Here is a 55,733-nt window from a genome sequence, read left to right as displayed (position 1 = left end):
GAGGCGTCTTCGCCCTCATACAGGCTGATCGGCTGCGATGGCATGATGGTCGAAATCGCGTGTTTGTAGACCAGCTGCGACTGTCCGTCGCGGCGCAACAATACGCAGAAGTTGTCGAACCAGGTGATCACACCCTGCAATTTCACACCGTTGATCAGGAAAATTGTGACCGGGACTTTTGCTTTCCGTACATTATTCAGGAACGCGTCCTGCAGATTCTGTCTGTCCGAAGCCATATTCTTATAATCTCGCCATTGTTCTTGCTACGCGCTGCGGACCAACGCGCTCCCTCCGGCGGAGTATGGAGTGTCGTTAACCGATATTCCAGATGAAAAATCAGTCACTAGCATGGTTATTGTTTCTTAACCCCTCAATAGAGCGGGTGTGATCAAGGCAATAATCGCCAGCGTTTCCAATCTGCCGATCACCATAGCGGCACACATGGTCAGCTTGGCACCGCCCGAAAGGTCGATCAATCGGATAGGAACATCGGTTGCCAATTCGATCAACGGCCCTGTCGTGCTCAGCGCTGCAACGCTAAGCACCATAGCGTGTTCGAACCCCGTACCCATGGCAGCAAGCAACACATTGAACACAGCAGCTGTCAGGGCAAACATCATGAAAAATATCCAAGCTATAAAGGCCCCATCGCTTTGGATGCGGCGGTTTCCACCACCTACTCCGCTGACCGAAGACGGATAAATCAAACGGTCAATTTCGCGCGCGCCGTTAAGGTACAGAGCAAAAACCCGCAACAGCTTTACCCCGCCCGCCGTTGTTGCAACTCCACCACCGATCAGCGCAAGCCCCATCAGGATCAATCCCGGGGTGCCCAGACCGGAAATTTGCTGGGCATCATCCCAGTTTGCACTTTCGAACCCCGCGGTTGTCAGAAATGACAAGACCGTAAAAATCATGCCCCAAATTACGCTCAACGCCTGAAGAGGTTCCATCTGGCCGCCAATTTCGCTGACGCCGGCAAGAACCCTGAAGAAAAGCAGCGCCGCTACGCCTGCAACGATCATGAGCCCGATCCGGAACTCGGGGTCCTTATCCAGCCGCGAATATCCTGAGGTAGCTGTGTCCGAGGAAAAGGTAAGCCGCGACAAAGCGAAGAACAGGAACAGAAACAGGATGGCCTCACCGGTTACGCCGGCCTGCGCTCCCTCAAGCCCACCAACCGGTGAGATACCCGATGTGGCCATGGTCGACATCGCATGACAGATGGCGGTCAGGCCCTGCTCTCCTGCGATCACGAGCAACAGCCAAATAACAGCGGTCAGCCCGACATAAACCGGCGTCAAAGTCAGCGTGACACGGATTAGACGCCCGCGCGGGTCTACCATCTCGCTTTGCGCCACGCCTGAAACCGGGCGACCGGGTTGACCGCGGGCTGTCACCTCGAACCCGCCCAGCGACAACGGCGCGAGGATCGCGGCCGCTGAAATCCACATCAAAAGCCCGCCCATCCATCCGACCTGAGCCCGCCAAAGGTGTAACGGCGCCGACAACCGGTCTGGATCAGGAAACAAATCAGCCCCGGTAGTGGTCAATGCGCTGACCATGTCGAAATAGGCGTTCAGAAAGCTCGTATTGCCCAACGCATCATGCAGAGGGATCGCAAGAAACAAGGGCAATACGGTGAAACAGCCTAACAAGACCGCCAACTGGCCCAATGTCCCTCGGCGCGGCATTCTGTTGGATGTTGCCAGCGAAATGATCCCGACCACGAACAACCCCAGCAATCCAGAATAGAAGAACGACCGGGACGTGTCGTGATCATCCAGCACCAGCGCAAATATGGCAGGCATCCACATAGCGGCGGCAAAAATACCCCAGAGCAGAAGAAACAGCGGCAATCGCCGAATGAGGCTAACCTGTTTTTTCCGTGCATGCGCCATCAGAAGAAATCGATCGAGACCTGCATCAGCCGTTCCACCTCGGGCACGTCTTTGGCTAAGGCAAAAATCGCCACCACATCCTTTTCTTCAATCCTGAGACTACCGGTGGGGCGCAACATCTCATCGCCCTTACGCACTGCGCCAACCAGCACACCTTCGGGGAAATCAATGTCGCGCAGCCTCTGCCCGGCCATGGGCGAGGTTGAAAGTACTTCGGCCTCGATCACTTCGGCCTCGGCATCGCCGATGGAATAAACCTGCCGCACGCGTCCGTGCCGAATATGGCGCAGAATCGAACTGACGGTGGTGGCGCGGGGGTTGATATAGGCGTCGATACCCAGCGGCCCCATCAGGGCAACCATGCTGGGATCATTGATCAGTGCAATCGCCAGAGCACAGCCTTCGGCCTTGGCACGCACGGCAACCAGCATATTTACACGGTCATCATCCGTGACGGCCAACATTGCATCCGCGCGTTCGATGCCAGCTTCGCGCAGCAGCGCCGCGTCCAGACCATCACCGTGAAGGACAATCGTTCGCTCAAGCGCTTCGGCTGCCACTTCCGCACAGTGGCGGTCTCGTTCAATTATCTTGGCACGCACGCGGCTTTCACGTTCTTCCAATGTCCGAGCAACTTCAAGACCAACATTGCCGCCGCCGACAATCACCACCCGGTCCTGCCGTTTTTGCGCCTTGCCGAAAACCTCCATCGTGCGGTCCACGTCTTTGACATTGCTAAAGACATAGCATTCGTCACCGACAAACAGCTGGTCCTCGGATTCCGGTGCAAACAGCGTACCCTCGCGCCGGACACCCACCACGATAGAGCTGAGCGTCGAAAACAGATCGGTCAGTTGCCGCAATGGCGTGTTCACGATTGGGCAATCCTCGGCGATGCGAATGCCAAGCAACTGCGCTTTGCCGTCCATGAACATCTCGGTGTCAAATGCGGATGGGGCAGACAACCGGCGCATCGCCGCTGCGGCAACCTCGCGCTCGGGGCTGATCACCACATCAATCGGCAGGTGATCGCGGCGATACAGATCCGAATGAATCGCCTCGAGATAGGATTTCGACCGAAGCCGGGCGATTTTGCGCTGAATGGAGAAAACCGAATGTGCCATCTGACAGGTGACCATGTTCACCTCGTCCGAATGGGTGGCAGCAATAATCATATCCGCATCGCGCGCGCCCGCTCGGTTCAGAACATCCGGATAGCTTGCAAATCCCGCAATCCCCTGAACATCCAAGGTTTCGGTCGCCCGTCGCACCAGATCAGGATTGTTGTCAACCACAGTAACGTCGTTCAACTCGCCCGAAAGATGCCGTGCAATCTGCCAGCCAACCTGACCGGCACCGCAAATGATGACCTTCATGCTATTGGCCCTTCTGCCTGAAATCTTTGAATGACAGATGCCCCCCAGACGGTCAATTAGTTTGTAACACAAGCAAAGCTGAGGCAAGGTAAGCGTATGAAAACAATAGCTCTCACGATTTCTTTGACTCTGTTGCTAACTGCGTGTGGGCCGCTTTCCCTGTATTATCAAGAGGGCGAGACAGTTTCGCAAATGCAGTCTGAAACGACTGGATGTCAGGTTCAGTCCCTCAAAGACGCCCCCGTTGCCAATCAGGTGCGACAAGGGGCACCAACCTATTGGCCAGGTCGCACCTACTGCGATGGTCGGGGAAGGTGTCATCGCACCGGAGGCTGGTGGCAGCCCGGTCAGATCTATACGGTCGATGTGAACAAAGGGCTGCGCAACAAGCTGGAAGCACAATGCATGGCGCAGAAAGGCTATCGCCCGGTCAGCCTTCCGCCTTGCAAGCAGGGCGTAAAGTCGCGTGTTGCTGCGCTCCCAACAACACAGCTGCCACCGCTCAGCACCGATTCATGTTTCGTCAAATTCGACAACGGAACGTTTCAGATCATTACCCCAGGTCAGGCAGGGTAAAGGCCGGCGGATCACTCCGCCGGTTCAGCCTCGTCCAGTTGCGCGACCCGCGCGCCCGATTTGTTCGAGGTCACTACGCCCAGAGATTTCAACTTACGATGAAGCGCGCTGCGTTCCATGCCGACAAAGCTGGCGGTGCGGCTGATATTGCCCCCGAACCGGTTGATCTGGGTCAGCAGATATTCACGCTCGAACGCCTCGCGAGCTTCGCGCAACGGCAAGGTCGCCAATGCCCCGGACAGCACGACGCGACCTGATTCATCGGCTTTTTCTTCTTCGTTTGGCAGCTCACGCGCTTCGATCGGGCCCGTACCGTCACCCAGAATGAGCACCCGTTCGATCAGGTTCTTAAGCTGACGCACATTGCCCGGCCAGGTCATGGTCTGCAGCAACGCGACAGCTTCGTCTGAAATCTCGCGCACCGGCAGGCCCTGGGATTCATTGCACATTTCAATAAAAAACTCGGCAAGAACCGGAATATCCTCGCGCCGATCTTCTAGCGAAGGCACCGAAATAGGCACAACATTCAGACGATGATAGAGTTCTTCCCGAAAACGATCAGCGGCGATTTCTGCATCAAGGTCACGATTGGTCGAAGAGATCACCCGCAGGTCGACCCGGACCTTGTCGGTACCTCCAACCCGTTGAAACTGTTGATCAACCAGAACCCGCAGGATTTTTGACTGGGTTCCCATGGGCATATCTGCCACTTCATCAAAGTAGACGACGCCACCATGGGCCTCTTCCAACAGGCCTGCCTCAACCCCGCGTTCGGTGGTTTCACGGCCGAACAGAACCTCTTCAACGCGCTCCGGCTCGATCCCGGCACAGTTCACGGTCACGAAGGGCGCATTTGCCCGGTTCGATTCTGCATGGATATAGCGCGCGGCGATTTCCTTGCCTGAACCGGCAGGGCCTGTCAGCATCACACGCCCGTTGGACTTGGTTACCTTGTCCAGTTGGCTCTGCATTGCCCGGAACGAGGCCGATTTGCCGATCATATCCGAGCTTGTGACCTCTTTCCGCTTTAGCGAGGCGTTTTCGCGGCGCAGGCGCGAGGTTTCCATCGCGCGGCGGATCACAACCATCAGCTGGTCGATGTTAAAGGGCTTTTCGATAAAGTCATACGCCCCCTGCTTGATCGCAGCGACAGCGATTTCGATATTCCCGTGGCCCGAAATGATCACCACCGGAATGTCTGGGTTGTCGCGCTTTACAGTCTTCAGAATATCAATCCCGTCCATCCGGCTGTCTTTCAGCCAGATATCCAGGATCAAAAGCCCCGGAGGTTCGGAATTGATGGCTGCCATACACTCGTCCGAGTTGCCAGCCAGCCGGGTGGAATAGCCTTCGTCCTCGAGAATATCGGACACAAGCTCGCGAATATCACGCTCGTCATCTACAATCAGAATGTCGCTCATCTTTGGCCTGCTTTCAGTTTGTTTGTATCAATTGCCTGCTTTTTCGGCGCTGAATTTGAGGAAATATTGCTCCCGGGCAAACGGATCACGGCCATTGCGCCAAAATGGTCCTGTCCGTCAAATACGGGGGCGTCCTCAAGTGTCAGCACCCCGCCATGTTCTTCGATAATCTTTTTGACGATCGGCAGCCCCAACCCGGTGCCCTCGTCGCGTGTGGTCACGTAAGGCTCAAACAGCCGCGCACGATCTTCCGGCAAGCCGATACCGTTGTCGGCAATGGTAATTACTGTGCCCGCATCGTCGCCGATCACAGTAACCTTGATCTGAGGCTTGAGGTTCTCAGGTGCCCCTTTTTGTTTCAGCGTTTCAATCGCTTCGCCTGCATTCTTGATCAGGTTGGTCAGCGCCTGATTCAGCATTGTTGCGTCTACATCACCTGAAATCGGCTGATCTGGAAGCATCGCTTCGATTTCGACATCCGGCTGACCGGCTTGCTGCAACAGAACAGCCTCGCGCACCAACCCCACCAGATTTTCTTCGTGCCGATCCGGTTCCGGCATGCGCGCAAACTTTGAAAATTCATCCACGATCCGCCGCAGATCATTCGTCTGGCGAACGATCACATCAGTCATGGATACAAGGATATCGCAATCATCCTCATCCAGTTTGGACGAAAACTTTCGTTTGATCCGCTCGGCGCTCAGCTGGATCGGGGTCAAGGGGTTCTTGATCTCATGTGCGATGCGGCGCGCCACATCACCCCAGGCTGCCATTCGCTGTGCACTGACCAGATCGGTCACGTCGTCAAAGGCAACCACATATCCTTCAAGCCCGCCATCTTCGCCGCGGCGGATCGCCATGCGAACCAACAGGTTTTCCAAATGGCCTTTTCGCGTGACCTTGATTTCACCCTGCACAGCCTCTTGCCCGCTGTCCTTGAGGCTTTCGAACAAAGGCATGAATTCGGGCACCGCAATGCCAATGGCAAGATGTTCCTCTCCACGGGACCAATCCAACAGGCGTTCGGCGGATCGATTCACAAACGTCACGCAACCATCGGGGTCGACACCAACAACACCGGATGTGACCGAGGTCAGAACCGAGTCGAACAGCCGACGCCGGCGTTCGATCTGCCGTGTGTTCTCCAAAAGAGTATCGCGCTGCCCTTTCAACTGTCGGGTCATCTGATTGAAATAACGGCCCAGCATCGCAATTTCGTCATCGGTGGCTTCTTCGATAACCTGAACGCCCAGATCGCCTGCCCCGACACGCTGCGCAGCGGTGGTCAGGCGTCCAACCGGGCGCGAGAGACGCTCGGCGAACCACATTCCCAGCGACACTGCGGCCAGGATCAGGATCACGGCAAAACCCAGATAAAGCAGGCCGAATTCAAACAATACCCGTCCGCGTTCACTTTCAAGCTGTTGATAGAACTGAACTGTTTCCTTGGTATCGTCCAGCAGCGTCAGCAACTGCCCGTCCACTTCCCGGCTGACATAGAGATACCGATCAAGATAAGCCTTCAAAGGCACAAGCGCCCTGAATTCACTGTTTTGCCAATCGGCAATGATCAGCAATTCATTCTCAGTCGCTTGGGCCATCTGTTCAGAGGTCGGCTTTTCGAAGTTGAACAGATAAGAGCGATCCCCCCGGGATCGGATTTCACCATTTCCATCAATGACATAGGCCTCACGCAGACCGCGCTGGATTTGCGCCTGCCCTTGCGCCAGAACCTCTCGCAGTTCAGCATCGGAAATATAGAAATCACGCGTCCGGGCATTGTCCAGAAAAAGCGCTAATACGACGGCGTCCTGCGTCAGGCCCTCTCGGTGTTCCTGTTCATAAGCTTCCGCAGCAGTAAGCGAGGATCCGACAACCTGCCTTACGCGGTCGGAAAACCAGCCCTCAAGACCAATATTCACCGTCAGACCGGCAAAGATTGCAACCGTGACAGTCGGCACCAGAGCCAACAGTGTGAAGGCTCCGATCAGTCGCAGGTGCAAACGGGACCCCGCGGATTTGGCCCGGCGTGCTGCGATCAGGTTGCCTACCTGACCCAGAACCAGCGCCGCAACCACGAGAACATAGACCAGATCCGCAAGCAGGATCAGGCGCAATGAGGGCGCGGTTGCCCCCAGATCGAATGGACCAATGACCAGATAAGTGGTCAAAGCCAGCACCGGGCCCAGCAAAACCAGACCCAAAGTTCCAAAATTGCGCAGCCTTCGGGATTTTCGCCACCGATTGACTGATAAAATCAGCCCGCTCTGTGCTCGGGTTGCCACCGTCTGCCCTCATCCTGATGTGCCGCTTGCGCGACTTACCGCCATATGTCGTGGTCGTTGCCCGGTCGAAACCCGGATGCCACGCTTTGTGTGGCGATATTACATCAGTTTGCGCCGCCGTGTCACCTGAATATCGAGCTCTGTTATCTTTTTGCGCAGCGTATTCCGGTTAATCCCTAGAAGATCAGCACATTTTGCCTGATTTCCCCCGGTCGCATCCAGGGCCAGTTCAATCAAAGGCGCCTCAACCTCACGCAAAATACGCTGATACAGACCCGGAGGTGGCAACATATTCCCATGTAGATCGAAATAGCGGCGCAGGTGGCGTTCGACCGAAGCCGAGAGCTTTTCGCGTTCTCCATTGCCCAGCACCGGCTCGGCTTCGGGTTGGCTGCCCAGCACCGACTCGACCTCGGTTTTGGAGATTTCATCGGAGCGGCTGGTCAGGCTCAAACGACGGACCGCATTTTCAAGCTGCCGTACATTTCCGGGCCAGGAATAGCGCCGTACCAGCTCGACCGCATCCGGACTGAACCAGCGTTTCGCGCCATGTTCGCGTTCTTCACGCGCCAGGAAATGATCCGCAAGCAAGGTGATATCATCAACCCTTTCGCGAAGGGCCGGGACATGCACTGTCGCACCGCAAAGGCGATAATACAGGTCTTGCCGGACGCGCCCGTTCTCCATGGCTTCGGTCAAGTCCGATTGGCTCGTAGCCATGAACCGAGGAACATGATCGCCTGGAGTGTCCATCATCCGAACGAGACGCGCCTGTAATTCGTCATCAATATCCGCGATCTCGTCGATAAGCAGCGTACCGCCCCGCACCCGTGCCATGACGCGCGCCGGGCCTTCAAGATCCAGCAGGTCGGCGGCAGTGGCCGTTACAAATGGCAGCGTCCTGCGATCGGAAAAATCATGTATCGCTTTGGCGATCAACGACTTGCCCGTTCCACTCTCGCCCGAAATCATGACCGACAGATCGGTATTCATCACCCGCGCCACCAAGCGATACAGCGCCTGCATCACTGGTGTCCGCCCCACCAGAGGCAGCTCTTCCGGACGCTCTTGGGACGTGTTACCGGCATCTGACGGCGTGCGCTGTTTCTGTTCCAGCGCGCGCGCGGTACGCTTCATCAAATCCGGCAGGTCGAAGGGTTTCGGCAGATAGTCATAAGCTTCCGCCTCGGCTGCCTGGATCGCCGTCATGATCGTGTTTTGCGCCGAAATCACGATGACCGGTAATCCCGGTCGGTCCTGTGCGATTTTTGGCAACATCTCGAGCCCATTGCCATCCGGCATAACTACATCGGATATGACCACGTCGCCTTTGCCCTCGGCCACCCAACGCATCAAAGTGGTCAACGACGAGGTTGCATGCACCTTACACCCAGCGCGTGTCAGGGCCTGTGTCAGAACGGTCCGAATTGTGCGGTCGTCATCTGCAACCAGTACTGTTCCATCCATCAGGTGCTTTCCTTATTCTTGCTCTTTCCGGCGATTTATTGACTATTTCGCGTCACGCGGCGCGCGCCTCAGAGAGATGCGAAATTCCGTTCGTCCCGGAACCGACTCGGCCGAAATCCAGCCGTCGTGGTCCGAAATGATCTTGCTGACCAGCGCCAGCCCCAGGCCGGTGCCGTTTTCCTTGCCCGACACAAACGGGTCGAATATCTCGCCCCGAATCTTCTCCGGCAGACCGGGGCCGTCATCGGTCACTTCGATTTGCAGTGGCAGAGAATGACCTGACCCGTCGCTGCGTCGCAGGCGGAAAGAATGTTCAAAATACGTCCTTAAACGTATGGTTCCCCCTTTAGGGTCAGCGGCTTCCGAGGCATTCTTTAACAAATTCAAGATGACCTGCAGAAACTGATCCGGGTCGCCATAAGCAAGTGGCAACGACGGGTCGTAATCCTCGATGATCGTCATATGGGCACCGAAACCCAACAGGGCCGACCGCCGTGCCCGATCCAGCACGTCATGTATGTTGACCGGTTTGAAATCGGGCTCAGAGAGATTTCCGAATTGTTCAACCTGCTCCAACAGTTTTACGATACGGCGACTCTCTTCGACAATAAGATCTGTTAATTCAAGGTCTTGCTGCGAGATATTCATGCTGAGAAGCTGCGCCGCGCCGGTAATTCCTGCCAGAGGGTTCTTAATTTCATGCGCAAGCATCTCGGCCATGCCGATCGCCGATTGCGCAGCAGATTTCACCGTGTTTCCACGGGTCATACGCCCAGCAAGTTCACGCGGCGTGATGATCATGATCATTGACCCCGGATGTCCGACAAGCGGCGCGATCTGAAGCGCACATTGCAACGGCGCGCGGTTGCCTGACCCTACATCCACATCGTTCACAAATAGTGGCGTACCGTGCTGACGCGCTCTCAGAAACGCTTCTTCTAATGGAGCGTCCACGGCAATCTGATCCCAGACGGGATGCCCGATCACGGATTTGCGCGAGGCATTCAGGAACCCTTCACCGGCGGAGTTTATGTCTGCGATCCGGTCATCTGCATCTATGACAAAGGCAGGAACGGGCAGCGAGGTCCAGATGCTGTGATCCGAGGTCATGCCGCCACCTCTGCATCACTGCCAAGCGCAACACTCAGCAGGTGCATCACCTCATCCGTGTTGCGCGATGTCAGCACCGCCCGGCGCAACGGGGCCGGTGTTCCAGCCTCATCCATATACCAGCCGAGATGCTTGCGAGCGACGCGCAGGCCCAGATCCAAACCATAAAACCCCAGCATGGCCTGATAATGGGCACGAACCATTTCGGTCAGATCACTACCAGTGGGAATGATTGGCGCCTCTGCCCCGTATAGCTCATGCCCCATCTGCGCCAGAAGCCACGGTTTACCCTGCGCCCCACGCCCAACCATGACCCCATCCGCGGCGGACTGATCCAGCGCTATGCGTGCAGCGCCAGAATCAACAATGTCACCATTCGCAATCACCGGAATCGAGACCGCTTCTTTGACCGCCCGGATTGCGCTCCAATCGGCATGCCCTTTGTAGAACTGGCAACGTGTGCGACCGTGGATCGTTACCATTTGTATTCCCGCATCCTGCGCCCGCCTTGCCACATCGGGCGCGTTCAGCAATTTGTCATCCCATCCCAGCCGGGTTTTCAGCGTCACGGGCACGTCCACGGCGCTGACAACGGCGTCGATCAATGTCAGCGCGTGGTCAGGCGTCTTCAGTAGGGCCGAGCCCGAATATCCATTTGTCACCTTCTTAGCCGGGCAGCCCATATTGATATCAATCACGCGCGCACCCCGATCAGCGACCTGGCGGGCCGCCTCGGCCATCCAATACGCCTCGCGTCCGGCAAGCTGGACAGCAGTGTTTTCCACATCCGCAGACAGCTCGGCCCGTTCGCGCACACCGGGTTTGGCCTGCACCATTTCCTGGCTAGCCACCATTTCGCTGACCACCATACCGGCACCAAAGCGCGTCACCAGATCGCGAAACGGACGATCAGTGATTCCGGCCATGGGCGCCAGTAGTACGGGCGGGTTCAAATCTTTGTCGGCAAGTCGCAGAGTCAACGTGCTTAATCCTTGAGCAGTTGCAGCTTTGATATCGAATTGAGTGCATATGAACAACAAAACCGCCATGAACAAGCATGCAAAAATCATCGTTTGCCCATTTTTTAAGCAGATGAAACCGAGTGATTGCCTCTGCTTTCACCGCACCCTAAACATTGCCCTTAACTTGTCGGAGAGCACGACACATGACGACTGCAGCTATCATTGTCGCCGCAGGACGCGGTCAACGCGCCGGAGGCGGCACGCCAAAACAGTGGCGCCATCTGGCAGGTCGTCGGGTGGCCGACTGGACCATCGACCGATTCCGCGGGCAAGTCGATCACATCGTCCTTGTGCTTTCGAAAGAGGATGCCCCCGCCTGGGAAGAATTTAAAAGCGCCGATCTGATCCTCGCGGAAGGCGGGTCAGACAGAGCAGGATCAGTGCGCAGCGGGTTGTCGGCGTTGAACGGGATGAATGTGACCCGCGTCTTGATCCACGATGTCGCACGTCCTTGTGTCAGCACCGAGATCATTGATGCCGTTCTGGCCGCTCTGGACAATTTCCCCGGTGCAGCACCTGGCCTTGCGGTGACGGACGCCTTGTGGACAGCAAGCGACACTATGGTCACAGGCACTCAGGATCGATCCGGGTTGCATGCAGCGCAAACCCCGCAAGGCTTTCACTATGACGCAATCGTCGCTGCTCACACCGCGCATCCCGGAGGTTCCGCGGATGACGTGGAAGTCGCGCGCGCCGCCGGGCTGGACGTCTGCATCGTGCCGGGCGATACGGACAACCTGAAAATCACCCGACCCGAGGATTTTGCCAGGGCGGAACGCATATTGGGAACGGATATGGATGTAAGGCTGGGGAATGGCTACGACGTGCATCGTTTTGGTGACGGGGATCACGTAATCCTGTGCGGTATCAAAGTTCCGCATAACCGATCGCTTCAAGGCCATTCTGATGCGGATGTCGGTATGCACGCAGTCACCGATGCGATTTACGGAGCATTGGCACAAGGGGATATCGGACAGCACTTTCCGCCCTCAGATCCCCAATGGAAAGGCGCGGCAAGCGAAATTTTCCTGCGCCACGCGGTCGAGTTGGCCGGGCAGATGGGATATCGTATCTCGAATGTCGACTGCACGCTGGTCTGCGAATACCCCAAGGTCGGGCCTCACGCCGCGGCCATGCGGGCAGAGATGGCGAAGATCATGCAATTGCGCCAGGATCAGATTTCGGTCAAGGCCACAACCTCCGAGCGTTTGGGTTTTACCGGGCGTGGTGAAGGAATTGCTTCTATTGCAACAGCTTGTTTGGTGAAATCATGACCGTTGCACAGCTGATTGGCACTGTTTGTGGCGTCGGATATCTGCGACCCGCCCCCGGCACCTGGGGGTCTTTGGTTGCCCTGCCCTTGGTATGGGTTCTGCATACTCTGGGCGGCTTCCCCTTACTGGCGGTCGCGACAGTCGCGGTGTTTTTCGGCGGTCTGTGGGCCACGCGGGTGATGACCGCCGGGCAAGAAGACCACGACCCTTCCGAGATTGTAATTGACGAGGTCGCAGGTCAGTTCCTCGCACTTTGGGCGATATCCTATCCCAGTTGGGCGCACGGGATCGACATTACAGCGCTGTGGCCAGGTTGGGTAACTGGGTTTGTACTGTTCCGCCTGTTCGACATCCTGAAACCCGGCCCCGTGGGTTGGGCCGACCGGCGCGGCGATCCGATGGGCGTTATGCTGGACGATGTGATTGCCGGGGTATTCGCGGCCATAGGCATCATGTTGGCCGCCGGGTTCAGCCACGGAGTTCTGGGGTTGTGACCGTTTCCGACCTGCTAGAAAGCGCCAAAGCGAAAGGGGTGATGATCACCACCGCCGAAAGCTGCACTGGCGGGATGGTCGCTGCGGCTCTAACCGACATCCCCGGCAGCTCTGCGGTCGTTGAGCGCGGTTTTGTGACCTACACAAATACTGCCAAACAGCAAATGTTGGGTGTCCGCAAGGAATCATTGGATGCCCATGGCGCGGTTTCTGAACAGGTCGCGCGCGAAATGGCCGAGGGTGCCTTGCGGAATTCACAGGCGCATCTGGCAGTGTCGGTTACCGGCATTGCAGGCCCGGGCGGGTCCGAGTTTAAACCCGAAGGCCGGGTATGTTTTGGTGTGGCCGGTGACGGCATCCCACCCATGACAGAAACCGTCGAATTCGGCGCATTGGGCCGCGATCGGGTGCGCCGCGCTGCGCGGGATCACGCGCTGGCACTGCTGTCAAAGGCACTTTTCAGCACTGCCCAATAATCGGGCATGCTCGACAATTTGACGCCCAATTAATCAACTCTTCAAAAAAGGCCCCTGAAATAGGCTGCTTTTTTGGGCTCTGCCTCTTTTTTCCCCAGTCGCAATCCGCTTCAAGCCCCGCCACGCATTCTGAAAAGGAGAGTGGCTGATGAATGGAGCCGATACCGCCTGGATCATAGTAGCAACCGCACTGGTCCTGTTCATGACACTTCCGGGCCTGGCCCTCTTCTATGGCGGCCTTGTACGCGCCCGCAACGTGCTGAGCGTGTTCATGCACTGCTTTAGCATCGCCTGCTTGATGAGCATTCTCTGGCTGGTCGCAGGATATTCCATCGCCTTCGGCCCCGGTGAAAGCGGGATTTGGGGCGGGTTGGACAAGGCCTTTCTGAATGGTGTTGATGCCGACAGCCTGGCCGGCACCCTGCCCGAAATTCTGTTCTTTGCCTTCCAGATGACCTTTGCCATTATCACCCCCGCCCTGATCGTCGGCGCCTATGTCGAGCGGGTTGGCTTTGGCTTTGTTCTGACCTTCTCTGCCCTGTGGATGCTGCTGTGTTATGCGCCCGTGGTCCATTGGATATGGGGCGGCGGAATGCTGAGCGATGGCGGCATTTTTGGCGAGATTGGTGTGCGAGATTTCGCCGGTGGCATCGTGGTGCATGAAACGGCAGGTCTGGCCGCTTTGATCATTGCCGTTGCACTCGGCCCGCGCCGTAATCGCACGACGCCTCCGCATAATCCGGGCTATGTCATGATCGGCGCCGCAATGCTGTGGGTCGGCTGGTTTGGGTTCAACGGCGGCTCGCAACTGGCGGCAGATGGTGGTGCAGCGATGGCGATGACCGTGACGCATCTTTCGGCGGCCACTGCATCCCTAACCTGGGCCTTGTGGGAGAAAATTCGCTTTGGCAAAGCCTCGATGGTGGGTCTTGTGACCGGAACCATCGCCGGTCTCGCCTCGATTACCCCAGCATCGGGTTTCGTCGGCCCGGTTCAGGCGCTGATCATCGGCGGAGTCGCAGGTATCCTGTGTCAGGAAGCGGTCTATGTCATGCGCAACATTTTGAAAATCGACGACACGCTGGACGTGTTTGCGGTGCATGGCGTTGGCGGCATCTTTGGCACAATCATGATCGCCCTGTTCGGCATGGGTACCTGGACCGCACAGCTGGGCGGTCTGGCAATCGTGGGTATCTTTACCGCGGTGGTGACCTTTGTGTTGATCAAGCTGGTCTCAGCCATCACGCCGCTGCGTGTGGATGCCGAGACCGAGACCAACGGCCTTGACCTGTCGGTCCACGGCGAACGCGCCTATGACATGAGCAGCTAAGCGCATCACTTTGTGCAAGCTGACAGCGGGCCCCATTCGGGCCCGCTTTTCTTTTGCCTGCCCTCTCGACTCTGACGGCGGCAGCAGGCTATCAGCCCCGAAGGTTTTTCAGCTCAGAGGTCCCGCCATGATCCCCAGTTCCTTTCCCGACAGCACCGAAATCGCCCGTCTGACCGCGCGGATGCTACTGGAGATCAAGGCCGTTCACTTCAATTCGCGCGAGCCGTTCACATTGGCCAGCGGCCTGCCCAGCCCGACCTATATCGACTGTCGCAAGCTGATCTCTTACCCGCGCATCCGGTCTACTCTGATGGATTTCCTGACCCTTACAGTGATGCGGGATGCGGGTTTTGAAGCGTTCGACAATATCGCTGGCGGCGAAACTGCGGGCATTCCCTTTGCCGCGATGGTCGCTGAACGCATGGCCCTGCCGATGACATATGTGCGTAAAAAGCCCAAAGGCTATGGCCGCAACGCCCGGATCGAAGGCGCGATGAACGAGGGCGAGCGTGTGTTGCTGGTTGAGGATCTGACCACCGATGGCGGATCCAAACTGTCCTTCGTTGATGCGATCCGCGAAACCGGCGCGACCTGCGGGCATACGGCGGTGATTTTCTATTATGGCATCTTTCCGGAAACCGAGAAAACTCTGGGCGATCATGGGGTGAAACTGCATTCGCTGTGCACCTGGTGGGATGTTCTGGCCGAGGCCAAAGCACAGAAAGCCTTTGATACGGAAACACTTGACGGTGTCGAAGCCTTCCTGAACGACCCGCGCGGCTGGCAAGAGGCCAATAAACCTTCCTAAACCTGATGTGGATGGAATGGGGATAAGCGCCAAAGAATCGGCTGAGCATATACGATATCTGGTGACTTTTCCCCGCTTTCCTACATAATAGGCCAAGCACACCACAGCGTCCAAACTGTCTGGAAAGTTATCCCTAGGCCTTACCCCCAGTTAGCCACAGGTATTTCCAGATAGCTTGCAATGGCGTTTCGCGTATAGAACCTCGGGACGGGCAGCGGGGACAAAATGAACGAGATAAGCAGCATCGAGCAGGCAGCGGCACAGATCCAAAACGCCGATACCATGCCGCATTCTATTGAGGCTGAACAACAGCTTCTGGGTGCGATCCTGACCAATAATGATCTGTATGACCGGGTCGCCTCGATCATCGGGGCCGAGCATTTCTATGATCCGGTCCATGCGCGTATTTACGAGGTCGCCGCGACCCGTATCGCCAAGAACGCGCTGGCCTCGCCCGTCACGCTGAAATCTTTCATGGCCGAGGATGAAGGCCTGAAGGAACTGGGCGGTCCGGCCTATCTGGTCAAGCTGGCCGGGGCCTCGATCAGCGCCTTTGCGGTGCATGACTATGCCCAGATGATCTATGATCTTGCCATCCGGCGCGAGTTGATCCGGCTTGGCCGCGATATCTCGGACAAGGCGGCGCGGGTCGATGTGGCGAGCGAGCCCAAGGAACAGATCGTCGAGGCTGAACAGCAGTTGTATCAGCTGTCTGAACAAGGCCAGACCGAACAAGGGTTTCAATCCTTCCTCAAGGCGGTCACCGAGGCTGTCAACGTCACCAACGAGGCCTATCAGCGCGGTGGTGGAATGGCCGGGATTTCCACCGGTCTGACCGATTTGGATAAACAGTTGGGTGGCTTGCACCCGTCCGACCTGATCATTCTGGCCGGGCGTCCGTCGATGGGGAAAACCTCATTGGCGACAAACGTGGCGTTCAACGTGGCCAAAGCGTACAAGCGCGGGCTGAAACCCGACGGCACCGAAGGCGCGATTGACGGCGGCGTTGTCGGGTTCTTCTCATTGGAAATGAGTGCCGAGCAGTTGGCGGGCCGGGTTCTGGCCGAAGCCTCGGAAATCTCGAGCCACAAGATCCGCCAGGGTGACATGACCGAGGGTGAGTTTCGCCGCTTTGTTGATGCAGCCAAGGAGTTGGAAGCCTGCCCGCTGTTCATTGACGACACCCCGGCCCTGCCGATCTCGCAGCTTGCCGCCCGTGCGCGGCGGTTGAAACGGACCCACGGTCTGGACCTGCTGGTGATCGACTATCTGCAGCTGTGTCGCGGCATGGCCGAAAACCGCGTCAACGAAATCGCTGAGATTTCGATGGGCATGAAAGCCATTGCCAAGGAACTGAACATCCCGGTCATCGCATTGTCTCAGCTATCCCGACAGGTTGAAAACCGAGACGACAAGCGCCCTCAACTGTCCGACCTGCGGGAATCAGGCTCGATCGAACAGGATGCCGACGTGGTGATGTTCGTGTTCCGCGAGGAATACTACAAAGAACGTGAAAAGCCCGGCGATCATGAGTTGGAGAAGATGGAAGAGTGGAAGCAGGCCATGGAACGCCTGCACGCCAAGGCCGAAGTAATCGTTGGCAAACAGCGCCACGGCCCCATCGGTACGGTCGAGCTGTCCTTCGAAGCACAGTTCACCCGCTTTGGGAACCTCGTCAAACCCTGGCAGCAGGACGGTCAGATCGAAGGCTACTGACCGTCACCAAAGGTCAGGTCGGTCAAACGCGCTGACACAGCGTGACGGCCCCATTATCGGATCAGCCTGTAAACCAGACAGAGATTGCCCTAGCCATCCGATCGGCTGGCTAAGCGGCATTGGCGGCTGCGCGAATGCCTCAGAAATGGGCAGGAAACCGGTTTTGCCGTAATATGACGGATCTCCGTAGGTTATTGCAAAATCGACGCCTTGGGCCCGCAGTTGGTCCAGACCAAAGGTGATCAGCTTCTGCCCGACCCCACCCTGTTGCCGATCCGTCCGCACGGCCACGGGCGACATCAGAAACACCCGTCGCGGATCCTGATCAAAGGTCAGGCGCGAGAACATGATACATCCCAGAAGATCGCCCCCATCAGTCGCAACACATCCCTGCAGATCCTGATCGGGCTCGGTTTTCAGCAATTCCCTGATCAAAGATTGAATGGCCCGTCCTTCCTCGCCCCCCTCTGAGGCAGAGAACACATCATAAAAGAAATCAGGCAACCTACTGCTCTGGTTTTTGTACCCAAACGAGAGTTCAATCATGTTTTCATCCCAACAGGCCCCTTTGGGCATTAGTGAACGATCACCTTGACCCGATCATGGTTGACCACGATGTGCGCACAATAGTGATTTGGCGCCCTCAGATGTTCAATACGCAGATTTACGCTGTTTCAACCCGCTTCCCGGCCTCAAGGTGCCGTTATGCGCAACGTACAGGTCAATTATCGCTGCGACCCCCCTTGACCTGACGCGATCCAATGTCATGAACAGACGCATGAGTACTGCACGCTTAACGATCAATCTTTATACGCTGGCCAGCAACTGGCAGGCGCTTGATGCAAAGACGTCCTGTGAAACGGGTGCCGTGGTCAAGGCCGACGCCTATGGCCTGGGCGCTGGTCCTGTCTCTGCCGCACTTGCTGAAGAAGGTGTCAGAAATTTCTTTGTCGCGGCCGCCGAAGAAGGCGCTGCCGTGCGCGAGGCTGTCGGGCCCGACGCAACGATCAGTGTTTTTTCTGGACATATGGAAGGCGACAGCGACCTTCTGCGCCAACACAATTTGACGCCTTTGCTGAATTCGTCCGAACAGTTCCGCCGCCATCGTCAAACCTTGCCTGAACACGCCTTTGGAATCCAGTTGGATACCGGCATGAATCGCTTGGGGATTGAGCCTGCGGACTGGGCCGCGTTGCGCACAGAGATTGAGCCGCTTAATCCGTCGCTGGTGATGTCGCATCTCGCCTGTGCGGATGAGCCTGACAACCCGATGAATCGCCACCAACTGCGCGTGTTCCACGAATTGACCGATGGAAGTGCGGCCCCCAGATCGCTTGCGGCCACCGGCGGTATCCTTCTGGGCAGCGACTATCACTTCGACCTTTGCCGTCCCGGCATCGGGATGTATGGCGGACAACCCTTTGCCGATGCGAAACCCGTCGTCACCGTCGACCTTCCGGTCATTCAGGTGCGCGAGGTCGATCCCGGCGAAAGTGTGGGGTACGGCAACAGCTGGGTCGCGCGGCGCAAATCCCGTATTGCCACGGTTGCGGCCGGGTATGCGGACGGGCTGCATCGTGCAATCGGCGGTGGCATCGACGCCTTTGTAGGAGGCCAGCCCTGCCCCGTTGTTGGCCGGATCTCGATGGATCTGATCACCATCGACGTAACGGATCTGCCCGAGGATCCGGAACGCCTGCGCATTCTGAACGGGCATCAGACAGTGGATGATCTGGCCGAGGCCGCAGGCACCATCGGGTATGAAATTTTGACATCGCTAGGCGCACGCTACTCTCGGGGCTATATCGAATGAACCCTCTTTCAATGCTGGGCGGGTTGGGACGTACAGCCCTGTCTTTGCTTGCAAATTTCGGCAAGGTCGCTCTGTTCTTTGCAGACGCGATTTCACATATTTTCCGCCCCCCCTATTATCCGCGCGAATTTGCGGTCGCTCTGATGAATATCGGTTGGATGTCCCTGCCGGTGGTTGGCCTGACGGCGATATTTACCGGCGGTGCATTGGCGCTTCAGATCTATGCAGGTGGTGCGCGTTTCAATGCCGAAGCTGTGGTGCCACAAATCGTAGCGATTGGCATGGTGCGCGAGCTTGGGCCTGTTCTGGGCGGTCTTATGATTGCGGCGCGGGTCACATCCTCCATCGCCGCCGAAATCGCGACCATGAAAGTGACCGAGCAGATCGACGCGCTGGTAACTTTGTCCACCCATCCGATGAAATACCTCACCGCGCCGCGGGTGCTGGCCGCCGTCATCACAGTGCCGATTCTAGTTGCGGTTGGCGATGTGATCGGCATTGCGGGCGGATATATCGTGGCGACCCAAAGCCTGGGCTTCAACGCCGCGGCCTACCTGCAAAACACCATGAATTTCCTCGAATTTCATGACATCGTCTCCTCGCTTACCAAGGGCGCGGCCTTTGGCCTGATCACTGCGACCATGGGCTGTTACTACGGTATGAACTCGGGCCGGGGCGCGCAGGGCGTTGGCGCTGCGACCAAATCTTCGGTCGAGGCTGCCGCAATCATGATTCTGGCTGCAAACTTCGTTCTGACAGGGGTGTTCTTCTCGATATGATCCGGATGGAGAATGTACATAAAGCCTTTGGGTCCAATCAGGTCCTCAAAGGCGTCAATATTGAGATCCCCAAGGGCACCTCGATGGTCATCATCGGCGGGTCGGGCACAGGCAAATCGGTGGCGCTGAAATGCGTTCTTGGCCTGATCAAACCCGATAGCGGCACGGTCTATGTAGACGGTAAAGACGCCACCAAAGGCGACCGCGATGCCTTTCTGGCCCGGTTCGGAATGCTGTTTCAGGGCGGAGCGCTGTTCGACTCGCTGCCCGTCTGGCAAAACGTCGCCTTCCGCCTGCTGCGCGGTTCGCTCAAACGTCCCGTGGACGAGGCGCGCGAGATCGCCATCGAGAAACTGCGCCGCGTGGGCCTAAAAGCCGATGTTGCCGACCGGTTCCCGGCCGAGCTGTCGGGTGGCATGCAAAAACGCGTGGGCCTGGCCCGCGCCATCGCCGCCGAGCCCGAAATCATTTTCTTCGATGAGCCCACCACCGGCCTTGACCCCATCATGTCCGGCGTCATCAACGACCTGATCCGCGAGATCGTTACCGAAATGGGCGCCACCGCGATGACCATCACCCACGATATGAGCTCGGTCCGCGCGATTGCCGATAACGTCGCCATGCTGCACGGAGGCGTGATCCAATGGACCGGTCCCGTGGGTCAGATGGATGCCTCGGGTGATCCCTATGTGGAGCAGTTCATCAGCGGGAGTGCAGAGGGGCCGATTGAGGCGGTGCGTTAGACAGGCGCACCTTTCCTTTCTTGTTTCAAGTTCTCGTAGGCTTCTTTTACATAATCTAGCCGCAGCAAATATTTCCCACGCGGGACCACAAAATCTGGCGTCTGAATCCGGGCAAGCGCCAATGTTTGACCCAGATGAGTTCCCGAAAACAGAACGTAATTGGGATCTTGCCCTGAAAATCGATTGTAAATTTTTCCACCGAACCAACGCGCCCTGCGTTGCGCCTGCAGCGCTTCCTGGAGGCGAAAATGCATTACGCCAAACAACTGTTCGCGATCAAATGGCATAATGTCTGCAGCGACACTTCCCGCTGAAAGAACCCCCGCGAGGCCAACAGTTATAGCCTCGCTAACCCCCTTCTGGGTTGGGGACGGGCCTTCGACAATTTTTATAACAGGTTCAGCCATATAAATTTTTTCGTAAACAAAGTGATGTGTATCAATAGCGTTTCGGATATCGGTATAGGCACAATACAGACTGAGGTTAAATATTCACCTCATCGAAAAGTTCCGAAGAGTATCTATAATGACCCTCCGCCTCGTCACCCTCTCTCTGCTGATCCTCTACCCCATCGCGTGGTTCGCTCCGCTGATGCGCGCGGGATTTCTGCCCATCTTCGGCCTCAGCGAAATCAGCGTCATCACCGGGCTCCAGTCCCTTTGGAAGTCCGATATCTTCCTCGCGCTGATCGTCACCGTCTTTGCCCTTTTTGCCCCCTATCTGAAAACCATCGGCACCGCCCTGATCCAATGGGACCTGCTGGATGCGCGCGTTCAGCCGGCGCTGAACATCCTCGGCAAGCTGGCGATGGCCGACATTTTCCTGATCGCGCTCTATATCACTCTGGCCAAAGGCATCTCTTACGCGACCATCGAAACCGCATGGGGGCTTTACCTGTTTACGGCCTGTATTCTGGCCTCAATCGCCCTAGGTATTATTACCGAGATGACATCCAGATCACGAAATCATCAGACCTAATTGATTGAAAACACTTATCTGAGTATCATCTTAATATTTCGAGCAGCCAGTTTCTTGTAGTGATCGGTCCGTAGCGGATCAAAAATTATGTTCAACCTTTGTCCGCTTCGGCCCGATATGTATCGGTTTGAGAAGGAGATCGTCGAACATGACCGCACTCCACACGTTAACATTACAGTTTCAAAACGCATTTTTACGACTGACATTTTTTCTGATTTGCTCCGCGGCATTTCTGGCCTTCGCAACCACTATGCTATCCGCCCTGGGCGTGCTGCCATGGCTTTCCATGCAAGCCGGACTGGCGGGCGGCACCATCATAGACGCCGGGATCTATGTTCAGATTGGCCTGACCGCTCTGATCCTGATGCTGGCCTTCTACCTTCCTGCGAATGCCCGGATGATGGCGCTGGAAAACGCGCACCGTAAATTTGCGCTGAACATGCACGACATCGCCCATGCCTATCAGCTGGCCCATGCGCAGGACCGCAGCGGGGCATTTATCCTGTCGTCCGAATTTGATGCGGTCAAAGAGCGGATGGCCTTCCTGCGCCAACATCCCAACCTACAATCGCTCGAACCAGAGATTCTGGAGTTGGCCGCGCAAATGAGCCAGATCAGCCAAGAACTGGCCGAAACTTACGGGGATACCCGCATCGCCCGTGCCCGCACATTCCTGCAGCAACGCCAGGAAGAGATCGAACTGTTTCAGCAACGGCTGGAAGAGGCGCAAACCATTCAGCACGAGCTGCGCCAGTGGACCCATGATGTTGAAATCGAAGAATCCATCGCTCGTTCTCAGCTAACCCGCCTGCGCGACGAACTTTTCGAACTGTTGCCGGAATTGTCAGCGCAACTGCAGCAGCCCAAGGACGGTGCATCGAAGCCGTCGAGCGTCATAGCTATGTCGCCACCTCGCGCCGCCGAATAGGCGCGACAGCGCCCGCCATGGACGATGGCCCAAACAGGCCTGAGGATATGGCGCGCTACCGGTGGAGATGAAGGCCCACGAGGGCTTGAAGAACCGCCATTCCTCGGGCACCAAGGGCGCCATGGCAAAGACAACTTTTTCATGCTCGGCCTGCGGTGCCACTCATTCACGATGGTCCGGGCGCTGCGACGGCTGCGGTGAATGGAATTCCATCTCGCAAGACGTCCCCCTTTCGGCTGGCCCGGCCAAAAAATCCCTCGGCGGCAAGCGTGGCCAGTCCATCACACTCACGGACCTGTCGACCGAGGAAACTCCCCCTCCCCGCACGCTCTGCGGGGTCGAGGAGCTGGATCGCGTGCTGGGAGGCGGACTCGTCCCCGCCTCGGCCTTGCTGGTAGGTGGCGATCCGGGCATCGGCAAATCCACCCTTTTGCTGCAGGCCGCGGCCCGGTTCTCGCGTGCAGGTGTGAAAACCATTTACGTCTCGGGCGAGGAAGCCAGCGCGCAGGTTAGGATGCGCGCGCGCCGGTTAGGGCTTGAAGATGCGCCTGTGCAACTGGCCGCCGAAACCAACCTGCGTAACATCCTCACCACGTTGGAAGCCGAGAAACCCGGTCTCGCAATCATCGACTCAATTCAAACCATGTGGGCCGACAACGTCGACAGCGCACCGGGTTCAGTGTCACAAGTCCGCGCCGCAGCACATGAATTGACCACGTTTGCGAAACGACACGGAGTTTCAATCATCATGGTTGGCCATGTCACCAAAGATGGCCAGATCGCTGGCCCCCGCGTGGTTGAACACATGGTCGATACCGTTCTTTATTTCGAAGGCGAACGCGGGCATCAGTTCCGCATTCTGCGCGCGGTCAAGAACCGGTTTGGTCCAGCCGATGAGATTGGCGTGTTCGAGATGACAGGCAAAGGTCTGGCACAAGTCACAAACCCGTCGGCCCTGTTTCTATCTGAACGCGGCAAGCCCAGCCCCGGATCGGCCGTATTTGCTGGTATCGAAGGGACACGGCCGGTTCTGGTCGAGCTTCAGGCGCTGGTTGCCCCATCCCCCCACTCTCAGCCTCGCCGAACCGTCGTCGGCTGGGACAGCGGACGGCTGGCAATGATCCTTGCCGTGCTCGAAGCCCGCTGCGGCATCCCCTTTGCCGGGCTTGATGTCTATCTCAACGTCGCAGGCGGGCTTAAAATCACCGAGCCAGCCGCGGACCTTGCCGTTGCTGCCGCGCTACTCAGCGCGCGCGAGGACACAGCCCTGCCAACGGACACCGTCGTTTTCGGAGAAATCTCGTTGTCCGGGGCACTTAGACCGGCCCCTCAGACAGAAAACAGGTTGAAAGAAGCCCAAAAACTTGGTTTCACATCCGCCATAGCTCCGGCAGGCGGGAAAACCGGTACTGTGGCAGGTCTGACACTCACCCGGCCCTCTGATTTGGTAGGGTTTGTTGGCGAAACCTTCGGAGCAGGTTAAGGTAACGCCTTGAGGGGCAGAAAAAATTACGGGCGAGGGCCATGGAAGGTTTTACAATAATTGACGGGGTAGTTGCCCTGATCATCGTTATATCGGGTCTGCTGGCCTATTCCCGTGGCCTGTTGCGGGAAATTCTCGCGATCGCGGGATGGGTTGCAGCGGCAGTTTTGGCATTCATTTTCGCACCACAGGCCGTTCCACTGGTCAAAGAAATCCCCGTTGTCGGAGATTTCCTGCGCGACAGTTGTGAATTGTCGGTTATCACCGGGTTCGCTGGCGTATTTGCCATTGCCCTGATCGTGGTTAGTATATTTACCCCACTGTTCTCATCTCTTGTGCAACGGTCTGCACTGGGCGGCTTGGATCAGGCACTTGGGTTTTTCTTTGGAATCGCGCGCGGCATCCTTTTGGTGGCGATTGCCTTCTTCGTCTATGACACAGTCATGACGGGCCAATCCTACACCATCGTCGATGAAAGCCGGTCAGCCAAAGTGTTCGAACAATTCAGCGACAAAATCGAAGAGCAAAACCCCGAAGCCGCGCTGGGGTGGGTAACATCCCAATATGAAGAACTGGTAGCCAGCTGTGGTGAAAGCGCCGATCCATCCGACGCACCTGCCGCCCCTGAAGCACCTGCAGCGGAATAAAGCAAAAGCCCGGTCAAAGCCGGGCTTTTTCAATTCGGCTTAGACAAACCCTTCTCCGGCGCAAACAGTGCATCTGATGTTTTTCAGACCAAAGCACCCCTCGCAACGGGACATGACGGGCTTGCCAAAAATGTCCCGACTTTTGATCACTTCACCTGCGCCTCCGCAAATCTGACAGGGTGCGCGCCCCATTCCACGGCATCGGTGGCACCGGCGTTTTACCGGTTCTTGCTTTTTCTGACCTTGATTGTTTTGCCACATGTCTGAAATCCGCTTGGCTTGAAGAAACTATTGTTTCGGATTGTTTCCTCTATGACAGCACAAGCTGCGAAACCTGTCACCTTTTGTTCGGCCATTGTGGCAAATTCCACCTGCGTCAAATCGCAAATGTGATCCTTTGATGACACAGCCTCCGTAAGGCTTTATGTGAAGTCCGAACTGACATGGAATCGGAGCTGCCGATCTTGCTGTATCTGTTTTCTTTCGCGCCTGCCGCTTGCGACCAGGGCGCGTCTGCATCCCAAGATCTATGGGAAGTATCAGGCAAAGACACCGCCATGCTGATGTTCCGAACACCGCCACAACTTAAATCGTCATAGTAATTTGGAGCCCGAACATGTGTGGGATTTTGGGGATCGCAAGCAGAACACATGATGTGTTTGCGGAAATCTATGACGGGCTTCTGATGCTGCAGCACCGGGGTCAGGATGCATCGGGTATCGTCACTTATACCGGAGAGTTCTTCCGCGAAAAGAAAGCCAACGGGCTGGTCAAGGACGTGTTTAACGCTCAGGACGCCGATACCCTGCTTGGAAAGGTCGGCATTGGCCATGTGCGCTATCCGACTGCCGGGTCGCTCAGTGCGGCCGAGGCGCAGCCGTTCTTCGTGAATGCCCCGTATGGCATCTACCTGGTTCATAACGGCAATATCACCAACACTGCCGCACAGCGTGAGAAGGTCACCGGAAAATACAGCCGCCACCTGCGCACAACGTCAGATTCGGAAATTCTGCTGAACGTTCTGGCGGACAAGGTCGCTGACGCAATCAAGGTCAATGGCAACGCCGAGCCCATTCGCAATATCTTTGCCGGTGTGAAGATGACGATGGAACGGGTACAGGGCGCCTATTCGGTGATCTGCCTGATTGCAGGTGTCGGAATGCTGGCTTTCCGCGACCCGCACGGAATTCGCCCGCTCTCGGTGGCCATCCGCGAAACCGAAAGCGGTGGCGACGACTTTGCGTTTGCCTCGGAAGATGTGGCCTTTGGCATCAACGGCTTCAACAAGATGCGCGACCTGCGCCCTGGCGAAGCGATCCTGATCGACCTGGACGGCAATATGCACGAATTCCAGGCGGTCGAAGGCAAGCTGACACCCTGCATCTTTGAATATGTCTATCTGGCACGTCCGGATTCTCTGTTGGACGGTGTCTCTGTCTATAAAACGCAGATGCGTATGGGGCAGACGCTGGCCAAACAGATCCAGGAATCAGGGCTTGAGATTGATCGGATCATCCCGGTCCCAGACAGCGCCCGCCCGGTCGCGCTTGAGGCGGCCAAGATCACCGGCATTCCCTATCGCGAAGGACTGGTAAAGAACCGCTATGTCGGACGAACGTTCATCATGCCCGGTCAGGCCGAACGTCAGAAATCCGTGCGCCGCAAACTGAATGCGGTTCCGCTGGAGTTTGACGGCCACAATGTTCTGTTGATCGACGATTCCATCGTCCGCGGGAACACGATCAAGAAGATTGTGCAAATGTGCCGCGAGGCTGGAGCCAAGAAGGTCTACATTGCCAGTGCCTCACCGCCGGTGAAATACCCGAATGTCTATGGCATCGACATGCCCACCAAACATGAGCTGATTGCCCATGGCAAAGAGGTCGAGGAAATCCGGCAAGAGCTGGGTGCAGACGCCCTGATCTATCAGCATCTGGACGATCTGATCTGGGCCGCCAAGGAAGGAAATCCAGAAATCGAAGCGTTCGACTGTTCGTGTTTTGACGGAAAATACATCACCGGAAGCGTCAGCAAAGACTATCTGGATACGCTCGAGAGCAGTTCACGCGTTAGTAAGAAACGTGAAGACATGCAGGTGCCCGGCGGATCCTGGAACGCGGCCAAGCTGGCTTCGGGATAAGTTCCCGGCGAATCGGTAGCTCTCTGCCCGGTTCAAGCCGGGCGGTTTCCGACCTGCATCGGTGTAAATTCGCTTAGTTTCCGCGCACAACTTTTTGGCGAAGGAAATGCAATCGCAATGGGTTCACCGACTGCCTTTTGAAAGTGACGGAACGGACAATTCACCGGACCTTTTGTTCCCTTGTTGCGTTTGATAGTCCGCCTCCAACCACTCATCAAAAGGGGTTGGGGCCGTGTGCCGCAGCCGCACTCTATGTCAAACAAAACCGTCACAAGCGCGGCCACGCAACAGGGCGCGCTTAGCAAAAACTCTGTCACCCTGCTTGGGGTGTTTGGGCCAAAAACCGATATGCGCGCGCTGATGCGGATGTCTTCTGGCCGGGTCAAAGAGGTCAAGCTGGGCAGCCGTGTGTCTTCAGGTACTATTGTGGCCATTGATGCCGAGGGCATCATGCTGCGACAAAGCGGTCAGACGACGCGCATAGCGATCCCGGGCAGCTAATCCTGTCTTGACGCGCTGCGCGCTTGGGTTCAAACCGCAGTCATGACCGATCAGACTAAAATCGCCCTCATCACCGGGGCCTCACGCGGGCTGGGCGCTGCCTTGGCCGAGGCGCTGGCACCAGAGTACCACATCGTCGCTGTCGCCCGCACCACCGGCGGGTTGGAAGAACTGGACGACCGCATCAAAGCAAAGGGCGGTTCAGCCACCCTGGCTCCGATGGATATCGCCGATCCGAATGCAATGGCGACACTGTGTCGTGGCATCCATGATCGCTGGGGCAAGGTGGACCTTTGGCTGCATACTGCGGTTCACACTTCGGCCCTGACGCCGACCCATTTCATTGACCCCAAGGAATGGACCAAAGCCATCAACACCAACGCAACCGCCACGTCGGTCCTGATCCCCTATGTTGCGCCTTTGCTGGGTGAGGCCGGCCATGCGGTGTTTTTCGATGATCCGAAGGCGGGCGAGAAATTCTACGGCATCTACGGTGCCACCAAGGCGGCGCAGATGGCTCTGGCCCGTAGCTGGGCGCTGGAAACTGAGCGCACCGGGCCGCGTGTGAGCATCGTGGAACCGGCTGCCATGCCAACTGCCGTGCGTGCCCGGTTTCATCCTGGTGAGGATCGGGAGGCATTGACCAGCACCGCAGATGAAGCGGCGCGTATTCTGGCTCTGTTATAGGAATGGCCCATTGGGCCATGCCTCCGGCGGAGGTATTTTTAGCCAGATGAAGCCGGCGGATTACGCGATATGAACACCGTTTCTTCCGGCCAGATCGACGAAGAATTGCCATGCCACACGGCCCGAGCGCGCACCACGTGTGGCCTGCCATTCGATCGCTTCGGCGCGCAGGGTGTTTGCGTCGACCGAGACGCCGTAAGAAGCACAATAGCGGTCGATCATGGCAAGGTATTCGTCCTGATCGCAAGGATGGAAACCCAGCCATAGCCCGAACCGGTCCGACAGTGAGACCTTCTCTTCTACGGCCTCAGACGGGTTGATGGCGCTGGAACGTTCATTTTCGATCATATCCCGCGGCATCAGGTGGCGGCGGTTTGAGGTGGCGTAGAAGACCACATTTTCCGGGCGACCTTCGATGCCACCGTCCAGCACTGCCTTGAGCGATTTGTAGTGCTGATCATCGTGGCTGAAGGACAGGTCATCACAGTACAGGATGAACCGATGCGGCGCTGCACGTAGATGGTTCAGCAGACGCGCGACCGAGCCCATATCCTCGCGCTGCAGCTCAACCAGTTTCAGATCAGGATGTTCGTTCTGCAGGGTGCCGTGGACCGCTTTGACAAGGCTGGATTTGCCCATACCACGCGCGCCCCAGAGCAGAGCATTGTTGGCCTTAAATCCAGCGGCAAAGCGGCGTGTATTGTCCAATAGTGTATCGCGAGACCGGTTGATACCCACCAAGAGATCCAAATCGACCCGATTGACCTGCTTAACCGGTTCCAGGCGGTCGGGTTCGACATGCCAGACAAAAGCCGGAGCTGCGGCAAAATCGGGCGCGGCCAGAGGCGCCGGGGCCATGCGATCCAGCGCGTCGGCAATACGGTTCAGAGCTTGGTCATCCATTGGGGCCTCCGGTCGTGTCTGCAGGGTCTCAAACCATGTTCCGCCCGGCGCGACAAGAGCGGCGCATGAAAAAGGCGCGCCGGGCTGGGCGCGCCTGTTCATTGCTTGATCGCAGCTTTATTTGCCGTCTTCTTCGTGGATGAAATCGGCATCCGCCTCTTCTTCGTCGTCATAGTATCCTTCTGCGCGCAGTTCGGCCTCGCGCTTTCTCTCGACACGGGCGACAAGGAAGATCGACACCTCATAGAGGCCATAGACCACTACAAACAGGATGATCTGAGTGATCACGTCTGGCGGTGTCACAAGGGCAGCAAGCACCAGAATACCTACCATGGCGTATTTTCGGACACTGCCCAAACCCTCGGCGCTGACAAGTCCGGCCTTACCCATCAAGGTCAGCAGCACAGGCAGTTGGAAACACAGACCAAAGGCAAGGATGAATTTCAGCGTGATATCCAGCGATTCATTCACCTTGCCGAAGAACGTGATCTTCACGCCCTCGGTGGTTTCGGGCACAACCACGATCTCTTCCGGAACATCTCCGGTAGTCGCCGACAACAGATTGGCAAAAATCGAACTGACATCCGCAAAGCCCAAAAAGAACTGCATGGCCAGCGGCGTTACCACGAATTGTGCAAAAGATGCCCCCAGCAGGAACATGAACGGCGAGGCGACCAGGAATGGCAGGAAAGCGCCCTTCTCAGACCGGTACAGACCAGGTGCCACAAAGCGCCACAGCTGATAGGAAATCACCGGGAAGGCCAGCGCGAAGCCAAAGACCATCGAAATTCGGAACAGCGTAAACAGATATTCCTGTGGCGAGGTATATTGCAAAGTCGGAGACGGATCGCCCAGATCGCGCAGCGTTGCCTCGATTGGTTGGACCAGGAATTGCAGGATAGGTTCCGCGACCGTAAAGGCCAGGACAATGCCAATTACAAAGGCAATGACCGCGCGGATCAACCGCGTGCGCAGTTCCGCCAGATGCTCGATCAATGGGGCCGAGCTGTCTTCGATCTCGTCTGTGTCGGTCATGATTTGCCTTCGGTTTTCAGCGCGGCTTCGGCCTCTTCAGCCTTGGCCAGCGCGTCGGCGGCTTCTTTCGCCTTCCGCTCGGCCGCAGCGCGTGCGGTCGAGGCCTGGATTTTCTTGGCCTGTTCGGCCCGTTCGGCGGCCAGCTTACCGGTCTCGCTATCGGGGTCAAACTTGGTGGGGTCGATACTTTTGGCCAGGTCCTGCGCGGCTTCTTTCACACCATCCATGGCGCTGCCTACAGGGTTGGTGGCCGCGTTGAGACCTTTTTTGATGTCATTCACACCGGCCTGATCCGCCGCATCGTTCATGGCACTGCTGAATTCGCGCGCCATGCCACGGGCCTTGCCGACAAAACGACCGACATTACGGAACAAAACCGGCAGATCCTTTGGCCCCACAACGATCAGGGCAACGACGCCGATGACCAGAAGCTCGGTCCAGCCCAGATCAAACATACCGGATCAGACCTTGTCTTTGTCGGTCTCGGGCGTGACGTCCTTGGCCAGCTCGGATGCGTCCTGATCCAGTTCCTCTGCGCCTTCTTTGACGCCCTTCTTGAATGACGTAATGCCTTTGCCCACTTCGCCCATCAACGAGCTGATTTTGCCACGGCCGAATAGCACCAGAACCACAACTGCGATCAGCAGAATGCCGGGAAGGCCAATATTGTTGAGCATCTCTCTTCTCCTTTAACGTCGGCGCCGTACGCCGGAAATGTGATCTGGGTCCGTGTCTACGCCCGCTGGCCCGCCTGCAAAAGTGAGTTGGTTCAAATCTGCGTTCAAATTTGATCCGATCCGATGTTTTTTACGGCCTCGGATTGATCAACTGACAGGTTTGTGTCAGTTGGTAGGGGCTAGGTAGGCGGTATCGAAACCTGGTCAACGGAGATTCACATGACCCATGTTGCAGAAATCGTCACCTTCACCCTCGCCAACGGGACAACCCCGGAAGAGTTTGTAAAACTCAGCCAAGCGTCCGAAGCCTTTGTACGCGCAGCTCCGGGGTTTGCCCATCGTCAACTCAGTCAAGGCGAAGACGGGCGCTGGACTGACTACGTGATCTGGACCGATATGAAGGCCGCACAGGACGCAGCTGCGCAGTTCCCGCAGCAGGGTTTTGCGCCCGCACTGATCGCCGCGATCAACCCCGAAGGCATGCAGATGCGCCACGAGAACGTGCTATGGAACATGACCGCCTGATCGCGGTCAGAACGGCGTGTCATGCGCCGCACTGACCGCCTGTTCGACATCATCCAGATCCTGCGCGACGGCAAACTGCACCGTGCGCAGGACATTGCGGATCGGCTCGAGGTGTCGGTCCGCACGATCTATCGCGACATGGATACGTTGGCCGCCTCGGGCGTTCCGGTCGAAGGTGAGCGCGGCGTGGGTTATATGGTGCGTGAGCAGATCACCCTGCCCCCGCTGAATTTGACCCCGGCCGAACTGGAAGCGCTGAACCTTGGCATGGCAATCGTGGCCGAGGCCGCCGACCCCGACTTGAAAACCGCCGCCGAGTCTTTGGCTGAAAAGATCGACGCCGTGCTGCCGACCCAGGTGATTGCCGAGGCTGACAGCTGGAAATTTGCGGTATACCCCTTTGCCGATGCCGCACGCGGGCTGGCGCATATGGCCCCGATCCGCGCCGCCATCAAATCACGACAAAAATTACGTCTGAGTTACCGCAGGATCGACGGCGTGCTGACCGAGCGCACCATTCGGCCATTGCATATGGAGTATTGGGGACGAGTCTGGACGCTGACTTCCTGGTGTGAACTCCGCGATGGTTTCCGGGTCTTCCGAATTGACCTGATCGAAACCGTCCTTCCCCTGCCCGAGATTTTTGCAGACGAGCCGGGAAAGCGTCTGAGCGATTACGACCCATACGCTTAACCCTGCCGTCATCGGGTTGGGATTATCCCTGCCAGCGGCATGGCCCTGACGGGGCCATTCTTATCATTTCAGATAGGGCTCTGGATCTACAGATTCGAAGCCTTTGCGCACTTCGAAATGGACATAGGCGTTGTCCCCGCTCCGCAGCGAGGCAATCTTCTGCCCTCGTCGCACGCGATCCCCTTTCTTGACCGTGATATCTGCCACATTGGCATAGACGGTCAGCAGATCACTGTTGTGTTTAACAACGATGATCGGAACCTGATCTGCATCAGCAGTGATCGCCGCAACAGTTCCCGCCTCTGCCGCCATTACAGGCGATCCTGCGGCCGCTGCGATGTCGATCCCCTCGTTCTTTCCCTTTTGATAGGTGCGGATAATCGTACCGTTCACAGGAAGCCCAAGCGCCGAATTGCTTTGGTTTGTTGGTGCCTCGGCGGTCACATCAGGTGCCGGAGTGGCCGGGGAAATGGTTTCGTCAGGCAAGGGCTGCGTAGCACTGGGCGGCGTCGGTGTCGGAGACCCCTGGCCGGGCTGTGTCACATTCGTTGCAGGCACAGCAGCTTTGCGCGGTGCGGATTGGCTTTTCACCGGGATCAGAAGGAACTGGCCTTCGCGGACGGTAAAATCGGAATCCAATCCATTCCAGTCTGACAGCGCCTCAACGGGAACGTCATAGAGGCGTGAAATTGTAAATGCCGTTTCACCACGTTTCACCTTGTGGCGGATCGGTTCGGGACCGGTTGGTGCCGGTGCCGCCGCAGGTTTTGCGGGCTCAAGCGTTGATGTACGGACCGAGCCATTTGCGGGGACCTCGTCGATTGCCGTACCAGCTATCGTCGCTATATCGACAGAGCTTGCGGAACCGACCGTCTGGGGCAGTGCCACAACTTCGCCCTCGCGCAGGGTATCTGTAGGCATTAGACCATTGAAACGCGCCAGCTCTCCTTCAGGCAAACCAACCCTTGCGGCCAAGTCTCTGACAGTGTCACCGCGGCGAGCAATCGCCACTTGATAGGTCGGATATGTGATGACACCCCTGGCATCCGGAGCGGGCCGGTTGGTCGTCGCCGACTGTGCTGCTTCGGCGGTGGAAAAACCGCCTACCTGTCCGCGAAGATCATAGTCCAGCGGCCCTTCGCACCCAGCCAGGATTGCAAGGCTAGCCACTCCTAACGCACAGCGGCGCATTGCTGATTTGGAAACTGCTCTCATTTTATTGTCCTCGACACCTGCCCCTGTTCATCGGGGTTCCGGCGCATTTTGCAGAATATTCCTTTAAGCTCCATCCTTCCCAAGCCCTTCTAACAAGGGCACAAAACGGACAGGCAACAATTCGTCATAGTCCAAACCGGATTCGGTGCGCCGGACCCTGATCAACGTCTGGACCGTATCCGACTGCCCCACCGGCAAAACCATGATACCGCCGATTTTGAGCTGCGCCAAGAGCGGCCCGGGAGGGTCCTCGGCAGCTGCAGTCACGATGATACGATCAAACGGGGCTTGCTCGGGCAAACCAAACGAACCATCCGACAACATTGCCGTCACATTCGTCAGCTCCAAATCACGGAACAACTGGCCGGTTTCGCGCACAAGTCGCTTATGACGCTCGACCGTGTATACCCGGCGTGCCAGTTTCGACAGGATCGCGGCCTGATAGCCCGATCCCGTCCCGATCTCGAGCACGGTATCACGCGGACGTACTTCCAGCGCCTGCGTCATCAGCCCAACGACAGACGGTTGGCTGATCGTCTGGCCGCACGCAATCGGCAGCGGCGTATCCTCATAGGCGCGTTCTGCAAACAGGCCTTTGACAAATCTGCCGCGATCTATCTGCTCCATGGCTGCCAGCACGCGTGCATCCGTCACCCCGCGCGAGCGCAGGGCAAACAGGAACTGCATGGTTGTTTCAGGGTCCAGTCCGCTCATTCGATCGACTTTAACGCTTCCAGCGCGTCATGCGCCGTCAGATCCGCACGCATTGGTGTGACCGAGATATAGCCTGCCAGATTGACGGCAGCATCCGTCCCAGGTGCAGTCGGGTTGTGTTGATACCCGCCCTTGATCCACAGAAACCGCCGCCCCGAAGGTGAGCTGTGCGGCTCGACCGAGAAATGTGTGTCACGCCGATAACCCTGAGGGGCGATCCGGGTGCCCAATACTTCATCCGCAGGCACTGGGGGGAAATTGACGTTGTAAAACAAACGGTAATCGCATTGTTCTGCCGGCGTCGCGCCCAGTATCTTACGAACCAGTTCGGCACCAAATCGGGTCGCGGATTCGAACGGGTCATCCAGCCCCAAATTGCGCGGACCGAAATATTGAGACAGGGCAATAGCCGGAACCCCCTGCAGGGCCGCCTCCATCGCGCCCCCGACTGTGCCAGAATACAGCGTATTCTCGGCCGAGTTGTTCCCACGATTCACACCAGATAATACCAGGTCGGGTGGCGCGTCCTTCATCACATCGTGCAAACCGGCCAAGACACAATCAGCTGGTGATCCTTCCGCAGCAAAACGGCGTTCTCCCAGCTTGGCAACCATCATCGGGTGCGTGTAGCTGATGCAATGCCCCACGCCGGATTGCTCGAAAGCGGGCGCAACGACCCAGACTTCACCGCCCGGTCCGGCCAGATCGGCAGCAATCGCCTCGAGCGCGATAAGTCCCGGCGCATTGATACCGTCATCATTGGTTAGAAGAATACGCATATGCCCCATCCACCGCAGCGTTTTTTCCTTGATAGACCCAGCCCCGCACTGCGGCAAGCAACCCGCAGGTGCAATCTGAGGCTTTCACGCACCACTTGCGCCTAAACTGCAGTTTTAGACCCTATTTGGGGAATACAAAGCACCGATCGCGGCGAATGGTAAGCCACATGACCCGCCCCGCTTGCGGGACAAACACGTTGGGAACGGTCGCTTTCAAGATTGAATCATCATAGTCCATACGGAATTCAATCAAGCTTTCGTTGCCCAGAAAACGCGCCCGTTCGACCACACCACGCGCGGCTACCCCGTCCGTCGGTGTCGGCAGTGGACCTTTGCCATTGCGATCAAAATCCAGACGGACGTGCTGAGGCCGAAATACAATCTCAACATTCGTCCCATCCGGCACACCCGGAGCAAGAAACTGACCAAATGGGGTATCGGCCAATGCTCCGTTAACTTGCGCGCCTAACACATTTATATCGCTAAAGAATGCAACTGCAGCTTTGTCCGCAGGACGGGTGTAGACGTTGTAAGGCGCACCCTGTTGAACGATTCTGCCACGGCGCATCAGGGCGATCTCATCGGCCATACGCATTGCTTCTTCGGGTTCATGGGTAACCAACAGCACAGCGGCGTCCTCTTCCTTGAGGATCGCCAGAGTTTCGTCCCGAATTCCATCGCGTAACCGGTTATCGAGCCCCGAAAACGGCTCATCCATCAACATGATCCGGGGGCGTGGGGCCAAGGCGCGCGCCAGAGCCACCCGCTGTTGCTCACCGCCCGACAAGTGATGTGGAAAGCTGTCTGCGAACCGCATCAGGTCGACTTTGGCCAGCAACTCATCCACGCGTGCGCGTTTTTCATCTTTGCTACCCTTCAGGCCAAAGGCAACATTGTCAGCTACGCTAAGATGCGGGAACAGGGCAAAGTCCTGAAACATCAGGCCAATCTCGCGCCGCTCAGGCGGGACACGGAACACCGTATCGCAGATCAGCCTGCCATCGACATAGATCTGGCCTGTCTCTTGCATCTCGACACCGGCAATCATCCGCAGCGTCGTCGACTTGCCGCACCCTGACGGCCCCAACAGGCATGTCACCTGCCCCGCCTGCACGGTCAGCGAGACGTCATCAACCACCACCCGACCTTCGTACCGGGCGACCAGATTGCGAATTTCCAGACGCGGAGGAGTTGCGTTTACTGTCACCGATGGACCCCGTAGCCTTACCCGATCAAATCAATCGGGCTTGGGCGGGGATAGCAACCCCTCCCTTTGGGTGCAAGAGATCAGCAGCAGCCGCCCGTTTCGGCCTGCCCGGTCGCCTCAAATGGGCTTTCACCACCGCAGCCTTCGAAGATGCCGTAATGGGTTGAGAAATCACCGATGAACTCAAAGTGCCGCGCAAACCGCGTGTCTTTGAGCATCATCCATGTGTTGCCGCACACCGGAAACACCTTACCCGTCGCGATTGCGTGGTGGTCATCCAGCTCAAATATGTGCGCCGCATTGGGCACAGTGCCCTTATAGATCACGGCCTGACCATAATCTTCGCAGGCGGGTTCCAACGCAGGTAACTTGAACAGACGATAGGTGGCTGACAGGAATTTGAGCGGTGCCACGCGGTCCTCAAGAACCGGGTTTTCGATGGTCAAGGAGCGGTGCGTGACTCGACGCGGGTCGCCGAAACCGGCTTTGCGAGACATCGACAGAAAGTCATTCCAGTACAGCGCACCGGACAGACACTCGCCATACAGAACCTCATCCTCGGCCATTGCCTGCGGTACGCGACGATCCGCATAAACGTCCGAGAAATACATCTCTCCGCCGTCCTTAAGCAGGCGATGCGCGCCGCGCAGAACGGCCTCCTTATCAGTGGCCAGGTTGATCACACAGTTCGAAACGATGATATCGAAAGACCCCGCCTTTAAGTCCAGTTCATCCAGCTTTTCGATGTAGCCGTGATGGAATTCCACGTTGCTTTGGGCATACCCAAAGGTTTCGGCGTGATATTCCTGATGCGCGCGGGCTATATCCAACTGCTCGGGCGTCATATCCACGCCGACCACTCGCCCTCTCTCGCCCACCATGGCAGACAGGGCGTATACATCCCGACCGGCACCACAGCCCAGATCAAGGATGCTCATCCCTTCCAGATCCAGCGGCGCGATCAGCCCGCAGCCGTAATAGCGGGTCAGCACGTCATCATGGACCTTGGCGAGGATCTTTTTCAGATGATCCGGCATATCGTCGGGCGTACAACACGCGTTGGTCTGCAGGTCCGCGCTGCTTTGCAGGACCTCGCCATAATAGTTCTGCACCGATTCATGCTTCATCGCTGTCATCCCCTGATCTGACTGATGTTGAGCTAACCCAGCACCGCGCACCGTGCAATCAAAAGCCGAGCAATCTGACGAAAGGTTGAGCTAGCCCAGCAGCTCAAAATCCAGATCCGCGCGCACCCGGCCATTCACCTGAATCTCCAGAAGATGTGCGCCGGGAACAAGCCTGAACGTGGTCGCATCGCCTTTGAGCTTGTGCTTTTTGCTCAAGGTCAGGTTTCCATTCCTTAGCGCGGCCTGTTTCAGCTTGTGAACTTTGGCCGATTTTTTGCCGCCAGGTCGTTGGAAATGGATGATATAATCAATCAAAACGGGTTGGTTCGCCTCACCAGCCAATGAAACATCAAACTCAAGCGCGCCGCCAATCTTTGCCTGCCCATTTACCGTGACCGAGACCTGTATATCGGCATCAGGGTCATATCCCAGCATCTTCATCGCGCGCGGGTGCCCGGCCTTAACCAGACCGCGCAGGGTATGAGAGGTCATCCACCGCAGCTCGTCCGCGTCTTGACGCTGTGAACGAGACCAGCCCTGCAGGCGGTCCAGTACCAGATCCGGGTCTTTTTTGGAGATGTCGTTCAGATGGTTGGCCACCGACCGCGTCACATAGCGCGTTTGGTCCTGATGCAGCCGATCCAGCAGAGGCAGCGGATCGGTCAATTCCAGCCCCACCGCCTGCCCCCATGGCAAACGCGGGCGGGTTCCTTCGGACACCAGACGCCGCACGTGATAGCTGTCATGTCCGCACCAATCCTCCAGCCGCTCCATGACGTGTTCGGGGTGGTGATTTAGAAAGGCGCGAATGGCCCATTCCATCGAGAACCTCTGCGTCAGTTCAGCCAGCACGTCTAGCGCGAGGTCGGGGTGATCAAGGCCGACATTGACGACCCATTCTCCCAGCGGGGCAAAGATGAAATCGCCAAAATCGTCATCCGTTTTGTTCGGATCCAGCGGCGGCGGCAAGGCCCGTAAAAGGGTCGGAGCGACAGTTGGCAGCTCACCCGGAACCTGTTGCTGCAGGCATTCGGCGATCCACGCCATCCGCTCTTTCAACTCAAGCTCGAGAAGGCGTGACATCACCTGCGTTTGAAACGCCTGTGCATCGAACCCTGGATCAGCCTCGGCAAAAAGCCCAGCCAGATAGCCGGTCTTTTCTGCATTAAACAACTGATCCTTCAGTGAAAACCCTTGCGCCATGGTCACATCGTCAGATTGGTCGCGCCACCATCCAACAGGATGTTCTGGCCGACGATAAAGCCCGCATGTTGCGAGCACAGGAACGCGCAAGTTGCGCCGAATTCTTCCCGCGAGCCATAGCGGCGCGTGGGGATAGTTGCCTCACGCTGCGCGCGCGCCTCATCAATGGAAATGCCCTGCTGCGCGGCCACGCCTCCGTCCAGGGAATCCGCCCGATCCGTGGCATGTATCCCCGGCAACAGGTTATTGATTGTCACACCTTGCGGCGCGACCTGCCTGGACGTTCCGGCCACATATCCGGTTAGCCCGGTCCGTGCCGCATTAGACAGGCCAAGAACGGCAATCGGCGCCCGTACGGATTGTGAGGTGATGTTGACCACTCGGCCCCAGCCCTTATCCATCATGCCGGGCAACAAGGCCTTCATGAAGGCAATCGGGGTCAGCATGTTGGCGTCCAATGCCTTGATGAAGTCGTCACGCTGCCAATCCGACCACATGCCCGGAGGTGGGCCACCGGCATTTGTCACAAGGATATCAACGCCCTGTGCTGCGGCAATCACCTGCGCCTGCCCCTCTTCCGAGGTCACATCACAGGCAACGCTCTGCACATCGACACCATATTCCGAACGCAAGCGCGCGGCTTCAGCCTCCAACGCCTCGACGCCGCGTGCGTTCATCACCAGGTCCACACCAGCCGCTGCCAGAGCCTCGGCGCAGCCCAGACCCAAACCTTTACTGCTGGCACAGACCAGCGCGCGCTTTCCACCTATTCCCAGATCCATCTGTTCCTCCCCATCTGTGATTATCCGCATGTCTTGCACCCAGCAGACAGGGAAGACAGATTGATGACAAGGGGTTAGTAGAAGAACTCTTCCCGGACGATCTTGCCATCCGCGACGTGATACAGCGCAACTTCGCGCATATCGAAGCTCTCACCGCTTTCCTTGAACTTGCCCTGCACCTCAAAGATCACGGCAAAACGGTCTTCGCCATGCACCATCGGGTCACTGACGTTTCCGCCCGTCACTTCGGTCGAACTCTCCCACCAATCGTGCTTGCCACGGATCGCGTCGCGCCCATGCGCCTCGCGTCCCATACCGGATGCATCGACGGCCTCAACCGAAATGGCATCCACCGCATACAGCTTATCCAGATTGGCCTTGGCCCGGTTTTCCCGGCATCCCGCCACCAGCTCATCGGCGATTTCTTTCAAATTCATTGATCCTCTCCATTATTTGTTCACTATATGTTCTTATTGCCACAGGCAGACGATTCGAACCAGCCTCTTTGTCTTGCTTCGGCAGAATTCCCCGCCTATACGCGCGACTATGCTTGATACCGCCACGAACCAACCCACCTTGCCGCCCGAGATCGCCCGGCGCCGGACATTTGCCATCATCTCGCACCCGGATGCGGGCAAGACGACCCTGACGGAAAAGTTCCTGCTGTATGGCGGCGCCATCCAGATGGCCGGTCAGGTACGCGCCAAGGGTGAGGCACGGCGGACACGTTCGGATTTCATGCAGATGGAGAAGGATCGCGGGATCTCGGTCTCGGCCTCGGCCATGTCCTTCGACTATGGAAACTTCCGGTTCAATCTGGTGGACACGCCCGGCCACAGCGATTTCTCGGAAGATACTTATCGCACTCTGACCGCAGTGGACGCGGCCGTGATGGTGATCGACGGCGCGAAAGGTGTGGAAAGCCAGACCCAGAAACTGTTTGAGGTCTGCCGCCTGCGCGACCTGCCGATCCTGACCTTCTGTAACAAGATGGACCGCGAAAGCCGCGATACGTTCGAGATCATCGACGAAATTCAGGAAATGCTGGCCATCGACGTCACGCCCGCTGCCTGGCCGATTGGAGTCGGCCGCGACTTTATCGGCTGTTACGACATGCTTCGCGACCGGCTGGAGCTGATGGACCGCGCTGACCGTAACAAAGTGGCCGAAAGCATCCAGATCAACGGGTTGGACGACCCCAAGCTGGCTGAACATGTGCCCGAGCACCTGCTTGAGAAGCTGCTGGAAGAGGTTGAGATGGCACGCGAATTGCTGCCCGCGCTTGACCCCCAAGCGGTATTGGAAGGCCACATGACCCCGATCTGGTTCGGCTCGGCGATCAACTCGTTCGGCGTCAAGGAACTGATGGAAGGCATCGGCGCCTATGGTCCACAGCCACAGGTACAGTCCGCGGAACCCCGCCAGATCGCACCGGAAGAAAAGAAAGTGTCCGGATTTGTCTTCAAGGTTCAGGCAAACATGGACCCCAAGCACCGCGACCGGGTGGCATTTGTGCGCATGGCCTCGGGCCATTTCAAACGCGGCATGAAGCTGACCCATGTTCGATCGAAAAAGCCGATGGCAATCTCGAACCCTGTGCTGTTTCTTGCATCCGACCGGGAACTGGCCGAAGAGGCCTGGGCCGGAGACATCATCGGCATCCCAAACCACGGCCAGCTGCGCATCGGCGATACGCTGACCGAGGGCGAAGCGATCCGGGTAACCGGCATCCCCTCCTTTGCGCCGGAACTGCTGCAGACCGTGCGCCCGGGCGATCCGATGAAAGCCAAGCATCTGGAAAAAGCCCTGATGCAATTCGCCGAGGAAGGCGCGGCCAAGGTGTTCAAACCGTCGATCGGATCGGGCTTTATCGTCGGCGTCGTTGGCGCGCTGCAATTCGAGGTTCTGGCCAGCCGGATTGAGATGGAATACGGCCTGCCGGTACGGTTCGAGGCGTCTCAGTTCACCTCCGCCCGCTGGGTCAGTGGTGAAAAGGTTGAGGTCGAGAAATTCGTCAATGCCAACAAGCAGCACATCGCTCATGATCATGACGGCGACATCGTCTATTTGACTCGCCTGCAGTGGGACATCGACCGGGTCGTGCGGGACTATCCCGACCTGAACCTGACCGCCACCAAAGAGATGATGGCGTGACAGGGTTACGAGCTTCATATGCCGGATAATGTCCCAAGCTGGGGCATTGTATCAACGATCCGGGGCTCGGCCCCGGACATACTTCGGTTTGCGGCCTATCACCTCGATCTCGGGGCCGACCGCATGTATCTGTATCTGGACGAGCCCTGCCCGGCTGCGTTCAACGCCCTGAACCGCCACCCACGGATCGAAATACGCAACTGCGACGAAGGGTACTGGGCGAACCGAAAGCGCGAGAGGCCCGACAAACATCAGGTCCGGCAAACCGCAAATGCCAGCTTTACTTACAGAAAGGCTGAGGTCGACTGGCTTGCCCATATTGATCTGGACGAGTTCCTCTGGCCGCAATCCGACCTTGGCGTGATATTAGCGGAGATTCCGCAACATATACCAGCGGTGCGCGTTCGTCCGATAGAGCCCGTGGGCGGAACCGAAGACCTGTACAAAGCCTATATCCCCGCAGGTCAGGGCCGTGAAGGGATCGTTCAGGCATTATATCCGAATTTTGGCGGATTTGTTCTGGCTGGATTCCTCAGCCATGTTCAGGGTAAACTTTTTGTTCGCAAAGGCTTACCTCAGATCAATTTCCGGATTCACAATCTGTTTCAGGATGGCGAAATCCTCCCGACCAAGGTCGAGCTGCCCCAGGTTGATCTATGCCACCGTCATGCACCTGACTGGGATCATTGGCTAGCCCATTATCGGTTCCGGTTCGAAAAGGGCTCGTATCAGCCAGGCATGTCACCCAATGTTCCGCGCGAACAAGGCGGGATGAACATGAATGAATTACTGAGCTGGATCGAAGAAGAAGATGGGGCTCACGGCCTGCGGGCTTTCTATGATGAAATCAGTGGCGCCGACCAAGAAGTTCGCACCCGCCTCGAAAAGTTTGGGCTGATTAAGCACCGTCCGCTGGATTTGGATGGAAAAGTCGCGAAACATTTCCCCGGAAGTACCTGAATTGTTGCGATAAATCCGCATGGTCAGCCGGTGTCGCAGCATAAAAGTGACTTCATTTGACCCTGCCCCGTGATTTTGTTATGTCCCGCCAAGCCGAAATGCACAAAACATCGCATGGCCATCCGGGCCCGGCACATTCTTTACGCGCGGGCCAGGTTTTAGTGTCCGCAACAACCGGACATACATGACAAAGTTTAACGAACTGAACCTGAACCCGAAGGTCCTCAAAGCCATTGAGGAAGCCGGATACGAAACGCCAACACCGATCCAGGAAGGCGCAATCCCACCCGCGCTTGAGGGCAAGGACGTTCTGGGTATCGCCCAGACCGGTACAGGCAAAACCGCCAGCTTCACGCTACCGATGATCACTTTGCTGGCACGTGGCCGCGCACGTGCGCGCATGCCGCGGTCGCTGGTGCTGTGCCCGACACGGGAACTGGCCGCGCAGGTGGCCGAGAATTTCGACACCTATGCCAAAAATGTAAAGCTGACCAAAGCGCTGTTGATCGGCGGCGTCAGCTTTAAGGAACAAGATGCGCTGATCGACCGTGGCGTCGACGTTCTGATCGCCACACCAGGTCGCCTGCTGGATCATTTCGAACGCGGCAAACTGTTGTTGACCGGCGTCCAGATCATGGTGGTGGATGAGGCCGACCGAATGCTGGATATGGGCTTTATCCCCGATATCGAACGCATTTTTTCGCTGACGCCGTTCACACGCCAAACGCTGTTCTTCTCAGCCACCATGGCGCCCGAGATTGAGCGGATCACCGATACATTCCTGTCGGCCCCAACCCGGATCGAAGTTGCCCGTCAGGCGACGGCCTCGGAAACCATCGAGCAAAGTGTGGTCATGTTCAAAGGTGGTCGCCGTGACCGCGAGGCCAGCGCCAAGCGCCAGGTCCTGCGTTCGCTGATCGACTCCGAGGGCGAAAAATGCACCAACGCGATCATCTTCTGCAATCGTAAGACCGATGTGGACATCTGTGCGAAATCGCTGAAGAAATACGGCTATGATGCTGCCGCGATCCATGGCGATCTCGATCAGTCACAACGGACGAAAACACTGGACGGTTTCCGTGACGGAACACTACGTCTGCTTGTCGCCTCGGACGTTGCCGCGCGCGGATTGGATGTGCCCTCGGTCAGTCATGTGATCAATTTCGACGTCCCCGGCCACCCCGAGGATTATGTGCACCGGATCGGTCGTACAGGTCGCGCCGGACGCGAAGGCAAAGCGATCACTATCTGTTCGGGTCGCGATGAAAAAGCACTGGCCGCGATCGAGAAGCTGATTCAAAAAGAAATTCCTCGCTTGGACAATCCGGTAAAGGAAGAGCCGAAACCCGAGAGGCCAAAGCCCGAAAAAAAGGCCCGGCCAACTGAGGTCCGACCAACAGAGGCCCCCAAACGCGACGATAAAAGAGAAGATCGCAAGAAGGATAAAGAAGTCAGAGGCCGTGGACGGCGCGCTGACAACGGTCCTTCAGTCGTGGGAATGGGCGATCACCTGCCCAGCTTTATCGCGCTCAGCTTCGACGAACGCCGCACGGGTTAAATAGACAAAACCAGCGCCAGAATTGATGCGCCCAATAACGTCATCCCGGCGATCTCGCGCCGGGTGATGGTTTCGCGGAAAAACAAGATCGACGCGAACAAGCTGAGGATCAGCTCGACCTGCCCCAGAGCCTTGACGTAGGCGGCGTTTTGCAAGGTGAATGCCAAGAACCAGCAGAACGATCCGCACAGGCTGGTCAGTCCGACAAATACGCCTGTTCGGCGTGTCTGCCACACGGCGCGCAGCTCGGCCCTGTCTCGCCACAACAGCCACAGGCCCATGCTGACGAACTGGAGCGAGACAACGACTGCCAGCGTCACAAGTGCCCGAAACCACGCATCAATCTCGCCCAGTTCAAGCGAGGCACCCCGATAACTGACCGAGGAAAACGCAAACAGCACACCTGATCCCAGGCCAAGCCGCGAGGCCCGGTTCGTCAGATGTCGCCACCACGCCCCGTCTCCTCCGGGACTTTTTGACAGCAGCAACACAGCCGTCAGCCCCAGAAAGATCGCCCCAAGCGCCCAGGACGAGACCTGATCGCCCAGGACCAGAAAACCAACGATGGCGGTCTGGATCACTTCGGTTTTCTTAAAAGTTATGCCGACAGCAAAATTGCGCTGTTTGAACAAGGCGACGACACAGATCGTGGCAAGGATCTGAGCCGTTCCTCCAATGGTGGCAAACACCCAGAACCGGGCGGTCAGCAGCGGCAAGGAATACCCCGTCAACTGCAGCGCCGCGATCAGAGCGATTAGAACCAGCGGGATTGAATAGGCAAACCGGGCGAATGTCGCCCCGGCGGCCGTCAGCTTTACACTGCTCAGCGATTTTTGCAGCATGAACCGCACCGTCTGAAACGTTGCGGCGGCGATAGTGACAGGTATCCAGAGGCTCATGCCGCCTTTTGTGGCCGCAAATCAACCCTTTGGCCAGAGCGGATGCGCCACCGGGTCTTTTACCTTCCAGAAATACGCCCGGAAAACATCGGCATATGAAGGGTATACATAGGCCTTATTCGTGGCCAGATAGCCCTCTTTACCCTGCTGGTAGATCTTCGGAAGTTGATACCAGGGGGTACGCGGGTTCAGATGATGAACTACATGTAAATTGTTGTTCAAAAACAGAAAAGACAATATCCCGCGATCTTCTATGATAACGGTTCTTGCCCCCACATCTTCATGCGCACGGTGTTCCAGAAAAGTGCGTATTTTGACAAGGCCAAGCCCCAAATACGCGGACAGGACATAGGCCCAGACCGGCATGGGCGACAAGGTCACGATCCAGATAACCGCAACCACGCCTGCCATATGCAAAGCCCATGCGCGCAATATGTCCCATTCGCCACGCGCGGCCCCTCGCAACTCGTCCCTGACAAAGGCAACCTGCCCGATTGCAGGGCCCAAAACGATCCGCCCCAACAGAGTATTGTTCACCGATAACAATCGCCTGTGCCAATGACCTAGCCCCGACCAAACTTTTGGGTCCAGATAGTTTGATTCAGGATCATCATAGGGATCGGTCAGCGTTGCATCCCGATGATGCGCCAAATGCAGGTCCCTAAACCGCTGATATGGGATGAACAAGGTCAAGGGCAGCGCCATCAGCGCCTCGTTTAGCCATCTGGCGCGAAAAGGATGCCCGTGCAGTGCTTCATGCGTCAATGATGAATGTAACGCGGCCACCGCGCCCATCACTGGAACCGCTAACCAGATGGGCAGGAAGAAGATCACGGCCAACCAGGCAGCATAACAGGCCAGCATCAGCGTGAAAGTGCCCCATTCCGGACCCGGGCGCTCAGACATTGCGCCCCCACGAAATGCCCGCCCAGACCCTCTCATAAACCACATAGAGTGTCAGCCCGATCGCCGTGTTTACTACGGCCAGAGTTCCGCCAATCGCGGCGGACCCTGTCGCAACCAGCCCAACCACCGACATGATGATCAGGCCCATCACGTTCCACAAAACCGCCTTCACGACCGATCTGCGTCGTGTTTCCATTCCGTCACCCATAATATTGTTATGGCTTTAGAATTACGGCTTGCCGCTTAGGTTGAAAATTCCGAATATGATTAACAAAACTCATCAAACGTGATATTTATAACCACATGCAGGATAAAATAGACAAACGCGACCGTGCGGCTCAATTCCGTTTGCGCCTGGCCCGCGCATTGGAAGAACGCCAAATCAGCCGAAGCGCCCTCGCGCGCCAGATCGGTGTTGACCGCTCAACCGTATCGCAACTGTTGACTGATCACGGGGCACGGTTGCCGAATGCCCATGTTGTCGGAAGCTGCGCGACGGCATTGGGTGTTTCGGCGGACTGGTTGCTGAGCCTGTCTGACCGGCCGGAAAGCGCGGCCGAGTTGCTGGCTTTGTCGCTGAGCATGACTGAGGCCCCCCGCGCCCTGGTAGATGAGCGCATATTCGAGTGGCACCAAGAGGCAGCGGGTTACAAAATCAGATATGTTCCTGCGACCTTGCCCGACATGCTCAAGACCCGCACCGTTCTGGAATGGGAATACGCACCGCATCTGGGGCGCACGGCAGATCAGGCCATAGGTGCGTCCGAAGATCGACTGACCTGGATGCGCAGCGCCCAGTCCGATTATGAGATCGCAATGCCGATGTACGAAATCGACAGCTTTGCGCATGCAACCGGCTATTATCAAGGTCTTAGCCTTCGCAAGCGGCTGGATCAGATTGACCACCTTTTGGAGTTGTGTGAACAGCTCTACCCACGGCTGCGTATCTATCTGTTCGATGCCAAACGGCTGTATTCGGCTCCCGTAACGATTTTCGGTCCCCTTCTTTGCGTGTTTTACGCAGGAAGCCATTACATGGCCTTTCGCGATCGCGACCGGATTGAAATTTTCAGCCGCCATTTCGACACTCTGGTTCGCGAGGCGGTCGTGACCGCGCGGGACTTTCCAGAGCACCTGCAACAGCTCAGAGCAGCGATTTCCCGCGACATGTGATGCATCCCCGTACAACCTGTGGTATCGTCGCCGGGCGCGAACTTTCGGGCATTCCGACCACAGACGGAGGACCACAGGAATGGACGCACTGAAAACAGCCCAATATGCACGGGCTTTGTACACGGCGCACGGTGACCAGGCCGAGGCAGAAGCCGCAATGAAAATGCGCGAATGCGAGGCCGCCGGGAACGCTCAGCAAGCCCGCGATTGGCAAGCCGTTCGTCAGACCATCCGCCAGATCCGAGGCCCCAACCAGGGCTAGGTTACAGTTTCGGGTCGGGATTGACCGTGTGGCCATCCACCGCGATCACCTGGCCCGACACCAATCGCGCTGCGCCAGAGGACAGAAAGACAGCCATATTTGCGATGTCCTGCGCTTCGACGAAACGACCCATGGACGTGCCCGAGGCATAGCCCTGATAGACCTCGTCCCGGCTCATGCCTTTGGTCGCCGCCTCGCGTGCCAGAACGCCTTCCATCCTTGGGCCCTCCACCGCGCCGGGACAAATCGCATTGGCGCGGACGCCGTGAGGGCCAAGCTCCATCGCCAGTGTTTTCATCAATCCGATCACTGCCCATTTGGCCGCGGCATAGGGCGCACGAAACGGATAGCCGTATTGCCCCGCCGTGGATGAGGTCAGGATGATGCTGCCGGCACCGGCAGATTTCATCATAGGCGCGGCGTGTTTGGCGGCCAGAAACGCCCCGTCCAGATTGACCGCTACGCAGCTACGCCAATCATTCAGGTCGATATCCTCGATTGCGCTGGTTGGCCCGGCAATTCCCGCATTGGCGCAGAGCGAATCCAGACCACCCGCATCAGAAATCGCGGCGAACACGGCATGCATATCGCCCTCGTCCGACACGTCAGCATGGTGGGCTGTCCAATGATCCGGCACGCCATCTAGCGCCGCCCGATCAATATCTGTGATCCAGACATCATACCCGGCCGCATCAAACGCCTCTGCCATAGCCCGACCAACACCCGAAGCGCCAGCCGTCACCAACACCCGGCAGGTCATGAGGGTTTCCGGATCGCAACCCCGGCCCCTTCGGGATAAGGCAATCCGGCCTGCGCTTCGGCGATGCGGGCCATAGCGGCCTCAATGCTGGGCGATGGCGGGCTGGGGCGGCGTGTTTCCAGGCTGACATGCAGCAAAAAGCTCTCCCCGGTCGCCAGCAGCGTCTCACCGCTATACATGCTGTGGAACACGTGCAGTTTCTTGCCCTGCCCCAACAGCATCTGGGTGCGCACCTCAATCTTTGCGCCGGCATGGACCTCATTCATGTATCGAATGTGGTTTTCCGCAGTGAAATAGCTGCCCCCGGACGAGATATATTCCATATCGCAGCCTATGATTTCCATGAACCGGTCGGTGGCGGCGGCGAAGGCCTCAAGGTATTTAGCTTCGTTCATATGACCGTTGTAATCGGTCCAATCCAAAGGCACGGCACGGGACAGAGTCAGGATCGGTTGGCTCAGATCCGCTTGCTCCATTGATGGCAGCGCACCCGGTTTCAGCAGAGCATCATGCTGGTTCAGCACCGCCCCCGCGCCCCAGTTCTGCGCCTTGAGCGCCCGCATCATGCCCACAAGGTTGTTGTCGCGGATACGCTCCAGCTCGCGGATCGAATGCATGCCTGATTGCGCATCCGACTGATCGGCGATCAGGTCGACAAGCTCGTCGGTGAATTCGGGCACATCCATCAGCTTGGTCCAGGGCCATTTCAGCGCCGGACCGAACTGCGCCATGAAATGCCGCATCCCGGCCTCACCACCGGCCACGCGGTAGGTCTCGAACAGGCCCATCTGCCCCCAGCGGATGCCAAAGCCCATACGGATCGCCTCGTCGATCTCCTCGGTCGTGGCGACGCCGTCCTTGACCAGCCACAGCGCCTCGCGCCAGACGGCCTCAAGGAACCGATCGGCGATATGCGCGTCGATCTCTTTTTTCACATGCAGCGGGAAGAATCCGACCGATTTCAGGACCTCTTGCGCCCGTTCGATCATCTCCGGCGGGTTCGCACCAGTTGGCACCAGTTCGATCAGCGGCAGGAGGTAGACCGGGTTGAACGGATGCGTCACCACGATCTGTTCGGGGCGCAGCGCGCCCTCCTGTAACTCTGACGGCTTGAACCCGCTGGTTGAGGACCCGATGATCGCACCCGGATCACAAGCCTCTTGCAAGCCCTTGTAAACCTTCAGCTTCAGATCCAGACGTTCCGGCACGCTTTCCTGAATCCAAGCGGCACCCTGCACCGCATCGGCCATTTCCTCATGAAACGATAGCGCCCCTTCGGGAGGCAACGGCACATCGCTTAGCCCCGGCAACGAGCGGCGCGCATTGTCCAGAACTTCTCCGATCTTACGCTCGGCTTCCGGGTCCGGGTCGAATACCCGGACATCCCAGCCGTTCAGCAGGAACCGCGCGGCCCATCCACCACCGATTACCCCACCGCCAATGATTGCTGCTGTGTTTGTCATCTCTTTTTCCAACTGTTTGGCAATTCGATTTCCGCACCATTTATCGGCCAACCATTCTCGTCATAGCCAACACAAAGGTCGGGATTCGCAATTCTATCTTCGCGATAGTCGCGAGCGATTTTCTCGCAAATCACATTCAGAGCATGATCCCCATCAAATGCGACGTCGGATTACTCATTAGACTCGGGTGCCGAGCAAGCCGCTACAGCCAATGCTACGCAAATAAATGATCCTCTTTTCACTTCGGCGCCCGTTTCACCAGCCCCAGTTTCTCTCGCACTTCCTGTGGCCCGATCACCCGTGCACCCATATTCTCGATGATGCTACCCGCGCGTTCTACCAGTTGCCAATTCTCGGCCAACACGCCTTTGTCCAACCACAGGTTATCCTCCAGCCCGACCCGGACGTTGCCACCTGCCAGAACCGCAGCGGCCACATAGGCCATCTCATTCCGGCCCAACGAGAACGCGCTGAAGGTCCAGTCATCCGGCACGTTGTTCACCATCGCCATGAAGGTGTTCAGATCATCCGGCGCACCCCATGGAACGCCCATACACAGCTGAACCAGAGCGTTCGGTTCCAGAACGCCCTCTTTCACCAACTGCTTGGCGAACCACAGATGACCGGTATCAAAGGCCTCAATCTCGGGCTTTACACCCAGATCGGTCATCATCTGGCCCATCGCGCGCAACGCACCCGGCGTGTTGGTCATCACATAATCGGCCTCGGCAAAATTCATGGTGCCGCAGTCGAGGGTGCAGATTTCCGGCAGACATTCGGCCACATGGGCCACACGCTCGGTCGCGCCAACCAAATCAGTTCCCGCCTCGGCCAGCGGCAGCGGGTTTTCGATACCGCCAAACACCATGTCGCCGCCCATGCCAGCAGTCAGGTTCAGCACGGCGTCGACCTCGGCATCGCGAATGCGTTCTGTGACCTCACGATACAGTGCCAGATCACGCGAAGGCGCGCCGGTCTCAGGGTCGCGCACATGGCAATGCACCACCGCCGCCCCTGCCTTGGCTGCAGCTATCGCGCTGTCGGCGATCTGCTTTGGCGAACGCGGCACATGCGGGCTGCGATCCTGCGTCCCACCCGATCCTGTGACGGCGCACGTAATGAAGACTTCGCGGTTCATTTCCAAAGGCATGGCGTTCTCCCCAGCTTATACCCGGTTAACCCTGAGTTTTCCCCAGGCTTCTCCACGGATTCCGATTTGCTTTCGCCCCCGAGTTTGGCGCAGCTTTGGTCAAACACTTGTCAGAATGCGAATCGAACTTGATGAAATCCGCAAAAAACATATTGCAGCCCGAACATCGCGCCCTGAAAACGGCGGTGCTGGTGCTGGACGAATGCAACACGCTCAGCTTTGCCTCCGCCGTTGATCCGATGCGGGCCGCCAATCGGTTGGCGGATCGTCCGGCCTTTGACTGGGACTATGTGACAGCCACCGCTGAACCGGCCATGCTGACCAGTGCGCTTTCGGTTCCGGGCACGCCTTTGGCGCGACTGCAATCCTGCGATCTGATGATTGTCGTTGCCGGATTCCAACTGGCCCGCCATGCCACGCCCAGCCTGCTGGCCGGCCTGCGCCGCATCGCCAAGACCGGAGCCACCATGGCAGGCATTGATGGCGGCCCCTGGCTGCTGGCCGAGGCTGGCTTGCTGGATGGCCACGCAGCCACCACCCATTGGGAAGATTTAGAGAACTTCTCTGCCCGTTTCCCCGAAGTCGATGTGCGCCCGGACCGGTTTACCGTTTCCGAAGGCCGCCTGACCTCGGGCGGCGCAATCCCAGCGGTCGAGATGATGCTGCATATCATCGCCGCCCGCCACGGCGCCGGATTTGCCGCCCGCGTCTCGGGTCTGTTCCTCTATGACGGTGCGCCTGATCCCACAAAACCACAAAGCCGCACCGGTGCGCCGCATCGCCACACAGCTTTGACCGCCAAAGCCAATACGCTGATGCAATCCGCACTGGACGACCCTATGCCATTGGCAGATATCGCCGAGACACTGGGCACCAGTTCACGCACCCTGCAACAGCAGTTCCGACTGCGCCTGAACACCACGCCACAGGACCATTACCTGCAGCTCCGACTGGCCGAGGCACGCAGATTGGTGACGGACACCGATATGTCACTGATGGATGTGGCTCTGGCGACGGGTTTCGCCTCGCAATCCAGCTTTGCCCGCGCCTTTCGCACAGCGCACGGCCTTTCGGCCCGGGACCTGAGGCAAGACAGGACACAACCCACACATCACTAATCGGATCCGCTTCATCTGGCTGAAAATACCTCGGTGGAGGCTCCGCATGCGGAGACGAGGGCAGCGCCCCTAAAACGGCATAGGATGCGCGCGATGCGCTTCGGTGATTTCAGTCAGAATTTCCCCAGAAAGGCGAAGTTCCTTACCGTCGAGAATATGCCCAAGCTGCGCCACCGTTGTCGCGCCGAAAATGGCCGACATCATGAAGGGCCGCGTCCGGCACCAGGCCAGCGCCATATGGACCGGGTCCAGATCGTGGCGGTCAGCGATCTCTAGATAGGCCGCAACCGCCTCAAATGCCCGTCTGCGATGACGTCCTCCCACCTCAGGCACCAATGACATCCGGGAACCCTCGGGCACCATGCCGTTTTGGTATTTCCCGGTCAAAAATCCGGCGGCAAGCGGTGAAAAGGCCATCAGCCCCACATCCTCATGCGCGCTCAGCTCGGCCATATCGGTGTCGAAATGCCGGCACATCAAAGAATACTCATTCTGAACCGATGCCACGCGGGGCGTGCCGGTGGCTTCGGCGATCCGCAACCACTGAGCGGTGCCCCAGGCGCTTTCGTTCGAAAGGCCAAACGCTCGAATATTTCCTTTGTTGACCTGTTCCTTCAGGGCAACAAGGCACTCGTGCATATTGTCCAGAACCTCATCGGTATTGTGCCCCGAAGGCGCATAGGTCCAGTTTTGCCGGAACATATAGCTGCCGCGGTTCGGCCAGTGAAACTGATAAAGGTCGATGCAATCCGTTTGCAGGCGGCGCAAGGAACCTTCGACCGCCTCGGGGATTGTCTGCGGTGAAATCGGTGCGCCATCGCGCGCATGTGCGAACCCTGCCCCAGAGTGCTTGGTTGCCAGAACATAGTCACCACGCCGTGACGGGTTGGCGGCGTTCCAGTTGCCCAGAATTTCTTCAGTCCGGCCCACCGTCTCTTTCGAGATGGGATTCACCGGATACATCTCGGCGGCATCGACGAAATTAATGCCCCCATCAAGTGCCATGTCCATCTGAGTATGCGCGTCGGCCTCGGATGTCTGCGTACCAAATGTCATCGTACCCAGACACAGGTCTGTCACCATGATTCCAGTACGGCCCAGGGGCTTCATTTCCATCGCTCATTCTCCTGAAATCTGCGGAGGCCCTATGCCTCGGCCTTTTTTTCCCACCGGCCCGATTCCTCGGACCAATATTGCGCCGAACAGCCCGCTCCGGTCAGTGTTTTCCATTGCCCGCGGGCATGTTGGAGAGCCTGATCATCATTCCCATCGAACAGGATGCACACGCGTTCCAGCGCGTTCACTTCCTCGGGTTCAACCGTCGCGCCATCGACGGCCATCACGCAAGCCGGATCATTTGTGGCCTCGGCCCCTGTCGTCAGCAATATGGGCTGGTCCCTGTCATGCGGCCCCCCGGTGCGGCCATGTGGCAGGAACCCTTCCTCGGGGCCCTGCCACAGCTTTTCGTCCAACCAATCCATCCGTGCGGGATCAGTTCCCCGCACAGCTATCTTCCACCCGGCCTGCCGCGCCTTGTCCAGCAACACGGGCAAGGTGTTTTCTAGCGGTTGGCGGGTCAGGTGATAGAAATAAACGGCGCCCATTGGATTATTCGAAATTGTCCTGCACGAACCGGCTCAGTGCGCGGACACCCCAACCGGTGGCCCCTTTGGGCGCATAGGATGTCTCGGTTGCAATCGAAGCCACCCCAGCAATGTCCAGATGGATCCAGGGGGTTTCGTCCTTCACAAACCGCTGCAGGAACTGCGCGGCAGTGATGGACCCGGCAGGTCGTCCACCGACATTCTTCATATCGGCGATGCGCGATTTCAGCTGCTCGTCATAGGCTTTGCCCAGCGGCATCCGCCATGCGCCCTCATCCTCGGCCCCGGCAGCCTTTAGGAAGGCGTTGCAGAACGTGTCATTGTTCGAAAAGACACCTGCATTCTCATGCCCAAGCCCAATGATGATCGCGCCGGTCAATGTTGCCAGGTCGATCATGCCCACGGGGGCAAACCGCTCTTGCGCGTACCACATCACATCGCACAGGACCAAACGGCCCTCGGCGTCGGTATTGATGACCTCGACCGTGTCGCCCTTCATCGACTTGACGACATCGCCGGGGCGCGTGGCATTGCCTGAAGGCATGTTTTCCACTAGCCCGACAAGGCCCACGACATTGGCTTTGGCCTTGCGCTTGGCCAGCGCCCGCATGGTGCCTGCGACCACACCTGCACCGCCCATGTCCATGGTCATGTCTTCCATACCTGCGGCGGGTTTCAAGGAAATGCCGCCAGTGTCAAACACGACGCCCTTACCCACCAGTGCCAGCGGCGCATCATCCTTGTCGCCCCCATTCCACTGCATCACCACAACCTTCGACGGGCTGACCGAGCCCTGCCCGACGCTTAACAAGGTGCGCATACCCAATTCGGCCAGTTTGTCTTCGTCGAGCACTTCGACGTCCAGGCCAAGCGCCTTCATTTCGGACAAACGATCTGCGAATTCGGTCGTCGTCAGCACATTGGCGGGTTCATTGGTCAGATCCCGAGTCATCCGGACACCATCGGCAATCGCATACAGCGGTGCGAATGCGGCTTCGACTTCATCATGTTTCTGATGACTGATTGTTACTGGTCCGGCTTCATCCGAATCTCGGGTTTTATGGGCATCGAAATCATAGCTGCGCAAAACGATCCCCAATGCCAGTTCTTCGGTCCGGGCCTGATTTCCGGCCATGACCAACAAGGGCTGGTGATCAGACAATTTGGCCAGCTTCGCCCCGGCCTTGCGTGCCTCTGCAGCATCGGCACGGCGCGACAGCACGAGAATATCAAGCGCTTCAGCGGCCATTCCGCCTGGCCAGGCAAGAGAGACTACATCGCCGGATTTCACCTTTTCGAACCGGTCGCTTTCGACAAGTCGGGCGACTGCGCCCCGGGTCAGACGGTTGGCGCGGCGTGCGGCTGGGTTCATCTTGCCTTCATCCGAGACAATAATCACGACGCGCCCTTTGGTCTGCGCCATCACGTCCACGTCAAAAGCCTTAAACTGAATTGGAACAAGACTGCTCATTGGGAACTCCTGAAAATCTGTTTCCCAAGACCTAGCCCGCGGCGACCGCATTGACCAGATAGCAGTTTTCCCCGCCGGGCATTTGCATTACAGTCGCGGAAAAAGTTCCGGCAGGGTCGGAGAGCGGGAGGGCGAATTGGCAAATCGGGGCAGGCATAGGCCGTTGCGCGCTGGCGCATGTACCGCTGATTCTCTTGACTTCAAGGCCCCCGCTGCAGGCAACGCAGTGATGCCGAGGGCGCATCGGTGATCCTGGATCGATATTTTGCCCGCCGGTTCACCCAGAGCTTTCTGGTCATTGGCTGTATCTTTTTGACGCTGATGATTCTGATCGACCTGATTGAACAGGTACGGCGCTTTGATGAGGTCGATCTGTCATTTGGCCGGCTTTTGTATCTGACCCTATTGAATACGCCCGCCGCCATCGGTGAGATGCTACCTCTGCTGATCATCCTGTCCACGATTGCGTTGTTCATCGGATTGGCGCGCAGCTCGGAATTGGTGGTGACGCGCTCGATCGGGCGGTCTGGAATTCGCGTCCTGCTTGCGCCTGTAACTCTGGCCCTGTTGATCGGAGCCTTGGCAGTTGCGGTGCTTAACCCGTTTGCTGCCGCAACTTCCGAAGAATTCCAACGGCTTTCCGATTCCTACCGTAACCGCACCAACTCAGCTCTTTCGATCAGCAGTGAGGGTTTGTGGTTACGGCAAGCTACAGAAGAGGGCCAATCGGTTGTCCACGCGCGCCGAACGTCAAACGGTAACACCCTGCTGTTGAAAGACGTCACCATAATAACATTCGACGCGATTGGTCAGCCGACACGCCAAATCTCTGCCAAACAGGCCAAGTTGGAAGACGGTTTTTGGGTTTTACAGGATGCCAAGATCTGGCCGCTTATGAACGGCATCAATCCCGAAGCTGGCTCGAAAGAGCATGATCGTCTGGAGATTCCGACCACCCTGACACGTCAGCGCATTCTGGACAGGCTGGCCAACCAGGATTCGATGTCTGTCTACGATTTGCCCCAGTTGATCCGAGACCTGCGCGAAGCCGGATTTTCGACAAAGCAGTACGAGGTCTGGTTTCAGGTCCAGTTGGCGAGGCCTCTGTTTCTGGTCGCTATGGTTCTGATCGGCGCAGCCTTTACCATGCGACATGTCCGGTTCGGCGGCACCGGAATAGCGGTGCTGACGGCCGTGTTACTGGGCTTCGCCATCTATTTCGTCCGTAATTTCGCGCAAATATTGGGAGAAAACGGTCAGTTGCCTATCTTCGTTGCAGCCTGGGCCCCGCCATTTGCGGCCATCCTTCTTTCTCTTGGCCTGCTGTTGCATGCGGAGGATGGCTGATGCGCAAATTCGCTCTGCTATTGCTCTCGGGTGCGTTTGCATTGTCTTTGCCTTTGGATGTCCTAGCCCAGACTTTGCCGAAACAGGATCAAA

58 protein-coding genes (2 of these 58 cut by a window edge) are annotated in these 55,733 nt (G+C 57.5%); 27 read left to right on the top strand and 31 right to left on the bottom strand.

Annotation, left to right across the window (positions count from 1 at the left end; translation table 11 throughout):
- From hfq to trkA, 3 genes are all read right to left on the bottom strand, one after another.
- Window positions 1–236, bottom strand: partial view of an RNA chaperone Hfq gene (gene hfq / locus AC2FJ5_RS04360; protein WP_010440340.1) — the 5' portion only. It extends 4 nt beyond the left edge of the window; 236 of the gene's 240 nt are visible here — the first part of the coding sequence; the start codon lies at window positions 234–236; the stop codon falls past the left edge of the window.
- Window positions 237–362: 126 nt separating this feature from the next.
- Window positions 363–1,901 (bottom strand): TrkH family potassium uptake protein, encoded by a 1,539-nt coding sequence (locus tag AC2FJ5_RS04355; RefSeq protein ID WP_496695615.1) that lies wholly within the window; start codon window positions 1,899–1,901, stop codon window positions 363–365.
- A complete protein-coding gene (gene trkA, locus AC2FJ5_RS04350; protein WP_142633524.1) occupies window positions 1,901–3,277 on the bottom strand; it encodes a Trk system potassium transporter TrkA in 1,377 nt (458 codons plus the stop codon). Before trkA ends, AC2FJ5_RS04355 begins: the two co-directional genes overlap by 1 nt.
- A 192-nt stretch (window positions 3,278–3,469) precedes the next feature.
- Between trkA and AC2FJ5_RS04345 the strand changes: the two genes are divergently transcribed.
- Window positions 3,470–3,853: a hypothetical protein gene (locus tag AC2FJ5_RS04345; protein WP_496707855.1), complete on the top strand. Its 384-nt coding sequence runs from the start codon at window positions 3,470–3,472 to the stop codon at window positions 3,851–3,853.
- Between the two features lie 11 nt (window positions 3,854–3,864).
- Here AC2FJ5_RS04345 and ntrX read toward each other — a convergent pair whose 3' ends face one another.
- The 5 genes from ntrX to dusB all read right to left on the bottom strand — a co-directional run bounded on the left by ntrX (window position 3,865) and on the right by dusB (window position 11,116).
- Entirely contained in the window at window positions 3,865–5,274 is a 1,410-nt protein-coding gene (gene ntrX / locus AC2FJ5_RS04340) for a nitrogen assimilation response regulator NtrX (RefSeq protein ID WP_142633520.1), read from the bottom strand.
- Window positions 5,271–7,559, bottom strand: a complete 2,289-nt coding sequence (locus tag AC2FJ5_RS04335) for a sensor histidine kinase NtrY-like (RefSeq protein WP_281972011.1) — start codon at window positions 7,557–7,559, stop codon at window positions 5,271–5,273. Before AC2FJ5_RS04335 ends, ntrX begins: the two co-directional genes overlap by 4 nt.
- Window positions 7,560–7,658: 99 nt before the next feature.
- Window positions 7,659–9,026 (bottom strand): response regulator, encoded by a 1,368-nt coding sequence (locus AC2FJ5_RS04330; RefSeq protein ID WP_496792570.1) that lies wholly within the window; start codon window positions 9,024–9,026, stop codon window positions 7,659–7,661.
- A gap of 42 nt (window positions 9,027–9,068) precedes the next feature.
- Window positions 9,069–10,136, bottom strand: coding sequence for a two-component system sensor histidine kinase NtrB (locus AC2FJ5_RS04325; RefSeq protein WP_496700460.1), 1,068 nt, complete (start codon window positions 10,134–10,136; stop codon window positions 9,069–9,071).
- Window positions 10,133–11,116, bottom strand: a complete 984-nt coding sequence (gene dusB / locus AC2FJ5_RS04320) for a tRNA dihydrouridine synthase DusB (RefSeq protein ID WP_496792569.1) — start codon at window positions 11,114–11,116, stop codon at window positions 10,133–10,135. Before dusB ends, AC2FJ5_RS04325 begins: the two co-directional genes overlap by 4 nt.
- A 185-nt stretch (window positions 11,117–11,301) precedes the next feature.
- On the opposite strand from dusB, the gene AC2FJ5_RS04315 reads away from it, so the two are divergent.
- From AC2FJ5_RS04315 to AC2FJ5_RS04290, 6 genes are all read left to right on the top strand, one after another.
- Window positions 11,302–12,432, top strand: a complete 1,131-nt coding sequence (locus AC2FJ5_RS04315; protein WP_496792567.1) for a bifunctional 2-C-methyl-D-erythritol 4-phosphate cytidylyltransferase/2-C-methyl-D-erythritol 2,4-cyclodiphosphate synthase — start codon at window positions 11,302–11,304, stop codon at window positions 12,430–12,432.
- Window positions 12,429–12,926, top strand: a complete 498-nt coding sequence (locus AC2FJ5_RS04310; protein WP_142633508.1) for a phosphatidylglycerophosphatase A family protein — start codon at window positions 12,429–12,431, stop codon at window positions 12,924–12,926. Before AC2FJ5_RS04315 ends, AC2FJ5_RS04310 begins: the two co-directional genes overlap by 4 nt.
- Complete coding sequence (locus tag AC2FJ5_RS04305) at window positions 12,923–13,402, top strand: CinA family protein (RefSeq protein WP_496695626.1); 480 nt, start codon at window positions 12,923–12,925, stop codon at window positions 13,400–13,402. Before AC2FJ5_RS04310 ends, AC2FJ5_RS04305 begins: the two co-directional genes overlap by 4 nt.
- A gap of 148 nt (window positions 13,403–13,550) precedes the next feature.
- A complete protein-coding gene (locus tag AC2FJ5_RS04300) occupies window positions 13,551–14,732 on the top strand; it encodes an ammonium transporter (RefSeq protein ID WP_496792566.1) in 1,182 nt (393 codons plus the stop codon).
- 127 nt (window positions 14,733–14,859) lie between these two features.
- Complete coding sequence (locus tag AC2FJ5_RS04295) at window positions 14,860–15,540, top strand: orotate phosphoribosyltransferase (protein ID WP_496792564.1); 681 nt, start codon at window positions 14,860–14,862, stop codon at window positions 15,538–15,540.
- Between the two features lie 225 nt (window positions 15,541–15,765).
- On the top strand, window positions 15,766–17,256 hold the full coding sequence (locus AC2FJ5_RS04290; protein ID WP_142633499.1) for a replicative DNA helicase: 1,491 nt from the start codon (window positions 15,766–15,768) through the stop codon (window positions 17,254–17,256).
- Between the two features lie 3 nt (window positions 17,257–17,259).
- Here AC2FJ5_RS04290 and AC2FJ5_RS04285 read toward each other — a convergent pair whose 3' ends face one another.
- Complete coding sequence (locus tag AC2FJ5_RS04285) at window positions 17,260–17,802, bottom strand: GNAT family N-acetyltransferase (protein ID WP_496792563.1); 543 nt, start codon at window positions 17,800–17,802, stop codon at window positions 17,260–17,262.
- Between the two features lie 232 nt (window positions 17,803–18,034).
- Between AC2FJ5_RS04285 and alr the strand changes: the two genes are divergently transcribed.
- From alr to AC2FJ5_RS04270, 3 genes are read left to right on the top strand one after another with little or no spacing between them, the layout of a single operon-like run.
- Entirely contained in the window at window positions 18,035–19,069 is a 1,035-nt protein-coding gene (alr, locus tag AC2FJ5_RS04280; RefSeq protein WP_496792562.1) for an alanine racemase, read from the top strand.
- A complete protein-coding gene (locus AC2FJ5_RS04275) occupies window positions 19,066–19,848 on the top strand; it encodes an MlaE family ABC transporter permease (RefSeq protein WP_496691147.1) in 783 nt (260 codons plus the stop codon). The genes alr and AC2FJ5_RS04275 overlap by 4 nt, the downstream gene beginning before the upstream one ends.
- Entirely contained in the window at window positions 19,845–20,591 is a 747-nt protein-coding gene (locus tag AC2FJ5_RS04270; RefSeq protein ID WP_282021912.1) for an ABC transporter ATP-binding protein, read from the top strand. Before AC2FJ5_RS04275 ends, AC2FJ5_RS04270 begins: the two co-directional genes overlap by 4 nt.
- Here the strand turns inward: AC2FJ5_RS04270 and AC2FJ5_RS04265 are convergent.
- Window positions 20,588–20,998 (bottom strand): hypothetical protein, encoded by a 411-nt coding sequence (locus tag AC2FJ5_RS04265; protein ID WP_281994537.1) that lies wholly within the window; start codon window positions 20,996–20,998, stop codon window positions 20,588–20,590. The two genes, AC2FJ5_RS04270 and AC2FJ5_RS04265, sit on opposite strands and share 4 nt — an antisense overlap.
- 118 nt (window positions 20,999–21,116) lie before the next feature.
- On the opposite strand from AC2FJ5_RS04265, the gene AC2FJ5_RS04260 reads away from it, so the two are divergent.
- The 7 genes from AC2FJ5_RS04260 to AC2FJ5_RS04230 all read left to right on the top strand — a co-directional run bounded on the left by AC2FJ5_RS04260 (window position 21,117) and on the right by AC2FJ5_RS04230 (window position 27,955).
- Window positions 21,117–21,569 carry a paraquat-inducible protein A gene (locus AC2FJ5_RS04260; protein ID WP_271947376.1) on the top strand — a complete coding sequence of 151 codons (453 nt, stop codon included), beginning with the start codon at window positions 21,117–21,119 and terminating at the stop codon, window positions 21,567–21,569.
- Between the two features lie 250 nt (window positions 21,570–21,819).
- Window positions 21,820–22,497, top strand: coding sequence for a DNA repair protein (locus AC2FJ5_RS04255; RefSeq protein WP_271947378.1), 678 nt, complete (start codon window positions 21,820–21,822; stop codon window positions 22,495–22,497).
- 121 nt (window positions 22,498–22,618) lie between these two features.
- The gene (gene radA, locus AC2FJ5_RS04250; RefSeq protein ID WP_496706041.1) at window positions 22,619–23,980 is read left to right on the top strand and encodes a DNA repair protein RadA; all 1,362 of its coding nucleotides are present in this window, start codon (window positions 22,619–22,621) and stop codon (window positions 23,978–23,980) included.
- Between the two features lie 41 nt (window positions 23,981–24,021).
- Complete coding sequence (locus tag AC2FJ5_RS04245; RefSeq protein WP_142633482.1) at window positions 24,022–24,627, top strand: CvpA family protein; 606 nt, start codon at window positions 24,022–24,024, stop codon at window positions 24,625–24,627.
- Window positions 24,628–25,243: 616 nt separating this feature from the next.
- Entirely contained in the window at window positions 25,244–26,767 is a 1,524-nt protein-coding gene (gene purF / locus AC2FJ5_RS04240) for an amidophosphoribosyltransferase (RefSeq protein WP_281994533.1), read from the top strand.
- 252 nt (window positions 26,768–27,019) lie between these two features.
- Window positions 27,020–27,268 (top strand): hypothetical protein, encoded by a 249-nt coding sequence (locus tag AC2FJ5_RS04235; RefSeq protein ID WP_496792560.1) that lies wholly within the window; start codon window positions 27,020–27,022, stop codon window positions 27,266–27,268.
- 42 nt (window positions 27,269–27,310) lie between these two features.
- Entirely contained in the window at window positions 27,311–27,955 is a 645-nt protein-coding gene (locus AC2FJ5_RS04230; protein WP_496688285.1) for an SDR family NAD(P)-dependent oxidoreductase, read from the top strand.
- A gap of 60 nt (window positions 27,956–28,015) precedes the next feature.
- Here AC2FJ5_RS04230 and AC2FJ5_RS04225 read toward each other — a convergent pair whose 3' ends face one another.
- From AC2FJ5_RS04225 to AC2FJ5_RS04210, 4 genes are all read right to left on the bottom strand, one after another.
- The gene (locus AC2FJ5_RS04225; protein WP_281972000.1) at window positions 28,016–28,858 is read right to left on the bottom strand and encodes an ATP-binding protein; all 843 of its coding nucleotides are present in this window, start codon (window positions 28,856–28,858) and stop codon (window positions 28,016–28,018) included.
- A 117-nt stretch (window positions 28,859–28,975) separates the two neighbouring features.
- Window positions 28,976–29,893, bottom strand: coding sequence for a twin-arginine translocase subunit TatC (tatC, locus tag AC2FJ5_RS04220; RefSeq protein ID WP_496792559.1), 918 nt, complete (start codon window positions 29,891–29,893; stop codon window positions 28,976–28,978).
- Entirely contained in the window at window positions 29,890–30,348 is a 459-nt protein-coding gene (gene tatB, locus AC2FJ5_RS04215) for a Sec-independent protein translocase protein TatB (protein ID WP_281971998.1), read from the bottom strand. The genes tatC and tatB overlap by 4 nt, the downstream gene beginning before the upstream one ends.
- A gap of 6 nt (window positions 30,349–30,354) precedes the next feature.
- Window positions 30,355–30,570: a twin-arginine translocase TatA/TatE family subunit gene (locus AC2FJ5_RS04210; RefSeq protein WP_142633467.1), complete on the bottom strand. Its 216-nt coding sequence runs from the start codon at window positions 30,568–30,570 to the stop codon at window positions 30,355–30,357.
- 219 nt (window positions 30,571–30,789) lie between these two features.
- Here AC2FJ5_RS04210 and AC2FJ5_RS04205 point away from each other — a divergent pair, with 219 nt between their 5' ends.
- Window positions 30,790–31,095 (top strand): hypothetical protein, encoded by a 306-nt coding sequence (locus AC2FJ5_RS04205; protein WP_142633465.1) that lies wholly within the window; start codon window positions 30,790–30,792, stop codon window positions 31,093–31,095.
- 21 nt (window positions 31,096–31,116) lie between these two features.
- A complete protein-coding gene (locus AC2FJ5_RS04200) occupies window positions 31,117–31,788 on the top strand; it encodes a helix-turn-helix transcriptional regulator (RefSeq protein ID WP_496693449.1) in 672 nt (223 codons plus the stop codon).
- Between the two features lie 63 nt (window positions 31,789–31,851).
- Here AC2FJ5_RS04200 and AC2FJ5_RS04195 read toward each other — a convergent pair whose 3' ends face one another.
- The 8 genes from AC2FJ5_RS04195 to AC2FJ5_RS04160 all read right to left on the bottom strand — a co-directional run bounded on the left by AC2FJ5_RS04195 (window position 31,852) and on the right by AC2FJ5_RS04160 (window position 39,252).
- Window positions 31,852–33,003: a peptidoglycan DD-metalloendopeptidase family protein gene (locus tag AC2FJ5_RS04195; RefSeq protein ID WP_496712948.1), complete on the bottom strand. Its 1,152-nt coding sequence runs from the start codon at window positions 33,001–33,003 to the stop codon at window positions 31,852–31,854.
- A 63-nt stretch (window positions 33,004–33,066) separates the two neighbouring features.
- On the bottom strand, window positions 33,067–33,717 hold the full coding sequence (locus AC2FJ5_RS04190; protein ID WP_496792557.1) for a protein-L-isoaspartate(D-aspartate) O-methyltransferase: 651 nt from the start codon (window positions 33,715–33,717) through the stop codon (window positions 33,067–33,069).
- Window positions 33,714–34,496, bottom strand: a complete 783-nt coding sequence (gene surE / locus AC2FJ5_RS04185; RefSeq protein ID WP_496792556.1) for a 5'/3'-nucleotidase SurE — start codon at window positions 34,494–34,496, stop codon at window positions 33,714–33,716. The genes AC2FJ5_RS04190 and surE overlap by 4 nt, the downstream gene beginning before the upstream one ends.
- 121 nt (window positions 34,497–34,617) lie before the next feature.
- A complete protein-coding gene (locus AC2FJ5_RS04180; RefSeq protein WP_496792555.1) occupies window positions 34,618–35,703 on the bottom strand; it encodes an ABC transporter ATP-binding protein in 1,086 nt (361 codons plus the stop codon).
- Between the two features lie 80 nt (window positions 35,704–35,783).
- Entirely contained in the window at window positions 35,784–36,830 is a 1,047-nt protein-coding gene (locus tag AC2FJ5_RS04175; RefSeq protein ID WP_496792554.1) for a methyltransferase domain-containing protein, read from the bottom strand.
- Window positions 36,831–36,920: 90 nt separating this feature from the next.
- Window positions 36,921–38,033 (bottom strand): YhaZ family DNA alkylation repair protein, encoded by a 1,113-nt coding sequence (locus AC2FJ5_RS04170; RefSeq protein ID WP_496792552.1) that lies wholly within the window; start codon window positions 38,031–38,033, stop codon window positions 36,921–36,923.
- A 2-nt stretch (window positions 38,034–38,035) separates the two neighbouring features.
- Window positions 38,036–38,815 carry an SDR family oxidoreductase gene (locus AC2FJ5_RS04165; RefSeq protein ID WP_496792643.1) on the bottom strand — a complete coding sequence of 260 codons (780 nt, stop codon included), beginning with the start codon at window positions 38,813–38,815 and terminating at the stop codon, window positions 38,036–38,038.
- Window positions 38,816–38,889: 74 nt separating this feature from the next.
- Complete coding sequence (locus tag AC2FJ5_RS04160) at window positions 38,890–39,252, bottom strand: SnoaL-like domain-containing protein (protein WP_496792551.1); 363 nt, start codon at window positions 39,250–39,252, stop codon at window positions 38,890–38,892.
- A 109-nt stretch (window positions 39,253–39,361) separates the two neighbouring features.
- Between AC2FJ5_RS04160 and AC2FJ5_RS04155 the strand changes: the two genes are divergently transcribed.
- The 3 genes from AC2FJ5_RS04155 (at window position 39,362) to AC2FJ5_RS04145 (ending at window position 43,487) form a co-directional block, all read left to right on the top strand.
- Entirely contained in the window at window positions 39,362–40,969 is a 1,608-nt protein-coding gene (locus AC2FJ5_RS04155; RefSeq protein WP_281994525.1) for a peptide chain release factor 3, read from the top strand.
- Window positions 40,970–40,987: 18 nt separating this feature from the next.
- Complete coding sequence (locus AC2FJ5_RS04150) at window positions 40,988–41,929, top strand: glycosyltransferase family 2 protein (protein ID WP_496792550.1); 942 nt, start codon at window positions 40,988–40,990, stop codon at window positions 41,927–41,929.
- Between the two features lie 184 nt (window positions 41,930–42,113).
- Window positions 42,114–43,487 (top strand): DEAD/DEAH box helicase, encoded by a 1,374-nt coding sequence (locus AC2FJ5_RS04145; protein WP_496691135.1) that lies wholly within the window; start codon window positions 42,114–42,116, stop codon window positions 43,485–43,487.
- Here AC2FJ5_RS04145 and AC2FJ5_RS04140 read toward each other — a convergent pair.
- Genes AC2FJ5_RS04140 through AC2FJ5_RS04130 form a run of 3 tightly spaced genes read right to left on the bottom strand, consistent with a single transcriptional unit; the run spans window position 43,484 to window position 45,488 of the window.
- Complete coding sequence (locus AC2FJ5_RS04140) at window positions 43,484–44,386, bottom strand: EamA family transporter (protein ID WP_496792549.1); 903 nt, start codon at window positions 44,384–44,386, stop codon at window positions 43,484–43,486. The two genes, AC2FJ5_RS04145 and AC2FJ5_RS04140, sit on opposite strands and share 4 nt — an antisense overlap.
- A 21-nt stretch (window positions 44,387–44,407) precedes the next feature.
- Complete coding sequence (locus AC2FJ5_RS04135) at window positions 44,408–45,292, bottom strand: fatty acid desaturase (RefSeq protein ID WP_496708523.1); 885 nt, start codon at window positions 45,290–45,292, stop codon at window positions 44,408–44,410.
- On the bottom strand, window positions 45,285–45,488 hold the full coding sequence (locus AC2FJ5_RS04130) for a DUF2061 domain-containing protein (protein ID WP_142635106.1): 204 nt from the start codon (window positions 45,486–45,488) through the stop codon (window positions 45,285–45,287). The genes AC2FJ5_RS04135 and AC2FJ5_RS04130 overlap by 8 nt, the downstream gene beginning before the upstream one ends.
- Before the next feature lie 107 nt (window positions 45,489–45,595).
- Between AC2FJ5_RS04130 and AC2FJ5_RS04125 the strand changes: the two genes are divergently transcribed.
- Together AC2FJ5_RS04125 and AC2FJ5_RS04120 are read left to right on the top strand one after the other, a co-directional pair.
- On the top strand, window positions 45,596–46,465 hold the full coding sequence (locus AC2FJ5_RS04125) for a helix-turn-helix domain-containing protein (protein ID WP_496792547.1): 870 nt from the start codon (window positions 45,596–45,598) through the stop codon (window positions 46,463–46,465).
- Between the two features lie 79 nt (window positions 46,466–46,544).
- Window positions 46,545–46,727 (top strand): hypothetical protein, encoded by a 183-nt coding sequence (locus tag AC2FJ5_RS04120; protein ID WP_142633436.1) that lies wholly within the window; start codon window positions 46,545–46,547, stop codon window positions 46,725–46,727.
- Window position 46,728: 1 nt separating this feature from the next.
- Here the strand turns inward: AC2FJ5_RS04120 and AC2FJ5_RS04115 are convergent, their stop codons facing one another.
- The 3 genes from AC2FJ5_RS04115 to bcoG all read right to left on the bottom strand — a co-directional run bounded on the left by AC2FJ5_RS04115 (window position 46,729) and on the right by bcoG (window position 50,100).
- Complete coding sequence (locus tag AC2FJ5_RS04115) at window positions 46,729–47,487, bottom strand: SDR family oxidoreductase (RefSeq protein ID WP_496792546.1); 759 nt, start codon at window positions 47,485–47,487, stop codon at window positions 46,729–46,731.
- Window positions 47,484–48,950 carry a carnitine 3-dehydrogenase gene (locus tag AC2FJ5_RS04110; protein WP_496792545.1) on the bottom strand — a complete coding sequence of 489 codons (1,467 nt, stop codon included), beginning with the start codon at window positions 48,948–48,950 and terminating at the stop codon, window positions 47,484–47,486. Before AC2FJ5_RS04110 ends, AC2FJ5_RS04115 begins: the two co-directional genes overlap by 4 nt.
- A gap of 238 nt (window positions 48,951–49,188) precedes the next feature.
- On the bottom strand, window positions 49,189–50,100 hold the full coding sequence (bcoG, locus tag AC2FJ5_RS04105) for a 3-dehydrocarnitine:acetyl-CoA trimethylamine transferase BcoG (protein WP_496792544.1): 912 nt from the start codon (window positions 50,098–50,100) through the stop codon (window positions 49,189–49,191).
- Between the two features lie 131 nt (window positions 50,101–50,231).
- On the opposite strand from bcoG, the gene AC2FJ5_RS04100 reads away from it, so the two are divergent.
- On the top strand, window positions 50,232–51,218 hold the full coding sequence (locus AC2FJ5_RS04100; protein WP_496792542.1) for a GlxA family transcriptional regulator: 987 nt from the start codon (window positions 50,232–50,234) through the stop codon (window positions 51,216–51,218).
- Between the two features lie 69 nt (window positions 51,219–51,287).
- Here the strand turns inward: AC2FJ5_RS04100 and AC2FJ5_RS04095 are convergent, their stop codons facing one another.
- The 3 genes from AC2FJ5_RS04095 to AC2FJ5_RS04085 are packed head-to-tail and all read right to left on the bottom strand — an operon-like array spanning window position 51,288 to window position 54,293.
- The gene (locus AC2FJ5_RS04095; protein WP_496792541.1) at window positions 51,288–52,334 is read right to left on the bottom strand and encodes an aldo/keto reductase; all 1,047 of its coding nucleotides are present in this window, start codon (window positions 52,332–52,334) and stop codon (window positions 51,288–51,290) included.
- 29 nt (window positions 52,335–52,363) lie between these two features.
- A complete protein-coding gene (locus AC2FJ5_RS04090) occupies window positions 52,364–52,822 on the bottom strand; it encodes a DNA polymerase III subunit chi (RefSeq protein ID WP_496792539.1) in 459 nt (152 codons plus the stop codon).
- Between the two features lie 4 nt (window positions 52,823–52,826).
- Window positions 52,827–54,293, bottom strand: coding sequence for a leucyl aminopeptidase (locus AC2FJ5_RS04085; RefSeq protein ID WP_142633421.1), 1,467 nt, complete (start codon window positions 54,291–54,293; stop codon window positions 52,827–52,829).
- 246 nt (window positions 54,294–54,539) lie between these two features.
- Here AC2FJ5_RS04085 and lptG point away from each other — a divergent pair, with 246 nt between their 5' ends.
- Window positions 54,540–55,640, top strand: a complete 1,101-nt coding sequence (gene lptG / locus AC2FJ5_RS04080) for an LPS export ABC transporter permease LptG (protein WP_496792538.1) — start codon at window positions 54,540–54,542, stop codon at window positions 55,638–55,640.
- On the top strand, window positions 55,640–55,733 hold the 5' portion of the coding sequence (locus AC2FJ5_RS04075) for an LPS-assembly protein LptD (protein ID WP_496792537.1). Its footprint extends 2,069 nt past the window's final position; the window shows 94 of its 2,163 coding nt (coding positions 1–94); the start codon lies at window positions 55,640–55,642; its stop codon lies off the right edge, out of view. Before lptG ends, AC2FJ5_RS04075 begins: the two co-directional genes overlap by 1 nt.

The organism is Ruegeria sp. CDSA221, from assembly GCF_059611825.1.
The sequence above is the reverse complement of the archived record's forward strand: the minus strand, read 5'-3'. Positions and strand labels throughout refer to the sequence as shown.

Coding starts and splice junctions, on each gene's coding strand:
- AC2FJ5_RS04355 (WP_496695615.1), bottom strand. CDS start 1,901: ATGGCGCATGCACGGAAAAAACAGGTTAGCCTCATTCGGCGATTGCCG.
- trkA (WP_142633524.1), bottom strand. CDS start 3,277: ATGAAGGTCATCATTTGCGGTGCCGGTCAGGTTGGCTGGCAGATTGCA.
- AC2FJ5_RS04345 (WP_496707855.1), top strand. CDS start 3,470: ATGCAGTCTGAAACGACTGGATGTCAGGTTCAGTCCCTCAAAGACGCC.
- ntrX (WP_142633520.1), bottom strand. CDS start 5,274: ATGAGCGACATTCTGATTGTAGATGACGAGCGTGATATTCGCGAGCTT.
- AC2FJ5_RS04330 (WP_496792570.1), bottom strand. CDS start 9,026: ATGGATGGAACAGTACTGGTTGCAGATGACGACCGCACAATTCGGACC.
- AC2FJ5_RS04325 (WP_496700460.1), bottom strand. CDS start 10,136: ATGACCTCGGATCACAGCATCTGGACCTCGCTGCCCGTTCCTGCCTTT.
- AC2FJ5_RS04315 (WP_496792567.1), top strand. CDS start 11,302: ATGACGACTGCAGCTATCATTGTCGCCGCAGGACGCGGTCAACGCGCC.
- AC2FJ5_RS04310 (WP_142633508.1), top strand. CDS start 12,429: ATGACCGTTGCACAGCTGATTGGCACTGTTTGTGGCGTCGGATATCTG.
- AC2FJ5_RS04300 (WP_496792566.1), top strand. CDS start 13,551: ATGAATGGAGCCGATACCGCCTGGATCATAGTAGCAACCGCACTGGTC.
- AC2FJ5_RS04295 (WP_496792564.1), top strand. CDS start 14,860: ATGATCCCCAGTTCCTTTCCCGACAGCACCGAAATCGCCCGTCTGACC.
- AC2FJ5_RS04290 (WP_142633499.1), top strand. CDS start 15,766: ATGAACGAGATAAGCAGCATCGAGCAGGCAGCGGCACAGATCCAAAAC.
- AC2FJ5_RS04285 (WP_496792563.1), bottom strand. CDS start 17,802: ATGATTGAACTCTCGTTTGGGTACAAAAACCAGAGCAGTAGGTTGCCT.
- alr (WP_496792562.1), top strand. CDS start 18,035: ATGAGTACTGCACGCTTAACGATCAATCTTTATACGCTGGCCAGCAAC.
- AC2FJ5_RS04275 (WP_496691147.1), top strand. CDS start 19,066: ATGAACCCTCTTTCAATGCTGGGCGGGTTGGGACGTACAGCCCTGTCT.
- AC2FJ5_RS04270 (WP_282021912.1), top strand. CDS start 19,845: ATGATCCGGATGGAGAATGTACATAAAGCCTTTGGGTCCAATCAGGTC.
- AC2FJ5_RS04265 (WP_281994537.1), bottom strand. CDS start 20,998: ATGGCTGAACCTGTTATAAAAATTGTCGAAGGCCCGTCCCCAACCCAG.
- AC2FJ5_RS04260 (WP_271947376.1), top strand. CDS start 21,117: ATGACCCTCCGCCTCGTCACCCTCTCTCTGCTGATCCTCTACCCCATC.
- AC2FJ5_RS04255 (WP_271947378.1), top strand. CDS start 21,820: ATGCTATCCGCCCTGGGCGTGCTGCCATGGCTTTCCATGCAAGCCGGA.
- radA (WP_496706041.1), top strand. CDS start 22,619: ATGGCAAAGACAACTTTTTCATGCTCGGCCTGCGGTGCCACTCATTCA.
- AC2FJ5_RS04245 (WP_142633482.1), top strand. CDS start 24,022: ATGGAAGGTTTTACAATAATTGACGGGGTAGTTGCCCTGATCATCGTT.
- purF (WP_281994533.1), top strand. CDS start 25,244: ATGTGTGGGATTTTGGGGATCGCAAGCAGAACACATGATGTGTTTGCG.
- AC2FJ5_RS04235 (WP_496792560.1), top strand. CDS start 27,020: ATGTCAAACAAAACCGTCACAAGCGCGGCCACGCAACAGGGCGCGCTT.
- AC2FJ5_RS04230 (WP_496688285.1), top strand. CDS start 27,311: ATGACCGATCAGACTAAAATCGCCCTCATCACCGGGGCCTCACGCGGG.
- AC2FJ5_RS04225 (WP_281972000.1), bottom strand. CDS start 28,858: ATGGATGACCAAGCTCTGAACCGTATTGCCGACGCGCTGGATCGCATG.
- tatC (WP_496792559.1), bottom strand. CDS start 29,893: ATGACCGACACAGACGAGATCGAAGACAGCTCGGCCCCATTGATCGAG.
- tatB (WP_281971998.1), bottom strand. CDS start 30,348: ATGTTTGATCTGGGCTGGACCGAGCTTCTGGTCATCGGCGTCGTTGCC.
- AC2FJ5_RS04210 (WP_142633467.1), bottom strand. CDS start 30,570: ATGCTCAACAATATTGGCCTTCCCGGCATTCTGCTGATCGCAGTTGTG.
- AC2FJ5_RS04205 (WP_142633465.1), top strand. CDS start 30,790: ATGACCCATGTTGCAGAAATCGTCACCTTCACCCTCGCCAACGGGACA.
- AC2FJ5_RS04200 (WP_496693449.1), top strand. CDS start 31,117: ATGCGCCGCACTGACCGCCTGTTCGACATCATCCAGATCCTGCGCGAC.
- AC2FJ5_RS04195 (WP_496712948.1), bottom strand. CDS start 33,003: ATGAGAGCAGTTTCCAAATCAGCAATGCGCCGCTGTGCGTTAGGAGTG.
- AC2FJ5_RS04190 (WP_496792557.1), bottom strand. CDS start 33,717: ATGAGCGGACTGGACCCTGAAACAACCATGCAGTTCCTGTTTGCCCTG.
- surE (WP_496792556.1), bottom strand. CDS start 34,496: ATGCGTATTCTTCTAACCAATGATGACGGTATCAATGCGCCGGGACTT.
- AC2FJ5_RS04175 (WP_496792554.1), bottom strand. CDS start 36,830: ATGAAGCATGAATCGGTGCAGAACTATTATGGCGAGGTCCTGCAAAGC.
- AC2FJ5_RS04170 (WP_496792552.1), bottom strand. CDS start 38,033: ATGGCGCAAGGGTTTTCACTGAAGGATCAGTTGTTTAATGCAGAAAAG.
- AC2FJ5_RS04165 (WP_496792643.1), bottom strand. CDS start 38,815: ATGGATCTGGGAATAGGTGGAAAGCGCGCGCTGGTCTGTGCCAGCAGT.
- AC2FJ5_RS04160 (WP_496792551.1), bottom strand. CDS start 39,252: ATGAATTTGAAAGAAATCGCCGATGAGCTGGTGGCGGGATGCCGGGAA.
- AC2FJ5_RS04155 (WP_281994525.1), top strand. CDS start 39,362: ATGCTTGATACCGCCACGAACCAACCCACCTTGCCGCCCGAGATCGCC.
- AC2FJ5_RS04150 (WP_496792550.1), top strand. CDS start 40,988: ATGCCGGATAATGTCCCAAGCTGGGGCATTGTATCAACGATCCGGGGC.
- AC2FJ5_RS04145 (WP_496691135.1), top strand. CDS start 42,114: ATGACAAAGTTTAACGAACTGAACCTGAACCCGAAGGTCCTCAAAGCC.
- AC2FJ5_RS04140 (WP_496792549.1), bottom strand. CDS start 44,386: ATGAGCCTCTGGATACCTGTCACTATCGCCGCCGCAACGTTTCAGACG.
- AC2FJ5_RS04135 (WP_496708523.1), bottom strand. CDS start 45,292: ATGTCTGAGCGCCCGGGTCCGGAATGGGGCACTTTCACGCTGATGCTG.
- AC2FJ5_RS04130 (WP_142635106.1), bottom strand. CDS start 45,488: ATGGAAACACGACGCAGATCGGTCGTGAAGGCGGTTTTGTGGAACGTG.
- AC2FJ5_RS04125 (WP_496792547.1), top strand. CDS start 45,596: ATGCAGGATAAAATAGACAAACGCGACCGTGCGGCTCAATTCCGTTTG.
- AC2FJ5_RS04120 (WP_142633436.1), top strand. CDS start 46,545: ATGGACGCACTGAAAACAGCCCAATATGCACGGGCTTTGTACACGGCG.
- AC2FJ5_RS04115 (WP_496792546.1), bottom strand. CDS start 47,487: ATGACCTGCCGGGTGTTGGTGACGGCTGGCGCTTCGGGTGTTGGTCGG.
- AC2FJ5_RS04110 (WP_496792545.1), bottom strand. CDS start 48,950: ATGACAAACACAGCAGCAATCATTGGCGGTGGGGTAATCGGTGGTGGA.
- bcoG (WP_496792544.1), bottom strand. CDS start 50,100: ATGCCTTTGGAAATGAACCGCGAAGTCTTCATTACGTGCGCCGTCACA.
- AC2FJ5_RS04100 (WP_496792542.1), top strand. CDS start 50,232: ATGAAATCCGCAAAAAACATATTGCAGCCCGAACATCGCGCCCTGAAA.
- AC2FJ5_RS04095 (WP_496792541.1), bottom strand. CDS start 52,334: ATGGAAATGAAGCCCCTGGGCCGTACTGGAATCATGGTGACAGACCTG.
- AC2FJ5_RS04090 (WP_496792539.1), bottom strand. CDS start 52,822: ATGGGCGCCGTTTATTTCTATCACCTGACCCGCCAACCGCTAGAAAAC.
- AC2FJ5_RS04085 (WP_142633421.1), bottom strand. CDS start 54,293: ATGAGCAGTCTTGTTCCAATTCAGTTTAAGGCTTTTGACGTGGACGTG.